Source organism: Psychrobacter sp. Sarcosine-3u-12, assembly GCF_002836005.1.
Taxonomy (GTDB): domain Bacteria; phylum Pseudomonadota; class Gammaproteobacteria; order Pseudomonadales; family Moraxellaceae; genus Psychrobacter; species Psychrobacter okhotskensis.
In genome coordinates this window covers 1-57,671 of sequence record NZ_PJBY01000097.1, presented here as the reverse complement: position 1 = coordinate 57,671, position 57,671 = coordinate 1, and the positions used below count along the sequence as shown (strand labels likewise).

The 57,671-nt window shown below is 43.9% G+C and carries 40 protein-coding genes and 1 pseudogene (1 of these 41 running past the window's edge); 20 read left to right on the top strand and 21 right to left on the bottom strand.

What is annotated here, in order from left to right:
* The 3 genes from CXF65_RS07405 to lldD all read left to right on the top strand — a co-directional run.
* A protein-coding gene (locus CXF65_RS07405) for an L-lactate permease (RefSeq protein WP_101211585.1) crosses the window boundary here: on the top strand, positions 1-846 show its end. It extends 858 nt beyond the left edge of the window; the window shows 846 of its 1,704 coding nt (coding positions 859-1,704); its start codon lies beyond the left edge, outside the window; the stop codon is at positions 844-846.
* Positions 847-911: 65 nt separating this feature from the next.
* On the top strand, positions 912-2,618 hold the full coding sequence (gene dld / locus CXF65_RS07400; RefSeq protein WP_227523221.1) for a D-lactate dehydrogenase: 1,707 nt from the start codon (positions 912-914) through the stop codon (positions 2,616-2,618).
* 202 nt (positions 2,619-2,820) lie between these two features.
* Positions 2,821-3,963 carry an FMN-dependent L-lactate dehydrogenase LldD gene (gene lldD, locus CXF65_RS07395; RefSeq protein ID WP_101211584.1) on the top strand — a complete coding sequence of 381 codons (1,143 nt, stop codon included), beginning with the start codon at positions 2,821-2,823 and terminating at the stop codon, positions 3,961-3,963.
* A 267-nt stretch (positions 3,964-4,230) separates the two neighbouring features.
* On the opposite strand, the gene CXF65_RS07390 is transcribed toward lldD, so the two are convergent.
* Complete coding sequence (locus CXF65_RS07390; RefSeq protein ID WP_101211583.1) at positions 4,231-5,499, bottom strand: tyrosine-type recombinase/integrase; 1,269 nt, start codon at positions 5,497-5,499, stop codon at positions 4,231-4,233.
* A 1,380-nt stretch (positions 5,500-6,879) separates the two neighbouring features.
* Between CXF65_RS07390 and CXF65_RS07385 the strand changes: the two genes are divergently transcribed.
* Positions 6,880-7,566 (top strand): hypothetical protein, encoded by a 687-nt coding sequence (locus CXF65_RS07385; protein WP_101211582.1) that lies wholly within the window; start codon positions 6,880-6,882, stop codon positions 7,564-7,566.
* 130 nt (positions 7,567-7,696) lie between these two features.
* Here CXF65_RS07385 and CXF65_RS07380 read toward each other — a convergent pair whose 3' ends face one another.
* Positions 7,697-8,440, bottom strand: a complete 744-nt coding sequence (locus CXF65_RS07380) for a zinc-dependent peptidase (protein ID WP_025652022.1) — start codon at positions 8,438-8,440, stop codon at positions 7,697-7,699.
* 110 nt (positions 8,441-8,550) lie between these two features.
* A complete protein-coding gene (gene rhuM, locus CXF65_RS07375) occupies positions 8,551-9,543 on the bottom strand; it encodes a RhuM family protein (RefSeq protein ID WP_025652023.1) in 993 nt (330 codons plus the stop codon).
* 312 nt (positions 9,544-9,855) lie between these two features.
* Between rhuM and CXF65_RS07370 the strand changes: the two genes are divergently transcribed.
* The 3 genes from CXF65_RS07370 to CXF65_RS07360 all read left to right on the top strand — a co-directional run bounded on the left by CXF65_RS07370 (position 9,856) and on the right by CXF65_RS07360 (position 13,837).
* Entirely contained in the window at positions 9,856-12,198 is a 2,343-nt protein-coding gene (locus tag CXF65_RS07370; RefSeq protein WP_227523220.1) for a circularly permuted type 2 ATP-grasp protein, read from the top strand.
* Between the two features lie 49 nt (positions 12,199-12,247).
* On the top strand, positions 12,248-13,033 hold the full coding sequence (locus tag CXF65_RS07365) for a transglutaminase family protein (protein ID WP_101211581.1): 786 nt from the start codon (positions 12,248-12,250) through the stop codon (positions 13,031-13,033).
* 63 nt (positions 13,034-13,096) lie between these two features.
* Positions 13,097-13,837, top strand: coding sequence for a peptidase (locus CXF65_RS07360; RefSeq protein WP_101211580.1), 741 nt, complete (start codon positions 13,097-13,099; stop codon positions 13,835-13,837).
* 217 nt (positions 13,838-14,054) lie between these two features.
* Here the strand turns inward: CXF65_RS07360 and CXF65_RS07355 are convergent, their stop codons facing one another.
* The 4 genes from CXF65_RS07355 to yghU all read right to left on the bottom strand — a co-directional run bounded on the left by CXF65_RS07355 (position 14,055) and on the right by yghU (position 20,167).
* Positions 14,055-15,314, bottom strand: a complete 1,260-nt coding sequence (locus CXF65_RS07355; RefSeq protein ID WP_101211579.1) for a DUF819 domain-containing protein — start codon at positions 15,312-15,314, stop codon at positions 14,055-14,057.
* 254 nt (positions 15,315-15,568) lie between these two features.
* Positions 15,569-17,233, bottom strand: coding sequence for a DEAD/DEAH box helicase (locus tag CXF65_RS07350; RefSeq protein WP_101211578.1), 1,665 nt, complete (start codon positions 17,231-17,233; stop codon positions 15,569-15,571).
* 562 nt (positions 17,234-17,795) lie between these two features.
* Positions 17,796-18,875, bottom strand: a complete 1,080-nt coding sequence (locus tag CXF65_RS07345) for a DUF1176 domain-containing protein (protein WP_227502354.1) — start codon at positions 18,873-18,875, stop codon at positions 17,796-17,798.
* A gap of 434 nt (positions 18,876-19,309) precedes the next feature.
* Positions 19,310-20,167, bottom strand: a complete 858-nt coding sequence (gene yghU, locus CXF65_RS07340; RefSeq protein ID WP_101211577.1) for a glutathione-dependent disulfide-bond oxidoreductase — start codon at positions 20,165-20,167, stop codon at positions 19,310-19,312.
* 400 nt (positions 20,168-20,567) lie between these two features.
* Between yghU and CXF65_RS07335 the strand changes: the two genes are divergently transcribed.
* Positions 20,568-21,944 (top strand): DHA2 family efflux MFS transporter permease subunit, encoded by a 1,377-nt coding sequence (locus CXF65_RS07335; protein ID WP_101211576.1) that lies wholly within the window; start codon positions 20,568-20,570, stop codon positions 21,942-21,944.
* A gap of 143 nt (positions 21,945-22,087) precedes the next feature.
* Here CXF65_RS07335 and bfr (CXF65_RS07330) read toward each other — a convergent pair whose 3' ends face one another.
* From bfr (CXF65_RS07330) to CXF65_RS07320, 3 genes are all read right to left on the bottom strand, one after another.
* Entirely contained in the window at positions 22,088-22,570 is a 483-nt protein-coding gene (gene bfr, locus CXF65_RS07330; RefSeq protein WP_101211575.1) for a bacterioferritin, read from the bottom strand.
* A 61-nt stretch (positions 22,571-22,631) separates the two neighbouring features.
* Entirely contained in the window at positions 22,632-23,120 is a 489-nt protein-coding gene (gene bfr / locus CXF65_RS07325) for a bacterioferritin (RefSeq protein WP_025652033.1), read from the bottom strand.
* Between the two features lie 415 nt (positions 23,121-23,535).
* On the bottom strand, positions 23,536-23,727 hold the full coding sequence (locus CXF65_RS07320) for a bacterioferritin-associated ferredoxin (protein WP_025652034.1): 192 nt from the start codon (positions 23,725-23,727) through the stop codon (positions 23,536-23,538).
* Positions 23,728-24,080: 353 nt separating this feature from the next.
* Here CXF65_RS07320 and CXF65_RS07315 point away from each other — a divergent pair, with 353 nt between their 5' ends.
* A complete protein-coding gene (locus CXF65_RS07315; RefSeq protein ID WP_025652035.1) occupies positions 24,081-24,410 on the top strand; it encodes an ArsR/SmtB family transcription factor in 330 nt (109 codons plus the stop codon).
* A 243-nt stretch (positions 24,411-24,653) separates the two neighbouring features.
* On the opposite strand, the gene CXF65_RS07310 is transcribed toward CXF65_RS07315, so the two are convergent.
* From CXF65_RS07310 to CXF65_RS07290, 5 genes are all read right to left on the bottom strand, one after another.
* Positions 24,654-25,376 carry a sulfate/molybdate ABC transporter ATP-binding protein gene (locus CXF65_RS07310; protein ID WP_025652036.1) on the bottom strand — a complete coding sequence of 241 codons (723 nt, stop codon included), beginning with the start codon at positions 25,374-25,376 and terminating at the stop codon, positions 24,654-24,656.
* A gap of 96 nt (positions 25,377-25,472) precedes the next feature.
* Positions 25,473-26,408, bottom strand: coding sequence for a sulfate ABC transporter permease subunit CysW (gene cysW / locus CXF65_RS07305; RefSeq protein ID WP_025652037.1), 936 nt, complete (start codon positions 26,406-26,408; stop codon positions 25,473-25,475).
* Between the two features lies 1 nt (position 26,409).
* Positions 26,410-27,294 carry a sulfate ABC transporter permease subunit CysT gene (cysT, locus tag CXF65_RS07300; protein WP_025652038.1) on the bottom strand — a complete coding sequence of 295 codons (885 nt, stop codon included), beginning with the start codon at positions 27,292-27,294 and terminating at the stop codon, positions 26,410-26,412.
* 181 nt (positions 27,295-27,475) lie between these two features.
* Positions 27,476-28,573: a sulfate ABC transporter substrate-binding protein gene (locus tag CXF65_RS07295; RefSeq protein WP_101211574.1), complete on the bottom strand. Its 1,098-nt coding sequence runs from the start codon at positions 28,571-28,573 to the stop codon at positions 27,476-27,478.
* Positions 28,574-28,816: 243 nt separating this feature from the next.
* Positions 28,817-29,953 (bottom strand): sulfate ABC transporter substrate-binding protein, encoded by a 1,137-nt coding sequence (locus tag CXF65_RS07290; RefSeq protein ID WP_101211573.1) that lies wholly within the window; start codon positions 29,951-29,953, stop codon positions 28,817-28,819.
* A gap of 478 nt (positions 29,954-30,431) precedes the next feature.
* Here CXF65_RS07290 and CXF65_RS07285 point away from each other — a divergent pair, with 478 nt between their 5' ends.
* A complete protein-coding gene (locus tag CXF65_RS07285) occupies positions 30,432-30,953 on the top strand; it encodes a hypothetical protein (protein WP_101211572.1) in 522 nt (173 codons plus the stop codon).
* Positions 30,954-31,102: 149 nt separating this feature from the next.
* Here the strand turns inward: CXF65_RS07285 and sat are convergent, their stop codons facing one another.
* A complete protein-coding gene (gene sat / locus CXF65_RS07280; protein WP_101211571.1) occupies positions 31,103-32,356 on the bottom strand; it encodes a sulfate adenylyltransferase in 1,254 nt (417 codons plus the stop codon).
* 237 nt (positions 32,357-32,593) lie between these two features.
* On the opposite strand from sat, the gene CXF65_RS07275 reads away from it, so the two are divergent.
* The 3 genes from CXF65_RS07275 to CXF65_RS07265 all read left to right on the top strand — a co-directional run bounded on the left by CXF65_RS07275 (position 32,594) and on the right by CXF65_RS07265 (position 35,702).
* Positions 32,594-34,279, top strand: a complete 1,686-nt coding sequence (locus tag CXF65_RS07275) for a nitrite/sulfite reductase (RefSeq protein ID WP_025652043.1) — start codon at positions 32,594-32,596, stop codon at positions 34,277-34,279.
* Positions 34,272-34,868: a DUF934 domain-containing protein gene (locus CXF65_RS07270; protein WP_025652044.1), complete on the top strand. Its 597-nt coding sequence runs from the start codon at positions 34,272-34,274 to the stop codon at positions 34,866-34,868. The genes CXF65_RS07275 and CXF65_RS07270 overlap by 8 nt, the downstream gene beginning before the upstream one ends.
* 195 nt (positions 34,869-35,063) lie before the next feature.
* Positions 35,064-35,702, top strand: coding sequence for a phosphoadenosine phosphosulfate reductase family protein (locus CXF65_RS07265; protein WP_101211570.1), 639 nt, complete (start codon positions 35,064-35,066; stop codon positions 35,700-35,702).
* Between the two features lie 213 nt (positions 35,703-35,915).
* Here CXF65_RS07265 and CXF65_RS07260 read toward each other — a convergent pair whose 3' ends face one another.
* A complete protein-coding gene (locus CXF65_RS07260; RefSeq protein ID WP_101211569.1) occupies positions 35,916-36,728 on the bottom strand; it encodes a DUF817 family protein in 813 nt (270 codons plus the stop codon).
* A gap of 475 nt (positions 36,729-37,203) precedes the next feature.
* Here CXF65_RS07260 and cysG point away from each other — a divergent pair, with 475 nt between their 5' ends.
* From cysG to CXF65_RS07245, 3 genes are all read left to right on the top strand, one after another.
* Complete coding sequence (cysG, locus tag CXF65_RS07255; RefSeq protein ID WP_101211568.1) at positions 37,204-38,877, top strand: siroheme synthase CysG; 1,674 nt, start codon at positions 37,204-37,206, stop codon at positions 38,875-38,877.
* A gap of 318 nt (positions 38,878-39,195) precedes the next feature.
* Complete coding sequence (locus CXF65_RS07250) at positions 39,196-40,740, top strand: exonuclease SbcCD subunit D C-terminal domain-containing protein (RefSeq protein WP_413772499.1); 1,545 nt, start codon at positions 39,196-39,198, stop codon at positions 40,738-40,740.
* A 91-nt stretch (positions 40,741-40,831) separates the two neighbouring features.
* On the top strand, positions 40,832-44,788 hold the full coding sequence (locus tag CXF65_RS07245) for an AAA family ATPase (RefSeq protein WP_101211566.1): 3,957 nt from the start codon (positions 40,832-40,834) through the stop codon (positions 44,786-44,788).
* Positions 44,789-44,937: 149 nt separating this feature from the next.
* Here the strand turns inward: CXF65_RS07245 and CXF65_RS07240 are convergent, their stop codons facing one another.
* Positions 44,938-49,788: an NAD-glutamate dehydrogenase gene (locus tag CXF65_RS07240; RefSeq protein ID WP_101211565.1), complete on the bottom strand. Its 4,851-nt coding sequence runs from the start codon at positions 49,786-49,788 to the stop codon at positions 44,938-44,940.
* 514 nt (positions 49,789-50,302) lie between these two features.
* On the opposite strand from CXF65_RS07240, the gene purD reads away from it, so the two are divergent.
* Complete coding sequence (gene purD / locus CXF65_RS07235) at positions 50,303-51,640, top strand: phosphoribosylamine--glycine ligase (protein WP_101211591.1); 1,338 nt, start codon at positions 50,303-50,305, stop codon at positions 51,638-51,640.
* Between the two features lie 343 nt (positions 51,641-51,983).
* Positions 51,984-53,378, top strand: a complete 1,395-nt coding sequence (locus CXF65_RS07230; protein ID WP_101211564.1) for an ABC1 kinase family protein — start codon at positions 51,984-51,986, stop codon at positions 53,376-53,378.
* A 140-nt stretch (positions 53,379-53,518) separates the two neighbouring features.
* Here the strand turns inward: CXF65_RS07230 and CXF65_RS07225 are convergent, their stop codons facing one another.
* A complete protein-coding gene (locus CXF65_RS07225; RefSeq protein WP_101211563.1) occupies positions 53,519-54,196 on the bottom strand; it encodes a DUF938 domain-containing protein in 678 nt (225 codons plus the stop codon).
* Positions 54,197-54,466: 270 nt separating this feature from the next.
* Between CXF65_RS07225 and CXF65_RS07220 the strand changes: the two genes are divergently transcribed.
* The gene (locus CXF65_RS07220) at positions 54,467-54,655 is read left to right on the top strand and encodes a DNA gyrase inhibitor YacG (RefSeq protein ID WP_101211590.1); all 189 of its coding nucleotides are present in this window, start codon (positions 54,467-54,469) and stop codon (positions 54,653-54,655) included.
* A 49-nt stretch (positions 54,656-54,704) separates the two neighbouring features.
* The gene (locus tag CXF65_RS07215; protein WP_101211562.1) at positions 54,705-55,886 is read left to right on the top strand and encodes an aspartate aminotransferase family protein; all 1,182 of its coding nucleotides are present in this window, start codon (positions 54,705-54,707) and stop codon (positions 55,884-55,886) included.
* Between the two features lie 115 nt (positions 55,887-56,001).
* On the opposite strand, the gene CXF65_RS07210 is transcribed toward CXF65_RS07215, so the two are convergent.
* Positions 56,002-56,901, bottom strand: coding sequence for a LysR family transcriptional regulator (locus CXF65_RS07210; protein ID WP_025650795.1), 900 nt, complete (start codon positions 56,899-56,901; stop codon positions 56,002-56,004).
* A 234-nt stretch (positions 56,902-57,135) separates the two neighbouring features.
* A pseudogene (locus CXF65_RS07205) lies at positions 57,136-57,671 on the bottom strand (DNA polymerase III subunit gamma/tau); the annotation flags it as partial.

Here is a 57,671-nt window from a genome sequence, read left to right as displayed (position 1 = left end):
ACAACTTGGGATTTTGCGCCTCAGAAAAACTGGCCAAGCGAATGGATGGGTAAACTGGTGGTCAGTAAAGAAGATGTGACGCTTGATTTAACCAGTAAAAAGATGTCTGCGGTTATGGCGTGGTTCCCTTATTTACTCGTTGCAGTCTTACTGGTGTGCTCAAGAGTATTCGCTGGATTTGAATCCTTATTAACCAGTGCAACGTTAGATTTTACGACGGTTTTAGGAGAGGCAGATGTAAGCGCTAGTTTTAGTCCTCTGTACTTACCTGGAGGCTTGTTAGTAATAAGCGCCTTGGTTGCCGCTGCTCTGCAAACTAAAAAACCAGGTAGTGCACTAAATAATGCCTTTAAAGAATCAACTAAAACGGTCTTAGGAGCTGGTTTTGTACTGGTTTTTACGATTCCAATGGTCAGAATCTTTATCAATTCAGGGGTAAACTTATCAGATGTGGCGAGTATGCCAGTCGCCAGTGCCGAGTTGTTTGCGGGTACTTTTGGCAACGCTTTTCCGTTAATTAGTTCTACCATTGGTGCACTAGGGGCCTTTATCGCGGGTTCTAATACCGTTTCTAACATGATGTTTAGTCAATTCCAATATGAAGCCGCCATGAGCTTACATATTTCACCTTCTCTAATCATAGCGTCTCAAGCTGTTGGTGCCGCAGCGGGTAATATGATTGCCATACATAACGTGGTGGCTGCATCAGCAACGGTGGGTTTACTTGGTATGGAGGGCGCCACACTTAGGCGTACTATTTTACCCACCATATACTATGTGTTGTTCTGTGGCATCATCGTCATGGCCGCCATTTACATTTTTGGTTTTCAAGGGCCCTTAGCATGATGAATGACACACAATCACAAGATAAGGAGCATCATATATCTTCGTCAAATCGCGATTCTCAAGGCATGCTTAGTCCTGATCAAGTCCTGGATAAGCTCACAGACGTACTGGGCACTCGCAATGTCCAGGCTGATCCAGAGAAAAACGAATACTATAGAATGGGATGGCGCTCTGGTGGCGGTAACGCTTTAGCGGTTTTGTTTCCGCAAACCTTGCTGGAAATTTGGCGTTGCCTAGAAGTGTGCGTTGAGGGTAACTGCATCATCATCATGCAAGCGGCAAAAACAGGTCTGACTGAAGGCTCAACACCCAGTGGTAATGACTATGATAGACCAGTGGTTGTGATCAATACTCTTGCAATGAATCAGTTGTATTTGGTGAATGACAACGAGCAAGTGATTAGCTTGCCTGGGGCGACGCTACACCAACTACAAAGTCAGCTGCAAGCGGTGAATAGAGCACCGCATTCGGTGATTGGTTCCTCGACTTTAGGGGCGTCTATTATTGGTGGGATTTCGAATAACTCGGGAGGGTCCTTGGTAAAAAGAGGCCCTGCTTACACTGAGTTGGCTTTGTTTGCGCAGATTAACACACAAGGTCAGTTGGTGTTGGTCAATCACTTAGATATAGGGCTAGGGGATACCCCGGAAGAAATACTGACGAGATTGCAAAATGGTGATTTTGATAAGAGGAAGCTACCTGACAGTGGCAAGATGGCATCAGACAAAGAATATATCGCCAGAGTAAAAGATATTGATGCAAGTACGCCAAGCCGCTTTAATGCTGATAAGCGCCGACTGTATGAAGCCAGTGGCTGTGCAGGCAAGTTGGCGGTATTTGCAGTACGCCTAGATACTTATCCAACCGCTACAAAAGAGAAAGCTTTCTATATAGGCAGTAATAGTGTCAGTGAGCTTGCCCAGTTAAGAAGGCAGATATTATCAACTTTCAAAAATACCCCCGAAGTTGGCGAATATATGCATCGCGATATATTTGATGTATCCGCTAAATACGGTAAAGACACTTTTTTAAGTATCAAGCATCTCGGCACAGATGCCTTACCAAGGTTATTCTCTATCAAAGGCGCTATTGACGCTAAATTTCATAAGTGGTCGTGGATGCCAAAGCATTTCACCGATAAAGTCATGCAGTTTATAGCTAACTTATTTCCAAAACATTTACCTGAGCGCATGCTAGCGTACCGTGATAAGTACGAGCATCATCTCATAATAAAAATGAGTGATGACGGGATAGTGGAAGCTCAAGAATTTTTGCAGTCGTTTTTTGCGGCATCAAAAACCGGTAGCTATTTTGAATGTAGTAAAGAAGAGTCAGAAAGTGCTTTTTTGAACCGTTTTGCAGCCGCCGGTGCAGCATTAAGATATGAGGTCATCCATGAAAAAGAAGTAGGCGAGATATTAGCGCTCGATATTGCTATACCACGTAATGAATTAGAGTGGCTTGAAACCCTACCTGAAGCAATTACACAGCATTTAGAAATGAAGTTATATTACGGACACTTCTTTTGTTATGTGTTTCATCAAGACTATATTTTGAAAAAGGGTAGTGATGCTCAATATGTGAAAACGATGATGCTAGAGCTGTTGAATCAACGCGGCGCAAAATATCCTGCTGAACATAATGTCGGACACTTATATGAAGCAGAACCTGATTTGCAGAACTTCTATAAAAGTTTAGACCCAACCAATACCTTTAATCCTGGCATTGGTAAAACATCAAAAAATAAACGCAACTGCTCGTGCTGTGTGTAATAGTTAGTGTAGGCTGAGCTTTATGCTTCAAAAGCAAGTCAGTTCTATTCATTATGATTAAGCATTCTATCGCTGATCTTTATGCTGAAGCACGAGTACAAAGCTAGAATAAAAAAAGATATATCATTTGGCACTAATCAACACACCATTAGAGATTCAAAAATATTACATAGATATCTAACAGCATAAAAAGGGTAAGCGTATGATTATTTCATCTCCAAACGACTACAGGGCTGCTGCCAAGCGCCGACTGCCACCATTTCTATTTCATTATATAGATGGCGGTGCTTATGAGGAATATACCTTAAAGCGTAATGTTGAAGATTTATCGAAAATTGCCCTTAGGCAACGTGTACTGAATGATATGTCACAGCTCAGTCTCGAGACGCAATTATTTAACGAAACCCTATCCATGCCTGTCGCATTGTCACCAGTCGGTCTCACAGGTATGTATGCACGTCGTGGGGAGGTACAAGCCGCTATGGCAGCCGATCAAAAAGGCATTCCGTTTACCATGTCGACGGTTTCGGTTTGTCCGATTGAAGAAGTGGCGCCTAAAATCATCCGTCCAATGTGGTTTCAGCTTTATGTATTAAAAGACCGAGGCTTTATGAAAAACGCCTTAGAGCGTGCCAAAGCTGCGGGGTGCTCGACCTTGGTTTTTACGGTGGATATGCCGGTACCAGGCGCACGCTACCGAGATATGCACTCTGGCATGAGCGGTAAAAATGCCACTATGCGCCGTTACTTACAGTCTGTGACGCATCCGCAATGGGCATGGGATGTAGGACTAAATGGCCGTCCGCACGATCTGGGCAATATCTCTACTTATTTAGGCAAGCCAACAGGGCTAGAAGATTATATAGGCTGGCTAGGTAATAACTTCGATCCCTCTATTTCTTGGAAAGATTTAGATTGGATTCGTGAGTACTGGGATGGACCTATGGTCATCAAAGGTATTTTGGACCCAGAAGATGCCAAAGATGCGGTGCGTTTTGGGGCAGACGGTATAGTCGTATCCAATCATGGTGGACGACAACTAGACGGTGTTTTATCCAGTGCACGGGCGCTGCCTCCTATTGCTGATGCGGTGAAAGGAGAGATTAAAATCTTAGCCGACTCTGGAATACGCAATGGCTTAGATATTGTGCGCATGTTAGCTTTAGGCGCTGATATTTGCATGCTAGGGCGCGCTTTTATTTATGCTTTAGCAGCGGATGGCGGTGCAGGGGTAAGCAATTTGTTAGAACTGCTAGATAAAGAAATACGCGTCGCAATGACCTTGACTGGTGCCAAAACGATTGCTGATATTAATTCTGACTGTTTAGTAAAGCTGGAGAATTAAACCGAGGCTATAGAGTTTGTCAGTACATGAAGTGAGCTCATGCAGATAAGATACCGGAGATTAGAAGCTGTCAGCTTGGTCGTTGATCACAAGCGCGAGGTTGCAGAAATTCCAATATCTAGGCTACCAACAATAGAATGTTAGGGTGTTTTAGTTGTTATGTGATGACTGGGAATGAGATGCTATGCTATGCAAAGGGCTTATTATGCACTGTGAATGCTAATAGGCATATTATTGTTGAGCGATAACCACAACTTAAAGCAATCATTACGTTGAACCCCTGAGCTTATCTATATAGTCAGCCCAATCTTGCATCATCAGTATTCTAGTATCAATTTCATCTAATCGGTTATAAGCGCCACCATGCGTGTCCTTTATTCTATGTCCTAATTGCAGCTCAGTCACGATATCTGAATAACGCAGTTCAGGCTGTTCCATAAGTAAGGTTTTAGCTGATGCTCGAAAGCCATGAGCGCATTGCACATCTTTATAGCCAAGCCTATGGAATATTTGCACTAGTGTTGCTTTGCTAATATAAGGATTGCTTGAGGCACGTATCGATGCAAATACGCGTTCTTTGTGACCTGTGATTGCTTGCATTTTTCGTAAGCGCTCAATTACTTGAGTGGCTAGTGGTACAACTAAGTGCGATACCATGTCATCACGACCTTCGCCTTTTGTTGGGGAAAACTCCCATAGCTTGTTATCCCAATCTATATCTTGCCAACGCATAGACCGCAAATCGATACTACGCACGAAGACATATGGTAGTAAATTCATTGCTTCTAATGTGATTTTACTTGCACCTTTGAAATTGGACATATCGTTCAGGAGGGTGGCAAACTGATCAGGCTTGGTAATGGCTGGTAAATGGTTACCTGAACTGGCAGGTGCGAGCTCGCCACGTGTATCAATAGCTACATTTCTATCGCATAATCCTCTTGCGACAGCAAATGAGAAGACTTTTTCAGTATAAAGCCGAGTACTGGCACCAACGAAGGTTGCTTGATTTTCATTGTTTTGAATCGCCTCACATACACTTAATATCATCTCGCTTGTGATATCGTTCATTCTTAAGTCGCCAATCTCACGACACATGTATCCTAGACATAAATCCCAAAATTTAAGGGTTGAGTCACTAAACGCGCGCTTTCTAGATTTACTATGGTGACGACTTGACGTTTTGTGATCTCGCCACGCTTGCGTGATTTCAGAAAATGTGGCGTTCTTTAGATGAGCATACTTATTGACTTGTTCTTTTTTATGAATGGCTTTAGGGTCGGAGCCTTGTGCGACCGTGCTAAGTATAGTTTCTGCTTTATACTTAGCTTCATATAGACTGATATCTTCGACCTTACCTAGCATTATTCTAGGGCGCTTACCATCGATATGCGGATGAGCGTACCGTAAGTAGTATTCCTTTTTACCATTTGGATAAATACGAATACTTAAACCCGCGATACCTGAGACACTGACCGAGTAATCTTTATCTCGGCATTCAAGTTTATTGATATCATTTAAATTATCGACAGCCATGAGGTACATCCGTTAGCTTTATAAGCTAGGTAAATTGTGAATGTTAATCTATTACCTCTATACTTAGATTTAGAGTAATCTTTGCGCACGTTTTACGAGTCCTGAAAAGCGTTTTCTGGGAAATGTAGATAGCTATTGGACACTAATATGGACACTGTTATTCATTAGTGAATTTACAAAACCCTTTAAATGGAAGATTGTATACTACATTCATCCCCAACCTTCACTTGGGGATGATTATAGTATAACGACTGAAGGAGGAGTAGGCTATGCGTTTATTGAGCTGTAGGTTATTATTACTGGTTATTTTGGTCAAATAATTGGGGTTAATATAAGATGGATGCTTTGCCTAACATTTGATTGAGCCTATTTTCGACAAAAACCATGCTCCTGTACGTGCACAGAATATAAAAATTAGGGGCATAGTACTGTTCTGTGCAAATTTGGCGGTTGTTAACTCAGTGCTTTAGATGGAATCATATTACGAATAGTGAGGGGTTTTTGATAACTTAAAACAAAAAGCATTACAGCTTAGTTGGTCATGATATTTGCCACTATAAGGTAGATCTAAACCAGACTTGCAGACAGGCTAAGTAGGAGCATTGTAAGATCATACCTGCGCTATTAGAACGGATATGAATTAACAGATAACCAAAAGAGTGATGATTTTTGAGCTAAGCTAATAATCTATAGGTAGTGATATCTTTATATGCCTAACGTATTGCAAAAGCATTCGTACTAAAGAGCCAGATGATTAAGAATAAGAGACTACGCAAAGGGCTAGCTATGCATGGTGAAGATAATAAGCATATTAACCATAGTCAGAACAAGTTCATCGAACAGATTAACTTTGAATGAATGGTAGAATTACTGTATCTACAACACATAGGTTTTTGAAATACATGCAAAGAGGTTATTAGCGACTTGATCTAATATACTAAGCTCAATTAGGGCTCCGCGTATTAAACCTTCAAGGCATATCAGCTAGTAGTTGCGTTAGGAGTGATTACAGTATTTATTTGATAGGTGGTACATATTTTGGTCAAGAAATTATCAATCAGATTAATAATTTACCGTTTGATTATAATTCCATGAATTTACTATCAGATACTACTTATTTAACATAATATACATTATGCGAAAACAAACCAACGGTCTGAGGAAGTTTGGATTAAACAATTATTACAGTTCATGCTGACTATATTTGCTAACTTAATCTCAATGGTTGCTTTGAATGTTGCTCTGAACAATGAGCCGCTATGTATTAACGAACATCACAACCATTATTAATTTATATCTACACAAGTCATTATCTAATCGAACGATCTCTATCTAAAAAATAATTCCAATACCTAATGTTATTACGATAAGGATATTTTTATGATGCCGTCATCTCGTTTTCATATGCCTCAGTCTTATCTTTATAAACCCTCAACCGCTACAAGTATGGCATCAATACTGATGGCCACACTTATTGTCACTGGCTGCCAATCGTCTGCTGAGTCCAGCGCGACCATCTCTAATCCGCAAACCAGCAACGCATCATCACAAGTGCTCTCTGACATGAGCCAGCAGACACTCAGACAGCAAGCGCTACGTATCCAGCGTGCACTCGCTAACAATGACTTTTCTCGTATCACGGATGATATCCATCCCACACGTGGCGTCAGGTTCTCCATGTACGCTTATGTACGCCCTGAAACGGATAAAACCTTTAGCCGTGAGCAATATGCACAATATTTGCAACAGTCAAAAATTCGCTTTACTTGGGGCGAACTTGACGGTACTGGCGACCCATTAGTGATTCCGCTGCCAGAATACTTAGATACTTGGGTTGATGCCAAAAAGTACAATGATAGCGCTGTCAGCATCAATGAGTTTCGTCGTAATGGTAATACCATCAATAACTTAAAAAAAATCTATCAAAAATCCGATGTTGTTGAGTTTTATTATAAAGGTAGCGAAGATTATGATGGTATGGACTGGCGTGTATTGCGTTTAGTGTTTGATAATTATCAAGGCAAACGTTATTTGGTGGCTATTGTTAATGATCAGTGGACGGTCTAATTAGATAATAAGCACATGATTTAATTATTAAAGATTAAATCATGGCAGTGTATTCTGTATGATGCACTGCCCTTTTTGTGTTTACACTGTTATATATTCATTTTTTAATATGTAATATATTTAACATCAACTACATCGGTGTTTGCTTAAAAAACTTGACCATAATCTCATAGATATCTGGATATGCGTCGACCAACTTTTCTGGCGTCTCAAAAAACACTTCGCTGAGCACCGCAAAGAACTCAGCGGGATTGGTCGCGCCATATCGATCCAGTCCTGACTTACGATGCGTTTGAAAATCCTCAAAATCTCGCGCCATAACCTCCGTCCAGCGCGCAGGATCCATGCCGGGTTGCAATGGTGGAAAGCCATTAGCACGGCCATTGAGCATATCGAGCTTATGGACAAACTCATGAATGACGACATTGTGACCATCGCGTTCGCCTGAATGCTTGGCATCCTTCCATGACAGAATGACCGGTCCACGCAGCCACGCTTCGCCGCTACGATGTTGGCTGCCTTCATGGACGATACCGAACTCATCTACAGTGGTACTGTCACTTTTGTAAGAACCGGGATAAATGATAATGGACGACCAGCCAGCGTACCATTCTAGACTTAGATTCAATATCGGCAAACAGGCTTGTAAGGCAATGGACTGCCTGACTGCATCTGTGATTTCAAAGCCTTGTGCGCCCGTAATGGATTTATCATCCAAAAACAACGTCGCCAACTCAAACAAACGAGTCATCTCGTCCTCGTTTAAGCGCTCAAGTATCACAATACGCTTGGCAGCCTGCATCCAGTCCGCCTTAGTAAAGTCACTGTTATCGAGTACGCGCTGATTGTGCCAGTCTTTTATTATGCTAAACATGCGTTGTTTTCCTTAAAATTGATTATCAAGCGTTGTTGTTATAATGATAACTGCAAATATTCATAGTTAGACTTATCTTTTGTAGCGCTCATGGATGATATCTCTGTATATCAAGCCTCTAATGACAGCATATTCATAATCAATTTAATCAACGTCTCTTTTTGATTGGGATCAGACTCAGCGACCAGTAAGGTTAAAGCAGCAAGTCCCGTGTTATTAATGACCATTTCGCCACTTTCATTGAGCAGCCGCTTATTACGATGTAAAAAATCCACGAATAAGAAAGCACCACTGCGTTTATTGCCATCGGTAAAGGGATGGTTCTTGACCATAAAATACAATAAATGCGCCGCTTTACTCTCGATAGTCGGATAGGCAGGCTCGCCAAACACGGTTTGCTGCAAATTGCCCAGTACACTGTCTAACCCGTCACCGCGAGGCTTGGCAAATAGCTCAGTTGCCTCACCGCGTGATATTAATTGCGCTTTTAAATTGTTTAGTGCGCTCATCGCTTCAGTTAGGCTAGGCAATACACCGCCCTCCTGCCCTGCTGGATCGTCAAGCAAGCCTTCATCATAGCGTTGTAGCCATAAAAACGTCTGCGTATAACGGCTGATAATCTCAATTAAGCCGCGCCCTTCATCAGTATTCAGCTCAGGGCTTTGGGCTGTTTTTTTGATTAAGTTTAACGCTTGCTGGAGCTCGGCAGAGTTTTTATCGAAGCGTTGCTGATTGAGCGTATAGCCTTGCACTAAGTATTCACGTAAGCGCTGGGTCGCCCATATACGAAACTGCGTGCCTTTTTTAGAATTAACCCGATAACCCACAGAAATAATGGCATCTAGATTGTAAAAGCGAATGTTGCGTCGCACTTGTCGGTTTCCCTCTTTACGAACTACCGAGGATTGCTCGGTAGTTGCTTCGGGGTCGAGTTCGCCTTCTTTATAGATGTTTTTTAGGTGCAAACCAATCGTATCAGAGTCTTTTTCAAACAATGTCGCCAGTTGCGCTTGCGAGAGCCACAAGGTGTCGCGCTCTAGACGAATCTCAATTTGAGTTTGCCCATCATCCGCCAAATAAATCTCGAACTTCTTTTCATCCATGTTGCTCCATCCTCTTAAATGGGTTTATAAAGGTTTGTTCAGATGAGCACTTCATATAAGTACCATCGCTAGTGAACCCTTAAGAAAGCAAGATATCGCTGTTTTTTGCAGCAGTTAAGTTATTGTTGTGTTGTATTTTAACGGTGACAACTTTAAAAAAGTCACAGGCTTATTGTGCATAGGCTCGTAGACGCGCTATAGTCAAGACAAGGCACAGGCTACATATTGGACGTCTTGCACCTGCCGATCTGCCTATCATAACCCGTGTATGCGTCATAAATAATAACTTTACCAAGGATGCGTGAGGTATTTATGAACCAACAATCACTTCAATCTCAAAGCCAAAATGATGGCCAAAGTCAAAGCCAAGATCAAATGGCGACTTCTCCTAACCCAACCATAAGTAAGAGCCACGCAAAAGACAAGCAAAAAAAGCGACAGTGCTTCGATGAACTACAAAACGAAAAGGGTGAATATCGTCCTGCAGCTAAGGCTGTCGGCGATTGGCTAGACAACATCAGTATGGATGCGCTCAACCACCTGAACGAGCAAGCAGAAAATATATTTTATCGTAAGGGCGTGACTTTCACTGTCTATAGCGATGCCAAAAACATTGAGCGGATGATTCCTTTTGATATCATTCCACGCATTATCTCCGCCAGCGAATGGCAGCAAGTAGAAGCTGGTTGCAAGCAACGGATTACTGCGCTCAATGCCTTTTTGCATGATATCTATCACGATCAAGCCATTATGAAAGCAGACATTGTTCCTGCCAGCTACGTCTATGCCAGTGGTTGCTATGAGCCATGGATGATGGGCATTGAACTTGATAAGCCTATCTACTCGCACATCAGTGGTATCGATCTCATTCGAGACGAGACCGGTCAATTCTGTGTATTAGAGGACAATCTTCGCACGCCATCTGGCGTCTCCTACATGCTGGAGAGTCGCAGTATTTCAGAGACTCTATTAGCTGATTTGTTCGCTCATACGCCCGTATTAGGGGTTAGCGACTATCCGCAGCGTCTCAAATGCTGTCTTGCCAGCTCAACCACCAAGTATGATCCACAAATTGTTATCTTAACCCCCGGTCGCTTCAACAGTGCTTATTATGAGCATGCTTTTTTGGCGCATGAGATGAATGTACCACTGGTACACGGCTATGACTTGGTGGTTGAGGACAGCAAAGTCTACATGCAAGGTATCCGTGGTAAGGTACAAGTCGATATCGTTTATCGCCGAATTGATGACCCTTACATTGATCCCTTGGCATTTCAGTCCAACTCAATACTAGGCGTGTCGGGTCTGATGAGTGCTTACCGCGCTGGTAATGTGGTCGTCGTCAATGCGCCCGGCACTGGTGTGGCAGATGACAAAAGCTTGTACCCCTTTGTGCCCGATATGATTGAGTTCTATTTGGGTGAAAAGCCCATCTTGCCCAATATCGAGACCTATCAGTGCCGCAAGCCTGACGAGCTAAGCTATGTACTAGACAATCTAGACAAGCTGGTGGTCAAAGAAACCCAAGGCTCCGGCGGCTATGGCATGCTCATAGGGCCAACCTCTACCAAACAAGAGATCAGCGACTATCGCAAGCGTCTGCTCGACAACCCCAACGGTTTTATTGCGCAGCCTACAATTTCATTATCTACCAATCCCACCGCTGTTAGTGATGGTATCGCCCCGCGCCATATTGACCTGCGCCCCTTTGTACTCAGTCATGGCGACGGTTCGGTCGATATCGTACCGGGCGGTCTTACTCGTGTGGCGATGGTCGAAGGCTCGTTAGTGGTCAACTCATCACAAGGTGGTGGCATCAAAGATACTTGGGTCGTCGATGACAGCAGTTTAGAGAAGAGATCTTCAGACAAGCGTAACGCGCCAGCTTCGAGCAAAGCCGCCTTGGCTAATGGGCAGGCGGATAAGTCTAACAATCTAGCACTGAGTGCTGCTGGTCACGCCAGCTACCACAATCGCATACAGCCTATCGAAGCGGGTTTTGAGGACCTCGATGATGCGCCAATGATATTGCTGCTGTCGACCAGTAGTCATTTGATCTGGCTCGGTAGGTATAGCGAGCGACTCTACTACTACGACAGCCTAATGAAACAGTTGATCAAAGGTGACCTAAAAAAATCACAAATACAGCATTTAATCAGCCATTTAGGCTTTGCGGCAGAGGCGAATGAGCCGCTAAAAGTAATGAAGGCACAAATACTTTACGACTTAGAGCAAAAAAGAATCCCTAGCGTGGTCCAATCCATTGAGACAAATGTGCAAGAGGCCAAAGGCGTGATTGGCAAAGATACTGCAGAGCTGTACAACCTCATTAAACGCTTATCAAGTGCCGGTACTTATCGAGCAGCGACGCTACAGCTATATGCCTGTAATGCAGCAATGGAACAAGAGCACCCTACCGTGACGTGTTTTTGGCAATTAGGTCGGTATTTTGAGCAATTAGAGCGTGCGGTCCTACTCAATGAGGACACCACCGAGATTAGTCTTGAATTTAAGTATTGGATTAATCAGCTGCCAGAAAACACGCGCTGGCGTGAACTGACTCGCTTGACCAATCAGATGATCAAATCAAAGCAATTTAGCGACTTTAAGCTTATTAGCCGAGAATTCAACATCATATTACAGCAAGGTGTATAGCGTTTAGCTTAGTAAAATAGACAAAAAGCACCTTAAAGAGGAAGACATTATGAAACTTCAAATAAGTCATCAAACCAATTATTACTACGGCGAGCTGGCACAGCGCAGCGTTCAGTATATTCGTATGACGCCGATGCAATTACCGCATCAAACGATTCATAGGTGGGATGTGATGCTGCCTAAAGTTGCCGTCAATCAAAAAGACGGCTTTGGCAATGACTGGCTAACGCTTAGTCGTAATGAGGCACACAATAACTTGCAAATGCAGGCGTCCGGCATTGTCGAGATCAATACCGATACCGAGCGATTAGAGGACATGGACAACGTCCCCTATTTGCTATTTACGGTACAAAGCCCATTGACTAAGTGTTCAGAGGCGATGCGCGCCTTTGCTGCACCTTATCTAAAAGACCCGACCCATGACAGCCTTAAAGCCATGGCGACTGAGCTATTGACCAAAATGCCTTATATAAAAGATGCCACCCACGTGGGAACGACGGCAGCCGAAGCCTTTAACATCGGCGCTGGTGTGTGCCAAGACCATACCCATGTATTTTTAGGCTGCTTGAGGGATCAGCATATCCCAGCGCGTTATGTGTCAGGTTATCTATACGATGACACAGAGAATCATATGGCCAGCCATGCTTGGGCAGAGGTTTGGCTAGAGGGCTACTGGTATACCTTTGACATCTCAAATCTGCTGTTCCAGCCAAGCTCGCATGTGTATGTCGCTATTGGTCGCGATTACTTAGATGCCGCACCAGTACGCGGGGTAAGGATGGGCGGCGGCTATGAGAATCTTTACAGTCAAGTTTTGGTCTCAAGATTGTCATAGTAATAGATGCAGTCTATCTATCAAGATCAATATCGATTCTGCTTATTGAGATAAGGATTTTTTATGACTTACTGCGCCGCTATTCGTCTAAAAGACGCGATGGTTTTTGCGAGTGACACCCGTACCAACGCTGGCATTGACCATATCTCGACGTTTAGAAAACTCTACCAATACGGCGTTGAAGGCGAACGTTTTATGGTGCTACAGACCGCTGGCAGCCTTGCTACCTCACAAGCGGTCTTTAATAAGTTAAAAACCGATATCAACCTGCGTTCTGAGAGCAGCTTACATACCGTCGCGACACTGTTTGACGCGGCGCAAATGGTGGGTGAATGCATGCGTAGTATCATGACTCATGCTCAAAGCGTCGCTAACGATAGTAATAGTGGCACCTTTACCAGCTCGTTTATATTGGGCGGGCAAATCAAAGGCCAGCCTCCTGAGCTATATATGATCTACCCAGAAGGCAACTGCATTAGAGCCACGCAAGATACGCCGTTTTTTCAGCTGGGTGAGAGTAAATACGGCAAGCCCATTCTCGACCGCTCGGTTAAATACGAGACAGACGTCAAGCATGCGACCCAAGCCCTGATGTTGTCATTTGACTCAACCATTCACTCCAATCTGTCTGTAGGTATGCCCATAGATTTGTTGATTTATCAAAATGACAGTTTGAAGATGCCTAAGGGTCGCCGTATCGAGCAAGACGACGAATACTTCAACGACATCAGTCGTCAGTGGTCGGTTGCACTACGTAATACCTTAAGTGAATTACCTGAATGCCCAGCAGATTATTGGGAATAGAAAAATGATTGGCGCAGATGAAGGCTTGATAGTAGTAATGAATCAGAATAGATAGACTAAGATCAATATTACTTTTCACTGACTATATCAATAAAAAAAGAGAGGGCTTGGTCAACAAGCATTCTCTTTTTTTTGGAAATTAAGCCGTTAATAAATGCCTCACATACAGTACCCAAAGCTACATTTATGGTTTATGTACACTAAGGCTTGTTAGCGCTCACCCTACCACTAGCCGCATCATCTGTGTACTGATATAACCACCAAAGGTGCCCACCGCATAGCCTAAAATACCCAAGAATACGCCAACGGGCGCCAGTGAGGGGTGAAATGCCGTGGCGACAATCGGGGCAGAAGACGCGCCGCCGGTATTGGCGTTAGAACCCACTGCTAAAAAGAAAAATGGTGCACGAATGATTCTAGCGACAATAAAGATAATCACCACGTGAATACTCATCCACAATAGACCAATGAGTAGCAAGCGCCACTGCGAGACAATACCGGCGAGATTGATTTGCATACCGATAGCAGCAATCAATACAAAGATAAATACCGTACCAATTTTGGAGGCACCAACATGATCAAGGCGACGAATTTTGGTAAAGGAAAATACTACCCCTATTAAGGTGATAATCACCACCATCCAAAAGAATGAGCTGGCAAAGCTGTATTGTACTGCCCAGCTATAGGGTGCAAAGAAGCCTGCTATCTGCCCGCCGATAAAGTGCGCCACTCCAACCATCGCAAAACACAAACCAAACATCACCATCAAATCATTTAAAGTCGCCGGACGGGCATGATCACGCTCGTAGCTCTCTACAGCGGCGATGACCTTATCAATACTACTGGTATCAGCCCGTAAAAACTTATCTATCTTAGCGCTGTGCTTGGCCATGACCAAAATAGCCAACAACCATAACGACGCATTGGTAGTATCGACCAAGATCATCATGCCAAACAAATCATCACTCACGCCAAACAATTCCTTCATCGCCGCTTGGTTTGCTGCACCGCCTATCCAACTACCCGCCACCGCCGAAAAGCCGCGCCATAGAGTATCGTCGGTAAACATCTCAGGTGACACCCATTTAGCAATGCCTAAGCTAATCGGCCCACTGATGACAATGGCGATACTGGCGGCAAAAAACATGGCAATGGCCTTCCAGCCAAGCCCCAATATCTTTGGCACATCCATTGATAGGGTCATCAATAGCAAACTTGCTGGCAACAAATAAGTGGCGGTAAAGCCATAAATCTGTGAGCCAATGCTGTCAGCAAAGATGCCAAGGCTGTTTAGGGTTGCTGGGATAAAGCAGCACAGTACAATACCCGGCAATACCGCATAAAAACGTCGCCAAAATTTACCCGGTAATCCTTGAGTATAGAACACCAATCCGATAACCGCCATAATGACGCCAAAGGCTACTGGTAAACTGTCTACCTTTAATTGAGCAATGGTTAAATGAGAAATGTCGAGCATCAAATGGCTCCGCAGCACACGATAAGTAAAGGCTTGTCAGTATAGACAAGGCAAAAAAGACCTGCAAGCAACGATTGACTACAGAGATAGCTTTTGTTTGTTTAAACTGCTCACCAATACTCATTGGCTATAGATAGAACCACCACGCGTAAAAAAGCCAGATAACAAGTATCTGGCTTTTTTACGCTATTTTATCCGATCAAGTCAGTGGCTATTTTATTAATAACCTTTATTAATCATTAAATATAACGGTATTACGAGTTGTTGCTACGATTGCCACCGCTTGAACGACCTTGACCACGGCTATCAGCACGACCAGCTGGGCGACCTTGGCTGCCACTTGGACGACCACGACCCGTTGCAGCACGCTCACCGCGTGGAACGCCAGTGCTATCACCACGGCTAGGAGCACCAGTGCGCTTGCCTTGATACGGCTTGCCACCTGAACGCTCATTTGGCTTGCCAGATGAATCACGTGGCTTACCTTGATAACCGCTGTCATTGCTAGCGCGTTGACCAGTTGCTGCGCTGTCGCTTGAACGACCACGAGCATTAGCAGGATTGCCTTGATAGCCACCGCCTGCGCGACCACGGCCTTGACCGTTACCGCCGCCACTTGAGCGTCCGCGACCACGGCCACGACCATTACCTTTGTTTTCGCTAGGTACATAAGTCTTCTTAGGCTCCATACCTTCGATGATCGATACTTCCATTTTACGATCTAAATAACGGTTGATCGCGTTTAGCTGTGGACGATCATCCATGCTACATAGGCTGATGGCAATACCCGTACGACCGGCACGGCCACAACGACCGATACGATGCACGTAGTCTTCTGTTTGACGTGGTAAGTCGTAGTTAATGACGTGCGATAGTGCTGGCACATCAAGACCACGAGCGGCAACATCCGTTGCTACTAGGATTTTGACTTTGCCGTTACGCAAGTCTTGAACGATACGGTTACGCTTGCTCTGTGGCAAATCGCCATGTAAGAAGCTGGCTTTATGGCCTTGCTCTTGTAAAGATTTGGCTAATTTTTCAGTACTACGTTTGGTCGCAGCAAAGATGATGACTTGTTCCATCTCTTTATCGCAAACAATTTTGTCAAGCAAACGGTTTTTATGATCAAAATCATCACAGTAGTATACTTTTTCTTCGATATGCGCTGATTCAACTTTGATTGATACACGCTCAGGGTTTTTAGTGAAGCTGGCAGCGATTTTACCTACTGGGCCATCCCAAGTCGCTGAACACATAATCGTCTGACGATCAGTCGGTGCTGCGCGTAGAATGTCGCTGATATCATCAGCAAAACCCATGTCAAGCATACGGTCAGCTTCGTCAAGTACCAAGACTTCTAGGCTTGATAAGTCAACGCGACCGGCATTGATATGGTCGAGTAAACGACCAGGGGTTGCAACGATAACTTGAACGCCTTTTTTCAAAGCAGTAATCTGACCATTGTAAGGAGCGCCACCTACTAATGGTACGCAGAATAGACCACGCATATCTTTAGAATAAGTACGTACGCTATCATGTACTTGCTGAGCAAGTTCACGCGTTGGCGTTAGGATAAGGGCTTTGGTTAATTTATCAAAGCTAGTCGCACGGCTTAAACGGTCAAGTACAGGGATAACGAAAGCGGCTGTTTTACCACTACCAGTTTGCGCTGACAATAATAAGTCACGACCTGCTAGGGCAAAAGGAATGGCTTGTGCTTGAATAGGGGTTGGGTTGGTATAACCACTGCGATCAAGTGCGGTCAAAATCGGCTTGGCAATACCCAGATCAGTAAAAGTGACTTGATTTTCGTCAGAAGCGTCAGCGTCAGTAGAAGCTGCTTCATTAGTAGTCGTGTTTTGAGTGGTGTCTTCGATAATGCCATTTTCAGCGGCGATTGCAGATAAGATGTCAGTCATGAGAATCCTTGGTAAGTATAAGTTGCTGTAAATTCAGCAAGCTTGATGCATACCACTGATAACCGTTCACCACGCAGCTTTTATTAAATCACTATCAAACCATATAAAATAGCTGATAATCAGAAGCCAAGCCAATAAAGCTTCACTTCTTTAATAAATGCGTTCGTGCTGTCTGACGTATTTTGGTGGTAGTGCCGAGTGTCTCATCCTTGTTTGCTAAAAACGCATTATCGATGCTTTGTCCAAAGCAGATAAAGGCAAGTAACAACCAATCTATCCCATACATGGGTTAGTAGATAAGATATGAGTCAAAAATAACTGATATTTATAAAATGTTATTTAAGTACACAAAATCATCGGCAACAATTACTTATGGTCATCCTAGACCCAAAATCGCAGGCGATGTTATCAATCTCATAATTCACGCTAGTCAATGCTAACGTGGCGACGCAGTATAGCACAGTAAAAACATTATCTGTATCTATTTTTATATTTACTATCAAAATAAGCGCTATCTTCTTAATAATGCAGTGTTTAATAAAGCATTAATATACATAAGCTGCTAGCGTGACATTTTGACTTCTGTTACGTAAGTTGGCATTTGCCATGCCCCGCCCGCTTCCACCATGCGACATAGCCCAGTGGTGCTTTCATGGCTTTTTTCAAAAGCTTTACCGGTCCATACCCAGTCAGTTTTAGATAAGCAGTCGCCAATTCCGCGACCTTTCTGTACGGAAGTAATTTTACCTTTGTCGTAGTCAGTCGCACTAGTGGTGACCAAGGTCGGCTTATAAGGCTTCGTGTCATTGAGTACCCAGATGCCCATGCCAGCGTTATAAGCCCCTGTCCAGCACTCGTGTTGCGCCAACAACTGCGTACTGTTTAGACGGCTGACGCGCCATGAGTTTTTGTCAGACAGGCTTGGGCAGTCGCTATCCGCGTCTCGCATGGTGCTTTTCATCATCGCTGACAACTGCGAGGATCTCATGACAAACTTTTTATTGCTGCTGGGCGCAGCATTAGGGTTTGGTGCGACAAAACGCAGTGACGGTGCAGCCTTAGGCGGTAAGACCGTACTGTTTGGCTTCTTAGCATCATTACTACGGACAAAAGCACTCGATGTGCCTACGCGACCTTGGGCTTCATCGGCCTTGAGCATAACCGAACTGGCGCCTTTATCAGACAATTGCCAGCGTGAGTTGCGTAGTACCAGCTCAATCTTGCTCGATTTAGTCAAAGCCTCCAATAGGGCGCTCACCTGCGCTGAGGTCAGCTCAGCATTGCCCGCTGCAGCGGAGAAAGGTTTGGTTTCACCCAGATCCTTGCCGTCGATAAACAAGGAGATGCGATGGCGATTGCCTAGTTGCATCAGAGCTTTGGCAGAACTTTCTTTAGCCCCGCCAAACTTGACCTGACCATCTACGCTGGCATTGGCCCCTGCACGGCGTATCAACAAGACAGAGACGGGTAATTCACTATTGTTTTCTGCTTGGTATCCTGCCAGCCGGCAAGTACGGGTATTATCACAAGCAACCTGCCAGTCTTGACTGGTAAATTCAACGGCCGCCGCATGGCTCATAGCGCTCAACGACGTGATAGTAAGTGCGGCAAGTATGGGTAACAAAATTTTATTTTTAGACATCAATGTGGTTATCTTTATTGTTTTTTTAACTTTAGTTTTAGAGTGAGTCATATTTTTTACGTTACAATTTTTATGAGTATGGGTATAGCGGTAGGCATCATGGTCAGTCGACACTAATGGCGCGCTTAGAACGTTATTATTCTTCATAGTCGTTACTCATTAATAGAAGAATTATAAACACCTGCCCTTCAAGACGGTGGCCTGTTATCTTAACGTATCAATGTTTCTATCTGTTGTACTAATGTACCATTGTGTAAACAGAGAAGTATAGTATTAATTCAACTATCGATATATAAAGATAGCACTATCAATATGTTAAAAAATAACAAGGCTGATAAGCAACTTGCCTATCAGCCTTGTATTACAGCGTCATTGTTTTTATTTTTCTAATATCATTCTTATTTTTCTAACAACGAACCATGAGGGACAATCACTTAATTGATTGGTTTTAGCGCTAGATCGACTGCTCGTTTTACTGCAGGACGTTTAGCAATGGTCTGTGCCCAACGCTGCACGTTTTTATAATTATCAACTTGTAAGAACTCAGCGGCTTCATACAGCTTGCCAAGTACCAGTTGTCCATACCATGCCCAGATGATCATGTCGGCAATATTATAGTCTGCTTCGTCATTGCCACACATGTAGACGTTGTCTTTTAGATGTTTATCGAGTACGTCAAGTTGGCGCTTGGTTTCCATGGCATAGCGATTGATGGGGTATTTCATTGGTTCTGGCGCATAAGCATAGAAATGACCAAAGCCGCCACCTAAGAAAGGTGCACTACCCATCTGCCACATCAACCAAGACAGGCAGTCTGCTCTGGCCTTACTAGAAGATACGGGAACAAACTGACCGAACTTTTCTGCTAAGTATAATAAAATGGCACCGGACTCAAAAAGCGCAATAGGCTCGCCATCATTGTTTTTGGCAGCATGGTCAACCAATGCAGGTATCTTTGAGTTTGGATTTATCGCCACGAAGCCTGAGCCAAATTGATCGCCTTCCGAGATGTCAATTTTATAGGCGTCATATTCAGCGCCTTTAACATTCAGCTCAGCCAGCTCTTCTAATAGGATGTTTACCTTGACACCGTTTGGGGTATTCAGTGAGTACAGCTGTAACGGTGCATCGCCTACTGGTAGGGCTTTATCATGGCGCGCGCCAGCTGTTGGACGGTTGATACTAGAGAATTTGCCACCATTCTCCTTGTCTTGGGTCCAGATTTTAGGCGGTGTATAAGTGCTTTTATCTGTATTATGGTTGGCAGTTGCTTGATTATTATCATTACTCATAAAACATCCTATTTATTATTGTGTGCAAAAAATTGTATGTAAAAATACGGTTCTACGAAACATAGTCAATGAAAGATACTAGTGATATAAAGCTGGCAGGTAAAATAGCTACCAATATTTGACTGAACGAGCCTGATAACGTATTTGGTTCATGTATCTGATTGATGTAAAACCGACTATATACGTGTTCTACTATAACGGCTCTATGCCGACTTATTAAAGTCCTGTCGTGTAATTAATGTAGTGATTTTTAGGATAAAAAATCCTTTGGTTACTTTGCTCATCTTTAACTGCGCTAGCGTTGTTTCTATACTACGCGCAATTTAATGGTTTTTAGAGATGAGCGGCTCATAAACGTAATTCTTGAATACCCATAATCTTAAGATAAAGTGATGTCAGTATGGTAACGCTAACCCCTACCCAGAATAAATACCTGCCCTATGTGCTAGCGGTGGCGCTGTTTATGCAGATTTTAGACGCCACTATCTTGAATACCTCACTACCGCAAATGGCACAAGCGCTGGGTGAGTCGCCACTTAAGATGCAGTGGGCCGTTATTAGCTACGCTTTAACCTTGGCTATCTTTATTCCTATCAGTGGATTTCTGGCCGATAAATATGGTACGCGGCGGGTGTTTTTATACGCTATCGTTATATTCTGCGTGGGCTCTATACTGTGTGCTGCATCGCCTACCCTAGATTTTTTGATTGGTTCGCGCATTATTCAGGGTATCGGTGGCGCGATGATGACGCCGGTTGCCCGTTTGATACTGGTCAAGTCGTATCCCCGCAATAAGCTATTGACTGTCATGAATTTTGCAGTGATTCCCGCATTGGTGGCGCCGTTAGTAGGACCCGTACTCGGTGGTTATATCGTGCAATATGCCAGCTGGCAGTGGATATTTTTGATCAATGTACCCATGGGTGTTTTTGGTTTTATCATGGGCAAAAAACTGGTACCGGCTTTATTTGAAGATACCAAGCATTTAGATTGGACGGGTTTTTTATTGTTTGCGGCAGCAGCTTGCGGCTATACCCTCGCTGTTGAATTCGGCTCACAAACAGGTCGCGGGACTTATGGCTTGGTGTTGGCGTTCTTGTCAACGGCGTTGATAGGCGCCTATGTCTGGCATGCCAAACGCCGTCATGCGCCGCTCTTTCCATTGAGCCTATTTGATATTCGCACCTTTAAGATTGGGATTACGGGTAACTTATTTACGCGCTTGGGTATCAGTGCCGTACCGTTCCTATTGCCACTATTACTACAAGTGGTGTTTGAATACTCACCGTCGCGTGCAGGTTGGCTACTGGCACCTATCGCGGTTGGGGCGATTGGCATCAAGCCTTGGGTCAGTCGAATTATCCAGCGTTATAGCTACCGCACAGTACTGGTCTACAATACATTTTTTATGGGCACACTCATCATTATGTTGGCGCAGTTTAATGATGCCTCACAGTGGCTTTGGTTCATCCCTATTTTGACCGTGATGGGTGCTTGCAACTCTATGCAGTTTAGCGCGATGAACACCATTACCATCGGTGATTTAGAAGGTGTGCAAACCAGTAGCGGTAACAGCTTGATGGCCGTTAATCAGCAGCTAGCGATTAGCTTTGGTATTGCCTTTGGCGCTGCGCTACTCAATCTACTACGTGAGCGGTTTGAGCTTGATACCTTGGCTGCCTTTCAGACGACGTATTGGATACTGGGTATTTTAACCATTCTCTCAGGATTATATTTTTTACGTCTCAAACCTGAAGATGGTCGCGGTCTGTATTAGGTCGTGCCCTAAATTCAAAAACTGAAGACACTTGATGTCATAAGATACACTCATAAGTGCTAAACAAAAAAAAGCCAGTAGAGGTTTGAACGATATCAAACCTCTACTGGCTTTTTGATTGATGAGTGACTGTTGATGAGTGACTAAGGTGCTTTGTCATCATCCATTTGCGATTGGATATAATTCTCTACACCAACGTCTTTTATCAAGTCTTCTTGAGTCTCTAGCCAGTCTTGATACTCTTCATTGCCATCTTTCAGTTTTACCACTAGCTGACGAGATACATAATCACGGTGAGTCTCGCACAGGGCAATGGTATCGGTCAGGATGTCGAACTTCTGCTTTTCTAAGCGTAGATTACAGTCAATCATTTCAGGCACATCTTCAGCGATAAACATTTTGCCATAATCTTGCAAATTCGGTAGGCCGCCTAGCAACAAAATCCGTGCAATCAGATCATCAGACCACTTCATTTCCGCTATAGACTGTTTGTAGAAGCTCTCATTCAGCGCTTCAAGCCCCCAATGACGTGCGATACGCGCATGCAAAAAGTACTGGTTAATAGCGATTAATGACTGGGCAAGCACTTTATTGAGTGCACGAGTAACGTCTTTATCCCCTTTCATAATCTCTCTCCCTTTATCATTACCTAATAAGTTAAATGTCGTCTATAGCTATCAATAGCCATTAAGCCAGATGAGGAGATACCTCAGCCATTTGACTTTGTAGGTAATTTGGCAGACCAATCATATCGATAAGACGCAGCTGCTGCTCAAGCCAATGCGCATGATCTTCTTCCGTGTCTTTGAGCTGCTCGACCAACATCTCGCGCGTGACGTAATCATGCTCTTCTTCGCACAGCGCAATACCGTCTTTTAGATGCTGCTGTACTTGATACTCTAAATCAAGGTCAAGCTGTAGCATTTCAGGAACGGTGCTGCCGATATTGATACCGTCAACCTGCATTTTTGGCGTACCGCTTAACATTAGAATACGACGAATGATAGCCTGTGCATGCAAGGTCTCATCTTGCATTTCGTGGTTGATACGATCGTATAATTTACCGTAATGCCATTCAGCATACATCTCAGAGTGAATAAAGTACTGGTCACGAGCCGCAAGCTCACCACCTAACAGAAAGTTTAAATAATCAATGACTTTTGGGCTACCTATCATCACATGCACTCCTATATTCGTCTGGCAGATTACATTCATAATAATGCATATATTAACAGTATTATCAGTAAACTGCTCAGTAAAGTTAAAAACAACAAAAATTCTTCCAAAGCAAGACATATATAGTAGCATATAGGCGCTATATGGCTTGTAACGTTATGAACTAAGAATAAGATGCTAATTGAGAATCATAATTAGCCAGCTTTTTTTTGCAGCGGCTAAAGAGGTATGTGAGTAATACAGAGAGAGTTCGGCGCGATATATACGAATGGCAATGACCCTACCCTTTATAACTGTTCGCTAACTTTTTTAGCTGAGTTAGAAAAGGTAAGCCTGATAACATAAGCATGGGTATTTGCAATGAAAGGCAGGTACTTGTGATGCACAAGCCTAAAAGGCACTTATCTAATAGCCGTTAGACGGCGTAAGCTAAGACATCCAGCTTGGCATGGTGTTCATCAAGGTAATCATTGACCATCGGCTCACAGCAACCACAGCACGTCGCAACATCAAGGGTATCTTTTAGACCGTCAAGGGTATCGATACCGGCAGCAATGGCGGCTTTGATTTGCTTTTCTTTTACGTCGTTACAGATACATACGTACATGTGCTGGCTCCTACGATGGTTACTATATGTCTTGCTGATGCACTTAAATGATTAAAGAAAAGCTTTTTGAATGGATAAGTTACTTAACATTCAATACTTTATCTTGTTAGTCGTTATAATAACGATAATTATTACCATTTGCAATAGCATTGGCCTATCTGTTTATCATTAATGCACCACTAGAGAGTTTGGGTATGAATTCATGTAACTGAATATAGATAAACGTGTAACCGATTATACTTAACGGTACTAAAATGACGACGAAGTGTAATTTTGCTCATTTTTTAATCGATTTAATAAGCAACTGCTGTTATATTGAACCCCTATTAACGAAGCTCTATTGGAATTATCCTATGTCTGATAATAATTTTACGATACAACCTATCGAATTGTTTAAGGTTTTATCTGATCCGACGCGCTTAAAAATCTTCCAAATCTTATTCAAAAAAGAAGCACGCTGTGTGGGCGAATTGGTAGAAATATTGGATCAACCACAGCCAACCATCTCGCGCCATTTGAACCATTTAAAAAAACTGGGCATCTTAAGCTGTGCTCGCGATGGTACCTGGATGTGGTATGAAGTAGCCGATGATCTGCCTGACTGGTGTCAAGATATCTTGGATATCACCTATGAGCAAACCTCACTCAAAGACTTGAACCTAAATATGTCAAAACTTGCTTAGAGGCTACTCATTCAGTTAATAGTTGCTGAGTTTACTATTAACTGGACTATTACTTAGTCATTGCCCTGCCCTCTACGTTGAAGCCCATACATAATTTAAGCCATAAAAAAAGACCTACATCAGTAGGTCTTTTTTATATGCAAACGATAGTAATTGCACACCATGCTTGTTCTAAAAACAGCTATAGTCTTTTGAAAATAGTCCTGTGAAAATAAGACTTAAAACAGGTGGATTATGACCCTTCTATACTAAGTCTAAGAAATCACTGACAAAGGCGTTAGCTGGATGATGTATCAACTCTTCTGAAGTACCTACTTGCTCAACATGGCCATGATTCATCACCACAATCTCATCAGACACAGCGCGCGCCTCTTCTTGATCATGGGTGACCATGATACTGGTGATACCCAGCTCATGATGAATGTCTTTTAGCCAAGTACGCAACTCCTTACGTACCTTGGCATCAAGCGCACCAAATGGCTCATCCAATAGCAACAGCTTTGGTTTTACTGCTAAGGCACGTGCCAGCGCAATACGCTGACGCTGACCGCCAGATAATTGATGCGGATAAGCATTAGCGATTTGTGGCAGCTGTACTAATTCTAGAAGCTCTGCCACTCGCTTATTGATATCCGCTTTGCTTGGTCGCTCATTCTTGGGCAATAACGTTAAGCCAAAGGCGATATTATCGGCGATATTTTTGTGGCGAAATAGCGCATAGTGCTGAAACATAAAGCCGATATGGCGTTTTTGCACAGGCGTATGGGTGACGTCCAACTCATCAAACAATATCTGCCCCGAGTCCGAATACTCAAGCCCAGCGATGATGCGTAACAAGGTTGTTTTACCGCAGCCAGAAGGCCCTAATAACGTTGTCAATTTACCTGTAGGTACGGTGATATTGATATTGTCTAAGGCAGTAAAATTGCCAAACTTTTTATTAACGTTCCTAATCTCGATGCTCATAATAGTGTCTCTTATTATATCTTTTGTCTTATCGTAGCAGATGATTTCGATTATTGTTTTACTAGTCGCTGTTTTATCAATCACTACTTTAGCCGCTTATACGCTGTCATCTGCGCGCTTTGCTACGGTGGCATTGGCACTCACTGGTAGCTCAGGCGCGCTCGCTAGCCGTTCAGATTTGGCAAACTTGCGCTCTTGTACCTTGGTCATGACTTGTTGTATCAATAGCGTCACTAACGCCAGTGCGGCAAGTAAGCTTGATAAAGCAAAAGCGGCGGTAAAATTATAATCATTGTAAGCAATCTCAACCAAGAGCGGCATGGTATTGGTCTCACCACGTATATGACCTGAGACCACGCTCACGGCACCGAATTCACCCATTGCCCGAGCGTTGGTCAAAATCAAACCATAGAGCAATGCCCATTTGATATTGGGCAAGGTCACATGCCAAAAAGTCTGCCAACCGGTGGCACCCAAAGTAAGCGCGGCCTGCTCCTCACTATCACCTTGAGTCTGCATCAGCGGTATCAGCTCACGTGCGACAAAGGGAAAGGTCACAAATAACGTGGCTAACACAATACCCGGAACGGCATAAATCACTTGAAAGCCCATGCTCTCAAGCCAGCCACCAACGGTAGAGTTAAGACCGAATAACAAGACAAACATCAAACCGGCGACCACTGGTGACACCGAAAATGGCAAATCAAGCAAGGTCGTGACCAGCTGCTTACCTTTGAATTGATAACGCGTCACGAGCCATGCAATTGCGATACCCATCACCATGTTAATTGGCAACACAATAGCGGCGGTAATTAATGTGAGCTTAATCGCTTGCAGCGCTTCTGGATCGACCAGCGAGGCAATATACAACTGCCAGCCACCTTTAAAGGCTTCATAGAACACCGCAAATAATGGTACTACTAGCATGATAACCATGAATAAGACAGCGATGCCAATAAAGGTGCGCCGTATCCATGGGGTATCTTTGGTTGCTGGGTTGCTTTGATAGTCGTAGCTATTGGATATCTGCATCTTAGCGAGCTCCTACACGGCGCGACAGTTTCCACTGTACAATGTTGATGGTCAATAAAATCACAAATGAAATCATCAGCATAAATAACGCCACGGCAGAAGCACCTTGGATATCGAACTGCTCAAGCTTACTAATAATAATGAGTGGTAAAATTTCAGACTGCATCGGAATATTACCCGCGATAAAAATCACCGAACCATACTCGCCAGTCGCACGGGCAAACATCATGCCCGCGCCCATTAATAATGCTGGTAACAGCTCTGGCAAAATCACCTTACGAAACGTGGTTAAACGATTTGCACCCAGTACCGCCGCCGCCTCCTCAAACTCAACCGATAGCTCAGCCAATACGGGCTGCACGGCACGAACAATAAATGGAAAGCTGACCACCACTAAAGCGAGCCAAATACCGATAGGCGTAAAAGCCACCTGAATGTCGAACTTATCAAACCATTTACCAATCAGGCCATTCGGCGCATAAAGAGTGGCCAGAGAAATCCCAGTGACAGCGGTTGGTAGTGCAAAGGGCAAATCAACCAAGGCATTGATTAAGGACTTACCCCAAAATTCATAACGCACCAGTACCCAGGCGACCAGCGTCCCAAACACCATATTGGTGAGCATGGCTAAAAACGACATCCACAAGCTTAATTTAATAGCAGCAGTCACTTGCGGCTGGGTAATGGTTTCCCAAAAGCCCGTCCAGCCCATTTGGGTTGTAGTATAGGCCATCATAGCAAACGGTAGTACCACTAATAACGACAAGCTAAAGACGGTAATGCCCATGCTCAGACCAAACCCTGGCAGCACATTGCGCTGACGCAAACGGTTCAGCCAGCCTTTTTTTGGCAAAGGTTTGCTGCTCGAAGATGGTGTTGCACTCATAGTGATGTCCTATTGCCTATCTGATGGTACTTATCGTAAAGACCACGTTTTATCAAATGTATTATTAGTCCGCTTACGGTATAAAGGACATAGCGCGGGTGCCATGTCCTTTATATGATTGGACGTTACTTTAGAACTGCTAAGCGGGTAACGACAGTACGTTTAAAAGCAAGCGTATTGGTTACTGCGGGGCATTAATCGCTAACTGATCGAATACACCACCATCGCCAAAGTAAGTACTCATGATCTCATCCCACGTACCAAAGGCATCGTTCGGGCGAAAGGTTTCAACCGGTGGTAATTTGTCACCGTTTTTATCAAGGACGCTTTTTACGCTAGGACGTAAGTAAAGGTCAGCGGCCAATTGCTGAGCAGGCTCGCTCCATAAGTAATCAAGATAAGCTTTTGCCGCGTCAGTGGTGCCTTTTTTATCAGTCACAGCTTTGACGATCGCAACAGGGCTTTCTGATTTGATAGAGTATTTAGGATAAACGATGTCAACTTGACCCGCACCAAAATCAGTGGCCGCAAGGTTGGCTTCGTTTTCAAAGGTAACTAAGACATCACCAATACCGCGCTGAACGAAGGTCGTCGTCGCTGCACGCCCGCCATTCTCATAGACTTTGACGTTTTTTAGCATGTCTTTTACGTATTTTTTCGCTGGTGCTTCTTCGTTATTAAAGGCGTGTAAGCCATAACCATAAGCCCCTAAAAATGCATAGCGACCATTACCGGTAACTTTCGGATTGGCCATTACAATCTCAAGGCCATCTTTGGTCAAGTCTTCCCAATCATTGATACCTTTTGGGTTGTCTTTACGCACCAAAAATACGATAGTACTGGTAAAGGGCACAGCGTTATCTGGGAATTTGCTTTCCCAATCTGACTCAACCAAGCCTTTTTTCTCAAGCAGCTCGATATCTGAGCCTTGATTCATGGTCGCGACATCCGCTTGCAGACCATTAGCAACCGACAGGGCTTGCTTACTTGAGCCACCATGTGACTGCTTGATTAGGATATTACTGTTTGGGTTCTCCGCTTTATAATGTTCAACGAACAGCGGGTTGTAGTCTTTATAAAAGTCGCGTGCCACATCATAAGAGACGTTTAACAGCTCGATATTTTGACCTTCTGCAGCTGGCGTGCCATCAGCATTGGCCGTCGTATCGGTCTGCTCGCTGTTGCTACAGCCCGCGAGTCCAAGTGTCAGTGCCACGCCAGCAATGCTTAGAGCACTTAGCGCTTTGTTTTTTTGTTGATAACGAGCTGCGTCAGTCATAAATACCTCAGAGATGTCTGTTTGTTATGTTGTGCAAGTATGCTAACAGCGCCATCTTATTATGTTTAATGATGAATATGTGTATGTTATTGCCAAAATGGAATAACCAAGTCATATAAATAAATTTATCAATAACTTATAAGTGGTTGTCTCTTGAGGCATACCACTTTTTATGACGTCTGCCTGCTGTCGAGTGCTGGCTAGCTGTAACGATCTAATCGAATGCGGTATTACAGTTAGCCATTACTCTACCCGTGCCAACTGATCAAAACGCCCACCATCGACAAAGAATGTCTCCATAATCTGAGCCCAAGAACCGAAAACTTCGACTGGCTCAAAGGTGTCAATATCAGGCAATGTGTCTTTGTGCGCGGTCAGCACCTGCTCATTACTAGGACGCATATACATTTGTGCCATCAGCTCTTGTGCTGGCGTGTCCCATAAACCCTTAAGATAGGTATTAGCTGCCTCAGTTTTACCGCTTTTTTCGGTGACCGCGGTCACCACGGCAACAGGGTTTTTAATCACAATCGAGTAGCTCGGATAGACGATGTCGACTTTCCCTTTCGCAAACTGCTTCGCGGCCAGATGTGCTTCGTTTTCGGTAGTGACGAGCACATCGCCAAGGCCGCGCTGGGTAAAGCTGGTCGTCGCTGCCCGTGCACCATTGTCATAAGTGACAACGTTCGCCAGTAGCTTTTGGATAAAATCATTGGTTTTGGTTGGGTTCTGCGGGCTTTCGTTAAACTGATGTAGCCCATAACCATAAGCGCCCAAAAAGGCATAACGCGCCGTACCACTGGTCTTTGGATTCGGGATGACCACATCGATACCATTACGTGCCAAATCAGACCAGTCTTGAATGTTTTTTGGATTGCCGTTCCGTACCAGTAGCACCATAGTGCTGGTATAAGGCACGGCATTATTAGGTAGTGCTTGCTGCCAGTCGGCTGCGACTAAGCCTTTTTCGACCAGCAAATTCATATCGCTTTGTTGGTTTAAGGTCACCACATCAGCTTGCAAACCACTGGCAACCGACAAGGCTTGCTTGCTTGAGCCGCCATGCGACTGATTGATATTTATTTTACTGTCTGGATGCGTTGCCTGATAATCCGCACTGAATAAAGCATTGTAGTCTTTATAAAAATCGCGTGACACATCGTAAGAGACGTTAAGCAGGCTGATGTCTTTTTGCGTACTTGCGGACTTATCTGTGTCGTCTTGTGTGGCTTGCGTAGGGCTACAGCCTGTCATTAGCATTAACGCTGTCAACGCGCCGCCTATGATAAGGGTGCGAGGTTGCGCACTTTGAGACAGTGAAACGCCAGCGCTAGTGCTGATGCGCGCTGAGACTTTATTGATAGTACTATTGGTTTGCATAAATGCTCTCTGTATTTTTAAATTGCGTATTTTTTAGTTTCGATGCGACCGTTTTTATTAAAATACTTATGACGGTCTCAACTGCCATTGCTCGATGAGCTTGGCTCTCTGAACTGAATTTTTAACGTAGCTTATTGGCCAATTTATTAACTGGCTTCTGTGGATAATGAGAGACATGCTAGCAGCTTGTTTTATGAACGCTTAGTGACAAATCAGCTTATCGAGTGCTGAACTTGGCATAAGCAAGCAGTTGTATTTGTTTCATGACTAATCCAGCAGTTAATCTAAGAAATAAATGAGAACAGCTTTAACCTCTAAGGGGTTAAGAGCGTTATGCTACCGACTGTGGCATACTATACGTAGCCAACCAATCGCCTCGATCGGTCAGTACTTATGCTCCGTACTTATGCTCCGTACTTATAGTCAGCATCTGTCATCAGCCATACCTATCATTCACTTAATACCAAGGTGCCGCCCTATGATTCAATACCAACGCCGCTCAGTATTTTCTACTGTCTTAATTTGTGCCAGCACCGTTCTTATTAGCGTTACTGGCTGTAGTTATAGCACTGTCAGCCAAATTGACAACACCGTGAAGAGTAAGGCTGTTGTGCAGACACCTGCGGTACAGAAAATCGTTGGCGACTATGCTTCAAACGGCTATGCGACGCGCAAGCAAGGCAGTGATTGGGTGGGTGTCATAGTGAGAGCTGATGGAGCGGCAGATATTGCCATAAAGGTGCGTGCCCGCAGCGATGTCAAAAAACCAACGTGTCAGTTTGACGCTAAGGCGACGTTGCTAGGTCAAGACGATGCACATGGTATTATTTTTCAGACCAAGATAAACAACAGCAATGACAGCATGGCGTTCTTCCAATTTAAAGAGGATACGCTGACCATTGATAGCCAAGATAAATATGCATTAAACTATTTTTGCTCAGGTGGCGGGACGCTAGCCGGAAACTATGAGAAACTTGAGGGGAATTTAGAGCTGAATTAGAATTCGATGAGGCGATAACATAAGGTAATACGTAGCTTTAAATAATCTAGCTTTAGAGCATAAAAAAGGTGTCAGATTTATCGTCTGACACCTTTTTTCATTTTTCATTTTTTAGTACTAGCTTTATTTGCTAATAAGACAAATGTTAATTATACGGCTGATGCGCCAGTAAGTTTGATCTCTGCACGCTCTTCACGAGCGATACCAGCGTAGTAATCACGCAAAATCTGCAAAACTTCTGGACGGCTAAAGTTGTCTGGCACATCCTCATCTTCTGATAAGGCTTTACGTAGCTTAGTACCTGATACCTTAACGTGTTCACTTGCATCATGCGGGCAAGTCTTGTCTGATGCCATCGCATTACAAGCATTACACCAAAAGGTCCAGCCAATTTTTAACGGCTGAGTGATAAGGTCGTCTTTACCAACATATTCAAAGATAGTCTGCGCATCAAAGGCACCGTAATAATCGCCGACACCAGCGTGGTCACGACCAACAATCAGATGGCTACAACCGTAGTTTTGACGGAATACTGCATGCAGTAGCGCCTCACGCGGACCGGCATAACGCATGTCTAGCGGATAGCCTGCTTGGATCACGGTATCAGCTCTGAAATAATTATCAATCAAGGTCTTAATGGCTTCTTGGCGTACCTCAGCTGGGATATCTCCTGGTTTTAATGCGCCGAGTAGCGAATGAATCAGTACGCCATCACAAATCTCGATCGCAATCTTGGCCAGATATTCGTGTGAGCGGTGCATAGGGTTACGCGTTTGGAAGGCGGCGACTGTTTTCCAGCCTTTGGCATCCAATATCTCGCGCGTCTCAGCTGGCGTTTTATAAATCTCTGGGTATAAGGCGGGGAACTCGCCTTCGCTTAGTACTTCGACGCGACCTGCGATGTTGACTTCGCCTTGGTTCAGGACTTGCTGCACGCCCGGATGTTCAGGATCAGTTGTGGTAAAGACTTGCTGGCACTCATGGTCTTTGTCGATATCATAAGTTTCTTCGACAGTAATGATGCCCATCATTTCCCCATCATCCGCGACCAAAGCCACTTTATCACCTTGGCTCAAAGTATCGGTCAGTGCTCTTGGAGCAGATAAAGTAATGGGGATTGGCCAAAACAAGCCAGCATTCTCACCACTTTGCAGACGCATGTTGTCAACAACGCCTTGCCAATCGGCTTGATTCATAAAGCCATTTAGCGGGGTGAAGCCACCAATACCAAGCATAATCAAATCACCACGCTCACGTGAGCTTAGCGTGATAGTCGGCAAAGTGCTGGCAAGTTCTAGAGCCTCTTCGCGTGCTTTACCTTTTAATAATAGTGGCTTTAGGGTGTCGCTACCATGAGGGGGTACTAGTTTTGAGGCTGCTTGATTGGGGACTGAAGATGTCATATTAATTTAAAACCTTAATGATGAGTGAGAAAGCTGAGTAAATGGGTTATAAATAGAATACGCATAGGCTACCGAATTTTCGTTATGAAAATTTATGCTGACTTTGGATATGGATATGACTTATAGGAATTTATGTTTTAACGCTATAGCTTATATGATGTGACGCTAAGCTAAACTAAACTGTCACTGAGCAGTTTTTAAGCTATCATATACGTCTATCATTATTGAGATTACGTCATGTACCAATATAATTATGCTGACCAAACCTTGGTAGAAGAACGAGTCGCCCAATTTCGCGACCAAACCGAACGGTTTTTGGCAGGCGAGCTGCCAGAAGAGCAATTTTTGCCGCTGCGTTTGCAGAACGGTCTTTATATCCAGCGTTATGCGCCGATGTTGCGTATTGCGGTTCCATATGGCTTGCTGGCAACCTATCAATTGCGTAAGCTCGCCGAGATTACTCGCAAATATGACAGAGGTTACGGACACTTTACCACTCGTACCAATATGCAGCTGAACTGGCCAAAACTTGAAGAAGTGCCAGATATTTTGGCGGAGCTGGCATCGGTACAGATGCATGCCATTCAGACTTCGGGCAACTGTATCCGTAATACCACCACTGACCCTTACGCCGGTATTCATAAAGAAGAGATTGCCGATCCACGTCCTTATTGTGAGATTATTCGCCAGTGGTCAACCTTTCATCCTGAGTTTGCATTTTTACCGCGCAAATTTAAGATTGCCGTCATTGGTACCGCCAATGATCGGGCAGCGACGCAGGTGCATGATATCGGACTGCATTTAAAAGCCAATGAAGAAGGCGAGCTTGGATTTGAGGTGATTGTTGGTGGCGGGCTTGGACGTACGCCAGTGATTGGCAAAACCATTAATAAATTTTTACCACGCCATCATTTACTCAGCTATTTAGATGCGATTTTGCGCGTCTATAATCTGCATGGTCGCCGCGATAATAAATTCAAAGCGCGTATCAAAATATTAGTCGAGAGCATGGGTGGTCCTGCCTTTGCTAAACTGGTCGACGCTGAATGGGAAGCACACACCAAAGATGGCTCATTAACTCTAACCGATGCCAGCTTTGACAAAGCCAGTAGTTATTTTACCGAACCTGATTATCTAAGCTTTGATGCGCTCCAAGTACAGTCGGACTTGCAGCAGCAATTAAACGCTGATAAAGACTTTGCCAATTGGTATAACCAAAATACGGTCGCCCATAAAATCGCAGGTTATCGCGCCGTGGTGATTTCGTTAAAAGCAGGGTTGGTCAATGGTAAGTACGTGCCTTCAGGTGATATCAGTGAGTCGCAAATGGACGCCCTCGCCGACCTCGCTGATGAACATAGCTTTGGTGAATTGCGTGGTACTTATCAGCAAAATCTGGTTTTCGCTGATGTACAAACCAACCGCTTATACGAGCTATGGCAACAGTTGGTTGCGCTACATTTGGCCCGTCCAAATATCAATACCCTCACCGATATGATCGTCTGCCCAGGCTGGGACTTTTGCTCGCTCGCCAATGCCACAACCCACAATATCGCTGAACAAATCGAAAAGCAATTTGATGATCTCGACTATCTTTATGATTTGGGTGAAATCCGCCTCAATATGTCTGGCTGTATGAATGCCTGTGCGCATCATCATACCGGCGATATCGGTATCCTTGGTGTCGATAAAAAAGGCGAATACTGGTATCAAATCAGCCTCGGCGGAAACTCTAGTAACGACGCCAAAATCGGCAAGATATTGGGTAAAGCGGTGCCATCTGATGATGTCGCGACGACGATACAAAAGATAGTAGACGTCTATCTAGAGCAACGCGTGGCTAATGAGAATGAGGTAGAAGGCTTTGGTGAGCTGATCAATCGTATTGGCCTTGCACCCTTTAAGGAGAAGGTCTATGGGTAATCATCATCTTTTCAATAGCGAGGCTGTGGACATCAGTCAAAACGATACTTGGCATGTACTGACGACTAACGATCTACCAGATGGTATCGCACTGACCCACATATCATTGCTCGAAATTTTACAAAAGCAAGAAAAGCTCGATGTGCTCTTACCGCTTAGCGATTTATTGGATACTAAGGGCAATATTGCTGGCGGTCTATTGCAAGAGGTGTATGAATTACTCGCTCAACATGCCAGCAATCTTGGTGTCTGGGTGACATCGAATAGCGATACGGAAGTGCTAACTCGCATACCAGAGTTTTTATTGCAGCAAGATTTAATTGTGATTAATGTGCCAGTGTTCACCGATGGACGCGGCTTTAGCTTTGCCCAGACCCTACGCCAGATCGGTTACCAAGGCGAGATTCGTATGGCTGGCAAGTTTGGGCGTGACCAAATTGCCTACCTACTACGTGCGGGCGCGGACAGTTTTATGATAAGCGAGCATGACCTACAGTCCATCTCCGACATCAGCCAAGCATTTAACGCGCTGGCTAGCAGTTATGACGGTCGCAACGCCGCCGACTTACCGATGTTTGCGGACGCCTAGTTTGTATTATTTCAATTTAAATTATGACAGCAACGACCTATTTTTGTAGGCTGGGTTTTTAACCCAGCATTTTACTTTTATAAATTTTCACAGCTGGGTTAAAAACCCAGCCTACGATTACTATTAAATACTTAATTTTTTTATCATCTTTAACTTTATGCATTTAAATTATTAACCACCATTAAGGAACATATTATGAGTCAATTACACCCAGATCTAGACCTTGATCAAGCCAACCAAGCGCTACAAGGAAAATCACCAGAGCAAATCGTTGAATGGGCACTCAGTCAGGCTAAAAACCCTATCATTACCACCAACTTCCGCCCTTACGAGTCGGCTATCTTGCATTTAGTTGCCAAGCAACGTCCTGATATCACCGTATTATGGGTAGATTCTGGTTATAACACGGACGCCACTTATCGTTTTGCTAATAAAGTGATCAAAGACTTAGATCTTAATGTCGTTACCTATATCCCTAAGCAAACGGCGGCGCATCGTGATGCCACGATGAATGGCATCCCAGGGATTGATAACCCACAGCATGATGAATTTACAGAACAAGTGAAACTTGAGCCATTCCGCCGTGCACTAGATGAGCTAAAGCCTGACGTTTGGTTCAACGCCATTCGTAAAGATCAAACCGAATTCCGCCAAGGTCTTGATGTACTTAGCCTATCAAAAGATGGCGTGCTAAAAGTAGCGCCTTTATTTGAGAAAACAGATGCAGATCTAGATGTGTATCTTGATGAGCATACCTTACCTAACGAGCATGACTACTTTGATCCAACGAAAGTAGAAGAAAGCCGTGAGTGTGGTTTGCATACGCAGTTGTAGTTTAACGATTTGTAGCTGTTAAAAAATAAAAAGCCCTTTCTTAAATTTAAGAGAGGGCTTTTTATTTTTATAGTCGATTCAATTTAGAGAAATGAGTACACACTGGTTATTGTTGCTATTAAAGGATCTCCAACACGAAGCATCAAGTTCTTGTCGAATTAAATCCCACAAACTTTGAGCATATAGTTCAATCTCTACAGGGCACGCCCTATATCAAACTAACTGCCAACTCCCTTTGGTATCCCTTTTGCCCATGACTGCCAAAACCAATACTAAGCTTAATATAAGCAATAAATACCAAGAGCCAAGCTTACCCCAACCCACCATATGCCATACATTTTCTTGTGACGGATAACGCCAAATATTGGCAAAAGTAGCAATATTCTCTGCTAACCAAACCAGAAAAGCTAGAAACAACAGTAATGGTAAAAATGGACATTGATATTGCTTGGCATCACACAGTTGCAAATTATTTTTGTGATTAATTTGAAAAAACAGTCTGGTTTTCCAAAACAAAATGATCGAAGCGATGAATAATATATTGCGAATATCAGGGGCAAAAAATTTAGTAAAGAAGTTGGCATAAGACAAAATAACTAATAAACTCACCCATAGTAAACTTGGCAAATAGGTAAAGGATGCATTAAACAGCCTTAAGCCACGCGCTAAAAAACTGCCCACTGCCGAATACATAAAACCAGCAAAAAGCGGCACATTGGCAATTCTAAAAATTGCTTGCTCGGGATAATACCAAGAACCAATTTTGGGATGGGTTAAAAACAGCTCCATTGCCATGGCCATAATATGGAAAATAGCAATGACCCATACCTCACGCGGGGTTTCTAATTTGAAGTAAACCAAAAAAACTTGAATAATTAAAGCATATGCCAACAACACATCGTAGCGATAGATGCCAGCAATTGACCAACTCATTTGATGAGTCAGCACAAAAGCCAACAATAAAAGAATACCAAATATAGCAGACGCAAAACTCAGCGCGCCGCCACGTAAAATAATTTTCAACACCTTAAGTGAGTAATACAATCATATCGACTACCGATTCGCGTGAAAGAATTCATTGCTTTATTCATGTACGGTTTCAATATCAATAAATATACCAGCATGCTCAGGATCAACCTACTGAGTAATTCCATAAACTCCCTCACGATAGCTTCTTATTTAAAGCATTAGTGGCCGCCGAACTATAGCAAATTGGTCGCTGAATAGGTAATTTTGCGTTATTTATAGATATCACTATTTGTATCAAACGCTCAATTCAATCGATTGTTATCTAAACGGGCTAAAAATAGCTACATTATTATACTTATTCGCTTTATTTTTCCGATCCTGTATTTCATACCTCACCTATTCCACATTCATTCAAAAACTACCGTTATCATATCAAAAACGAATATACTAATGCCAATACACTAAGTGAGACACAAAGCCTGATACCTCATAATGGTCACATACCTTATTAAATTGAATAACTGGTGAAGATATGAACACCTTTCCACTATTTTTTAAATTAGAAGATCGCAAAGTGCTGATCGTCGGCGGCGGCGATGTGGCGCTACGTAAGGCTGACTTGCTCAGCCGCGCTGGTGCGTGTATCACTGTCCTTTCACCAAGTATCAGTGCTGAGATACAAGCTTTACTATCAGATAGCAAGCACCAACTTATCTATGATAATTATAATAAAACCTATATGACAGGCGCGCGCGTTATCATTGCCGCGACCGATGACGAGATACTTAACCATCAAGTCCACGCTGATGCCAGCGAGCTTAATATTCCGGTAAATGTGGTCGATACCCCACCTTTATGTGATTTTATTTTCCCCGCCATCGTCGACCGCAATCCTATCGTGATTGGTATCTCGTCCAATGGCAAAGCGCCGGTGCTGGCACGTCTATTACGGGCGCGGCTTGAAACTTTGATTCCGCAAGGCTATGGAAAATTGGCCAAACTAGCAGGCGACTTCCGTACTGAGGTAAAAAGCAAGATTCCAACCTTAACGGGTCGTCGGCAGTTTTGGGAGCGCGCTTTTGAAGGCAAAGTCAGCGAGTTGATGTTTGCGGGCAATGAAAGCCAAGCCGCCGCGCAACTACAAGCCGACTTGGATGAGACAGCCGCCAAAATTGAACTTGATAAAACGAGCCGCGCAGACACGCAACCATTACAAACAGAGTCTTCGTCTGTATCAATCACCGCTACAATAGATCAGCCACAACACCCGGCTGCAGCGCCTGAGCAAACGCCTGTCGGTGAAGTGTACATCGTCGGTGCAGGCCCCGGTGATCCAGAGCTGCTCACGTTTAAAGCGCTGCGCTTAATGCAGCAAGCCGATATTGTCTACTACGATGCGCTAGTATCACCGCAAGTATTGGACTTATGCCGCCGTGATGCTGATAAAGTATTTGTCGGTAAAAAACGCAGCAATCATGCTGTCGCCCAACTTGGTATCAATGAGCTGTTGGTCAATAGTGCAAAAGAAGGTCGCCGTGTGGTCCGTCTAAAAGGCGGTGACCCCTTTATCTTTGGACGTGGCGGCGAAGAGATTGAAAGTCTGCGTGCGCACGGCGTACCCTATCAAGTTGTCCCCGGTATCACCGCTGCCAATGCCGCTGCAAGTTACGCGGGTATTCCACTCACCCATCGCGATCACTCGCAATCCGTGCGTTTTGTCACTGGCTTCTTAAAGGCTGGCACGCCCAATAGCAACTTTAAGAGCTTTTTAAATACTGACGAAACCGTGGTGTTTTATATGGGTCTGCATTCGTTGGCACGTTTGACTGAAGGCTTAATCGAAGCTGGTCGTAGTAGCGACACCCCAATCGCTATCATCTCTAATGCCAGTATGCCAAATCAGCAAGTATTGACTGGTACGCTTGAGACTATTGTCGCTCAGCAAGTAGAAGCGCAGCTACCGACACCTGCCTTACTTATCATGGGTGATGTGGTCGCCCTACATCATGATCTGGCTTGGTACAACCTGCAAAATCAGCAGCACAGTCAAAATGTTAGCAATACCGATGATAATTGGTTGCGTGGCGGTACAGCTGCTACACCAAAAGAAGGACATGCTGATACTAACCAACAGGCTCATGCATTATCAATGGTGGCTAATCTGGCAGCAGCTGATAATGGTTGGGAGCAATTGGTGATTGATTAGTTAATAGCTATGAAAAAAATATCAATTGTATTATTTACCGTTGCATCTGCTTTTTCAGTCTTTGCTTCAATTAAATGAACAAATACAGTTGGATGTCATAACTCCAAATCTAGATTTCTAAAAAAAAGAATCATTGAGCTTCGGCCTAATGGTTCTTTTTTATTCCAAATAGGTACTAAATACTAAATAGCTACTAAGCCAATGCTTACTTTAAACCAGACACTAACAGAGAAAACCAAAGCAAATCTTGCTAGAATGACTACTTTCTACTAAATATCCTAAAGCTCAACTATGTCCACACTTGCCGATACCAAGTCTATGCCTATGAAATTTTTAACAGTCCTCCACACTTCAGATTGGCATTTAGGACGCAGGCTTTATGGTCGTATGCGTTATGATGAATTTGAAGCGTTTTTAAGTTGGCTACAAGATACCATTAGCGCGCAAAAAGTCGATGTCCTTATCGTCGCCGGTGATATCTTTGATACCATGACGCCGAGTAACAGAGCGCAGGCGCTATATTATGAATTTTTGGGCAAAGTTTCAAAATCATGTTGCCAGCATATCGTTATCGTCGCGGGCAACCATGACTCCCCTACTTTTTTGGACGCACCAAGCAATGTCTTAAAATTCTTAAACGTTCATGTCATTGGCACCGCTTGTGAAGACTTAAAAGATGAGGTCTTGGTGTTAGACGATGCAGACGGTACACCGCATTGCATCATCGCCGCAATCCCTTATCTGCGTGACCGTGATGTCCGTAGCAGCAGCGCTGGCGAGTCCGCGGATAGTAAAGATGCCAATGTCATCAAAGGCATTCGTGCCCATTATGATGAAGTCGCCAGCATTGCTAAAGCGAAGCAAACAGAGCAAACAGAATTAGCCGAAGCAAACCAGCGTCACATTCCTATCATCGCTACAGGGCATCTATTCGCAGCGGGTGGCACCACTACTGAAGACGATGGTGTGCGTGAGCTTTATGTCGGCTCACTCGGCAAAATCTCTGCTGATATGTTCGATGAAGGCTTTGATTATGTGGCACTTGGGCATTTGCACGTACCGCAGCGCGTCGGCGGCTGTGAGCATATCCGCTATTCAGGCTCGCCTATTGCGATGGGCTTTGGTGAGGCCAAGCAACAAAAGCAAGTATTGCTGGTACAGTTTGGCGCAGTAGAAAATGATTTTAGCAATCAAAAAGCAGCGTCAAATAGTACATCTGAAAGCAATATGCCTAAGCTTACTAATACAGTGACTAAGATTGAACAATCGGTAGAAAAAGCCGCTAAAAAAGTAGCAAGTCGGTCAACTGGTTTTATAGATGACTTGTTTGACTTTGATGACTCAGTAGAAAGTGATGTAAAGGAAGAAAGCACGGTTGAAGAAGGTTTAACTCAAACAGGTGCTAAGTTAGCATATCAACTGCTGCATGATGATGAGTCACGTCAGATGCAAGTGGTTTCCCTACCCATTCCAAAATTCCAAAAATTGGCGCAAATCTCAGGTGATCTGGAGTCTATTAATAAGACTATCGATAAAACCATTCAAGCTCTTGATGCAACAGAATCTGTTTGGCTTGAAATTATTTATACGGGTGATGACGTGGTCAGTGAGTTGCGTGAGCATATTCAGGCGATGGTAGATGGTTTGCCGTGTGAAGTATTAAAAATTAAAAACACGCGCACCTATAATAAAGTTTTGAACCAACAGCAAATCTCTGAGACCCTACAAGATTTAAATGAGGAAGAAGTATTTGAGCGCTGCTTAATTGCTCACAATATTCCTGATGAGCAAAAATCATCCTTACGTGACGCCTATGATCAAATCGTTTATAACCTGCGTCATGAAGATACTCAGGCCGAATAATAGCAGCGCATTTTGGATGCCAGCCAACAACTTCTTCACTTTTCATCACTGTTCTCTTTATAACTGTTCTATATAAAAATAAGACCTACCCATGCGACTGATTGAACTACGACTTAAAAATTTGAACTCCCTAAAAGGCGAATGGCACATTGATTTTAGTGATCCGGCTTTTCTGAATGAAGGGATTTTTGCCATTACTGGGCAGACGGGCGCTGGCAAGACCACCATCTTGGATGCGATTTGCTTAGCACTATATAGTCAAACGCCAAGATTGGGTGATATTACCGGCTCAACGAACGAAATCATGACCCAAGGTACGGGGGAATGCTCGGCAGAAGTTATCATCGAGATAGATTCCAAACGCTATCAATGCTACTGGTACCAGCATCGCGCCCACAAAAAAGCCAAGGGCAACTTATTACCGATTAAGCATGAGATTAGTGAGGTCAAAACCGGCAAGATTTTAGAAGAGAAAAAATCTAAGACTTCCGCCTACATTCAAGACCTCATCGGCATGGATTTTAACCAATTTACCCGCTCTATCATGCTCGCACAGGGCAGTTTTGCCGCGTTTTTAAAGTCTGATATCGGCGATAGAGCCGCCATTTTAGAGAAAATAACGGGCACTGCTATCTATGCCAAGATATCGTTAAACGTCCATGAAAAGAAACGCTTTGAGGAAGACGTGCTTGGTAAGCTACAAGCGGGCGTTAGTAGCCTATCGTTATTAAGTTTTGAAGATGAAAAGTTACTGGTAGCAGAGCTACAGACCCTTAATCAACAGCAAAGCAAGCAGCGACAAACTTTCAAAACCCTGAGCGAGCAGCTGCAGTGGCTGGATAATGTACAGCAGCTACAGCAAAATATATTAACTTATCAAAATGATTTTGCAGCGGCACAGCAGGCTCAGCAAGCCTTTACTCCAGAAGCGCAGCGCCTAGATATTGCTAATAAAGCCTTGGAGATTGATAGTCAATTTCGAGAGCTTAGCTATAGCCGAGAGTCGGTCAAGAGGTTGGGTTTCGAGCAGCAAGATTTGCTTAATAAGATTCCAACACAGCAAGCAGCGCTGGCACAAGCCACGACCCATGTAAACGATGTCAATACCATTGAAAAGCAAGCCACGGACAATCTGCAGACCACCTTACCTATCATTGCAAAAACGCGCGAGTTGGATGCTGAAATAAAACAGCAATCCCATTCTTTGGAAGATGACAATCAACGTAAAGACGTCTTAGTCAATAATACGCAACGATTACGCCAAGAAATAGCCAGCCACAAACAAACAGAACAAGAGACCAAAGCTCAGCTTAGCAGTATAGAAAAATATTTTAGCGATTATGAAGAGCTAAACGATCTCGATACAGATATGGCGACCTTTGATAGCAGCTGTCGCCGATTAGTGGTGCTGCTGGAAGATAATGTCAGCTTAGCGGCGGATAAACTTGCGCATGACAACCAATCAAGCAAGCTACAAGCTCATTTCGATAAGCTCTCTAAGCAGCAAGATGCTGATAAGTTGTTAATAACTGAGCAACGCGAGCAATTGGTCAGCGTACAACAGCAGCAAGCAATACTCATCGAAAAACAGTCGCTTGCGAGTATGCGCTTCGAGCAAGAGCAAGTGGATCAGATCAACAATCATATTGCGCAAGCCAGCTTTAAATTACAGCAGATGTCTGAACTTGCTCGCCAAATCAAAAAGACTAACCTCTCGCTGCCCACGCTAAACGAGGAATTAACGACCTTAGAAGAACTCATTGCTAGTCGTCAGTCAGATATTCAAGATGCTAAGCTCAAGAGGCAAGAAAAGCAAGAACATCTGAATTTACTACAAAAGGTCGCTAAGCTTGAAGACTACATAGCAGAGCTAGAAGATGGGTCGCCCTGCCCGTTATGCGGCGCGCATGAGCATCCTTATGGTAAGCATCATCCGTTATTAGACAGTAATAATATCGATGACAATGCCAAGCAAAACCAGTCGTCCACAATAAAACAGACTAAGACGCAACAAACTCAGCAGCAAATAGCTGAACTAGAAACCATTATTGATAACCTTGAGCAGGCTTTATCAACATACAATATCGAATATGCTACAAAGAAAGAAACGCTTAACAACCAGCAACAACAGCTAGCCCCACTACAGCAGAAATCCGAAATATTATATGGCGATATTCAGTCTTACCTATCTTCACTATTTGAGACTAAGAACGATTACTCTGAAGCAATCGCAGCAATTATCAATCCTCTTACTCAGATAAACGATGATATTAATGCGACCATCACGAATATAGATCATAGCTTATCCTTATTAGACACCACCAAACATGATCTGACTGAACATAAACAGTCTCTTAAAATTATAGTGGTCGAATATGACAACTTAACTGAGAGTGCGGCAAAGCTCAGTACTGCCATCGAAACCGACGAAAAACAGCAACAAACAGTTAGTCACGATATTAATAATCTAACAACTGACATCAAGCTTAACTCACAAAAGATTGATGGGATAAAAGATAAGATTGCCGCTAATTTCTCGGAGTTGGCACCCCTGATGACCACCGTTTCATCTCTAACGCATAAATACCCAGCGGATAAATATAAAGAACACTTAAACTCAACTATAGCGCTCAATGCGGCAGACTTATCTAATGCACTTAAGCAATTGGGTAATAGTTTTGATGAGCAAACGGTAATAGACAGCGCAGATTATGACCGTCATATTGAAAAACTGCGTCAACAGCGCAGCGCTTTAAACCAGTTAAAACGACAATTTAATGAGCAGAAAAACCGCCAGCAGCAGCTAACCAATAGCTTAAGCAGTTTGACCGCGCAGATTGAAACCAAGCAAGCACAGCTTAGCAATGATGAAGCAGCGCTCAAAGAGTTAGAGAACTTAGTTGCTCATAAAACCAATGCTATCGAACAATTAAAGCAAGATAGAAAAGAGATTTTTGCAGATAAAAATACAGACAATGAAGAAAATCAATTACGCCGTGCGGTTGATGAGGCTAAAGCCAAGCAAGTAGTAGCACAAAGGCAGCTAGACACTGTACAGCAGACTCTAGAGCAATTAACAGCTAGAGAACAACAGCTAGACACAGAGCTACAGGCGGCGATGTCTATACTGAATACGCAGCAAAGCGGATTTACTAACTTGCTCGCAGAATCACAGTTCGTAGATGAAGCTGCTTTTGTGAGTGCCCGCCTGCCTAAAGAAGAGCGTGAGTCACTACAGACACGTAAATTAGCGATTGATAATGCATTGCATCAAGCTAAATTACAGTTGGATAGCACCCAGCAAGCGTTAGAGCAAAAACTTGCCAATCCTATGACGGATGAAGACCGAGAAATACTTGCTGGCCAGCACCATCAAATACAAATAGATATTGATGAGTTAAGTCAAAAAATCGGTGCGATTGACCAAAAACTTAAGGATAACGACAGTCAAAAAGGCCAACAAGCGGCACAGCTCATTGCTATCAATGAGCAAAAACAAAAGCTACAAGTTTGGCAACAGCTACATACGCTCATTGGTTCCGCTGATGGCAAGAAATACCGTACCTTTGCCCAAGGCTTAACGTTTGAGGTCATGATTAGTCATGCAAATACGCAATTGCAAAAAATGAGTGACCGCTATTTACTCATTCATGATGACAGCAATCCGCTTGAGCTTAACGTCATCGACAACTATCAAGGCGGTGATATTCGTAGTACCAAAAACCTCTCTGGCGGTGAAGGTTTTATTATCAGCCTGGCCTTAGCGCTTGGGCTATCACAAATGGCCAGTCATAACATCCGCGTCGACTCGCTATTTTTGGACGAAGGTTTTGGCACGCTTGATGAAGAGTCGCTTGATATTGCGCTCGACACCTTAACCAGCTTGCAGCAAGAAGGTAAACTTATTGGCATTATCTCGCACGTACAGGCGTTAAAAGATCGTATCCTAACCCAAATTAAGGTCGAAAAACTCTCTGGCGGCTTTAGCCAAATCAGCGGTCAAGGCTGTCGCCGAGTTACCAATGTTACCGACGAAAAAGCCTCGTAAATTAAGACAGCAGTTAAGGCAGTTAATAAAAATTATGACAATAAGGCAATAAAAAACCACCGTCAATTAATAACGGTGGTTTTTTTGAAAAGACGTTTATCTTGTTATTTATTTCATGACTCTTTACTTAGTCACTTGCTCACTTTCACTCATTTAGTCACTAGGCCGCTCAGCTCACTCATAAGGACAGAGAGCGTTGACAAGCTAATAGCACTTTCATCATTGCTATCGAGCTTATGCATCTCCGTCGTTACCCCTTCAAGATGGTCTTTATGACGCGCTTTCCATTCGCTAAATGCCTGCTGTGCATCTGGCTTGGACAATATGGCGTCCATTAACAGACGCAGACTACGTGACAGCTCATTCACTAAGGCATGACGGGCACGGCGATCCCAATAGTCTTGCTGTGGTAAGTTGGCGATATTATCCATCATCCAATCTAGCTGCAAGACATGGTAGGCCTCGAAGTATAAGGTCGCAATCTCATCGACAGGACGCTCATATTGCTCGGCAAGGCGCGCTGCATCTAACGCATCAACATGATAAGGCAGCATAGCAAACAAGGTAGCATCCGTATCGGATAGCTCTTTTTCCACCAAGCTATGGGTGTCTGCCTCTAAGTACTCGGAAAATTGCTGCTCAATAAAACCGCCTGATTTGGTTAGTTTCTCAACACTTTCACTAAAGCGGCTAATCATATCTGCCACTTGCAAGTTTTGCCCAAAGGCATTGATGAACCACACCACACCGCGCTCGAGAGCATCACGTAGACGCAGCTCGAGGTTCAATAACAGCGTCGCATCGACTTTATTATCTAACGACTCAAGCGTGTTCCAAGCTTTTGCCACATTGAAGACATCACGGCTAATCGCATAACCACGAATAATAGTCGCTAGAGACTGATCGGTTTCTTCATAGAGACGGAACAGTGCCTCGATACCCAAACGGTTGACCACACTATTGGTCAGATAGGTACTGATAATCTCACGATGCAGACGATGTTCAGTCATCTCATCAAAGAAACGCGTAGCCAGCTCGTCTGGGAAGTACTTACGCAGCTCATTGATAAAGTATGGATCATCTGGCAAGTCCGATAGCAACAAGTTGTCATAAACCCACATTTTGCCATAGGCCATGACCACCGCCAGTTCAGGATTGGTCAGACCGGTATCCGCTTTTTGACGTTTGGCGATCTCTTCGTCTGCTGGCAAGTATTCAATGGCACGATCAAGACGACCTTCGCTTTCTAGCATTTGGATAAAACGCTGGTGATCGCTTAGGTTAGCAGCGGCGCGGATATGGCTAAGCTCAATTGCTTGTGGTTGTAGATAGTTTTGGCGCAACACCAGCTCTGCAACAGTATCGGTCATACTTTCTAGCAGCTCGTTACGCTGCTTCAGGGTCATGTCACCTTGCTCAACGACTTTGCCGAGTAAGATTTTGATATTGACTTCATGATCTGAGCAGTTCACGCCGCCTGAGTTATCGATGGCATCGGTATAAATACGTCCGCCCGTCTGTGCGTATTCAATACGCCCTTGCTGGGTAAAGCCCAAGTTCCCCCCTTCACCGACGACGGCTGTACGCAGCTCGTTACCATTGACGCGGACTGCATCATTGGCACGGTCACCGACATCAGCATGGCTTTCATTTTCGCTTTTCACGTAAGTACCGATACCACCGTTCCAGATGAGATCCACTGGCGACTTCATTAGTGCACTAATAAGCTCATTAGGGGCCAAGTTGTCTTCGCTAATATCGAAAATCTCTTTCATCTCAGCGCTAATAGCGATGCTTTTGTCCGTGCGTGAGAACACCCCACCACCTTGACTAATGAGCGACTTTTCGTAATCGTCCCACGTCGAGCGCGGCGTTTCATACAAGCGTTCCCGCTCGGCATAAGACGCAGCAGTATCTGGATTGGGATCGATAAAGATGTGAAGATGGTTAAAGGCTGCGACCAGCTTGGTATGGGTCGATCTCAGCATACCATTACCAAATACATCACCACTCATGTCACCAATACCGACGACAGTAAAGTCATCACGGTTTTGAATGTCCATACCGCGCATACGGAAGTGACGTTTGACTGACTCCCAACCACCGCGGGCTGTGATACCCATGGCCTTATGGTCATAACCGACTGAGCCACCGGAGGCAAAGGCGTCATCAAGCCAAAAGTTGTATTCGGCAGCTAAGGCATTGGCTATATCGGAGAAGCTTGCCGTGCCTTTATCAGCGGCAACGACCAAATACGGGTCGTCTTCGTCATGACGCACGGTATCGGCTGGCGGGACAATTTTTCCATCAACGATATTGTCAGTGATATCGAGCATACCGCGTAGGAATGTCTGATAACAAGCAATCCCTTCAGCTTGGAACGCTTCGCGACCATCTGCCATCGACTTGGTCTTAACGATAAAGCCGCCTTTTGAGCCAACCGGTACGATAACTGCGTTTTTGACCATTTGCGCTTTGACCAGACCCAGTACTTCAGTACGGAAATCTTCCATACGATCTGACCAACGCAAGCCACCACGGGCAACTTTACCACCGCGTAGATGCACGGCTTCAACGCGTGGTGAATAGACAAATATCTCAAACATCGGCTTCGGTTTTGGCAAGTTTGGAATATCTGCAGCTAAGAACTTAAACGACAGACGGTCTTTACGTGCGCCTTCACTATCCGTTTGATAGAAGTTGGTACGCACCATGGCATTGATTAGGTCTAAATACCAACGCAAGATACGATCTTCATCCAAGCTATCAACGTCTATCAAGGCGGCGGTGATTTGCTCTTGAATTTTCGTAGTTTTTTCTGTGCGCGCCTCTTCACTATACTTAGGATTCATACGTGCATCGAACAAGCTGCTTAGTGCCACGCTAATGTCGTTGTTTTTTACCACCGTTTGCTGAATATAAGCACTAGAGAATGGCGCGCGGGCTTGCATCATATAGCGGGACAAGGCACGGAGTACGACCACATCATAAGTGTCTAGTTTGGTGATTAATACCAGCTCGTTAAAGGAATCACTCTCAACACGTCCCGCCCAAATCTGCTTGAGACTGTCTTCAAATTGATTACGCACCACTTGCATATCAACCGTATCGACATGCTCCAAGGTCAGTTCATACTCTTGCATCCAGATAGGCAGCTCAGGTAAGTCAAACTCATAGGTTTGCGCAGAAATCACTGAAACACCAAAGTTCTCTAATATTGGCAAGACTTTGGACAAAATAACGGGTTGCTCACGTCCATACAGCTTAAGATGCAGCTGATTGCTTGCGTCACCGGTTGACTGATATAGGTGCCAAATCATTGGCTGCTCATCGGTCAATCCTGATAAGCGTTTAACATCTTCGACAGCCGTACGGGTATCAAAGCGCTCTTGGTAAGCGGCAGGTATGTAGTTGAAGAAACGACGATTAAGTGCATTGGCTTGTTGCTCACCGACATTGTCGAGTAACATTTTTTGATAGTGGTCGCCCCATGATTGCATGAGTGCCGACAGCTTTTCTTCTAAAGCGGCTGTATTCACATCATTAACTTGACCGGGCACAGTACGTACGTGGACATGCACACGGGCGTGGGCAGATTCATTAAATTCAGTGGTAAAGCCAGATGAGGTGCCACCATACGCGTCTTTCAAGACATTTTGCACTTTGATGCGCAGTTCAGTGTTGAATTTATCGCGGGGAATATAGACCAAGCAAGAAACAAAACGCTGATAATGGTCGATACGACTGAATAAGCGCAGGCTCTTTTTGTCTTGTAATTGACTGATACCAGAGACAATCGGATAAAGCTCTTCGACGCTGGCTTGAAACAAATCATCACGCGGTAAAGTATTAATGACGTGCATCATCTTATGATGTGCATGACCATCACGCGGTAAGTCTGCCATTGCCATGATTTTATTGGCTTTTTCACGCAGTAATGGTATCTGTTGGACAGTAAGTTGATAAGCTTGCGACGTCAGTAAACCAATAAATCGATATTCACCGACCAGTTTGCCATTGTCATCAAACTTATGAATACCTAAGAAGTCCATATATACAGAACGATGTATAGGTGAGACACGGCTCGATTTGGATAACATCAATACTCGCGGCTCGGTCAACAGCTGCTTTAACACTTTTGGCAATTGGCTAAAGCTTTCTGACAAAGTGTCTTCTGCGGCACCGTGTAGCAAACCAAGACCGCTATTGCCAATGGCAAATAAATCCAAATCTGCGTTCTTAGAATTGGTAGCGTCGCTGTTGACATCCATTATGCTATCGCCTTCTAAGCGATATTCACGGTAGCCTAAGAAGATAAAATGATCGTCCAATATCCAATCTAAGAACGCTTGAATCTCTTGCTGCGAATAGAATACTTCTGGCAATGGTTTTTTTGACAGCTCCGACTGGATGTCCGTTAGCTTCTCGCGCATTTGTTTCCAGTCACCAACGACGGTATCGAGCGTATCCACTTTTGCCAACAACAGTTGCTGTAATGCGGCCAACTCTTCGTTGTCTTGATAGGCAATTTCACAATGAATCATAGATAAGTGCGACGTCGCGCTTTCATGAGCACCTTCAATATGAGCAATGTTGCCGTCATCATCGCGTTCAACACTGATAATAATGTTATAAGTGCGATGCACGTCGATACCTTGAGCCTCAAGACTCATCAAAATAGTATCTACTAAAAATGGTCTGTCGTACGCCACTATTTGTATGACCGTGTGCGAGCTGTGGAAATGCTGCTCTTCTGCTTTTGGGTTCAAAATAGCGAGTTGCGGTTGTTTACCATCATAAGACTTGAGTAGCGTAAAATGATGGAGCGCCATGCCTGCTAAGTCAGTATTGCTGATAGCCTCTGCCGTCTCTTGATGCAGGGGCTGATAATAACTATGAATAAAATGATCAAATAGTGATTTGTCATTTTGTACATAATTGGTGGCAATATCGCTTATCTGGCTGATGCGCTCTTTTGCGATACTTAGGGAGTTTGGCATGTCCTTTGTCCTTTTTATAGGTTTAGTATTTCAAGTGTTTTTCTTTTCAAGTGCTTTTCTTTTCAAGTGCTTTTCTTTGTTAGCACTTAGTTGGTTTCTACTTATTAATCAGTATTAATTATTAGCAAGGTCTGAATGTAATGAATCACCAATATCAGATAGCAGTACATCCATTAACGAGCTTCTAATAAACCATATCGTTCTCTTTGGCATCCTCTGTTGTTTTTTATTGCCTAATGTTTATAAGAGCAAACGGCTGGCTAGATTTAATACCATTAATATATTGAAGTGTAACGCACCTAGGCGCATAGCTAAAGCGTACAACATCATTTCATGAATCAGCAACATGCCGATAACCTTTGCTAATGAGACAACACACCTTAATTATTGATGAATAACGGCTGGCAGGTGGATACTCATGGCAATCAAGGCACTTTTTTTGTTAGAATACGGCTATCTCTCAGAGTGTATGACTAACTCATTATTAACTTTAATGCTAAGGGCAAGACGTATGATGAATATTTTGGTGATTGGCTCAGGTGGTCGTGAACACGCGCTAGCATGGCAATGTGCAAAAGATAACAACGTCCAACACGTCTACGTCGCCCCAGGTAATGCTGGTACTGCCCTTGAACCCAAATGCCAAAACGTTGTTCTCGAGTCTACAGGTAGCGGAACTGATGAACACAATGCTGTCATTGAGTTTTGCCAAAACAACGCCATCGATATGGTCATCGTTGGACCAGAAGCCCCATTGGTGACGGGTATCATCGATGCCTGCCGTGCTGCTGGTATTAAGGCGTGGGGCCCAACGGCATATTGTGCGCAGTTAGAAGGCTCAAAAACCTTTGCCAAAGAATTTATGGCACAGAACAATATTCCGACGGCAGCTTATCAAGGGTTCACAGATACTGACGCTGCCAAAGCTTATATTGATGAGCAAGGCGCGCCCATTGTTATTAAAGCGGATGGTCTGGCTGCTGGTAAAGGCGTCATCGTCGCGGAGACTATCGAACAAGCATATGAAGCAATCGATGATATGCTGGCCGACAATAAGTTTGGCGATGCAGGCAGCCGTGTGGTGATCGAGCAGTTCTTGCAAGGTGAAGAAGCCAGCTTTATCTGTATGATTGATGGTGACAATATATTACCGATGGCGACTAGCCAAGATCATAAACGTGCTTTTGAAGGCGATACAGGTCCCAACACTGGCGGCATGGGTGCTTACTCTCCTGCGCCAGTTGTCACCCAAGATGTCCACGACAAGGTCATGGCACAAGTTATTCAACCAGTGGTCGATGCGATGAATGAGGCCGGTCATCCTTATACTGGATTTTTATATGCAGGACTCATGATTAATGACGCAGGTGACCCTTATGTCATCGAATTCAACTGCCGCTTCGGTGATCCAGAGACACAGCCAATTTTGATGCGCTTGCAATCGTCGATGGTAGATTTGGTCGCTCAAGGGCTGGCAGGCCAGTTACCAAGTGATGCTCAATGGGATACGCGCCCTGCCCTTGGTATCGTTGTTGCCTCAAAAGGCTATCCTGAAACTTCTTCGAAAGGTGATGTGATTGCTGGCTTGCCTGAGCTGGATGCTAACAATAATAGCGCAGTTAAGGTCTTTCACGCAGGCACGGCATTTTCGGATGATAACAATGCTAATGCGCACAACGTTAATGCAGAAATCATCACCAACGGCGGGCGAGTATTATGTGTGACGGCGTTAGCAGATAGTATTGCAGACGCTCAGCAAGCAGCACTGGCAGTGACAGGTGCGATTAGTTTTGATGGGGCACAGTATCGCCGCGATATTGGTCATCATGCCATTGCCCGCGAACAGGCGTAATTCATCATCAGCCATTTAGCAATATTGGATAATTCACTTATCTGGCACGTTTAAACCATCGTTGACGTTATGTATTGTATTGAGTGCCATGTTCTCTAAGTGAGTTATGATTCGACCTAGTACTATACTAGGTCGTATTTTTTGCTACCTTATTAGGGCGTATCATCATTTAGATTAATACGTTAGCTTACAAACTAACTGCTAGCGGTCGGCTAAGGCTTATAAACCCCTGCCCCTTTATATGATACAATTTTGTACCCGTTTGTACCTGCGCGTCGCATCTCTCTTGTATTGTCGGTTTCAAACCCGCACATCAATACCAACCGGATGAATGATTATATTTATGGCAAATGATACGTCTAAACCTTCTAATAATAAGCAATCAATTGACAATCTAAAAACCTCAGGGTTTGAACGTCGAATGTCGATTGCCAAAACTTCTCTAAACATTGGTCGTCGTTGGGCAGGTAACAGCGTGTCTGGTATGTTTTTGAATAAAGAAGCGCGCACGGCACGTAACCAAGCTTTTATGGAAGCGCAGGCAAATTATGTCGCAGAAGAGCTGGGCAAACTAAAAGGCTCCGTGGTCAAAATCGGTCAGATGCTGGCTATTTACGGTGAGCATATATTGCCACCTGAGATAACGCGCGCACTACAAACACTCAATGACGATACCGCTACCCTGTCATGGCCAACCATCGAGCAGACCTTGCGTCAATTATTAGGCGATAGACTCAGCGAGCTCGACGTCGATACTATTCCGATCGGTACGGCTTCTCTCGCCCAAGTTCATCGCGCCACGGTATTAGCCACTGGTGAGCAAGTGGTGTTAAAAATTCAATATCCAGGGGTAGCAGATGCCATCAATTCTGATCTTGCCTTGTTTAAGCGTTTGCTAAAAGTCAGTAATATTGTCCCGCAAACGCGCTCGCTCGATGCATGGTTTGAAGAGATACGTGACCTACTTCATCATGAAGTCGATTATGAGGCAGAAGCTGCAACTACTGAGCGTTTTTATGAGCGGCTGATAGATGATCCGCGCTATGCTGTGCCCAAAATTAATCGCGCTTATTCAAGCAAACGCCTATTGTGTATGTCTTACGAGCCCGGCATTAGCGTCGTCTCGGAAGCACTGCAGCTTTTACCGCACGAACGTCGCAATGCCATTGGTCAGTCGGCAATAGAGATCATGATGCAAGAGATTTTTGTTTGGGGCGAGATGCAAACAGACCCAAATTTTGGTAATTATCTCGTTCGTGTCAGCGACAATGACCACGAGGTCGATAAGTTAGTATTATTGGATTTTGGGGCGATTCGTCAGTTTGATAATACTCTTTTGACAATTGCTCATGGCTTACTAAAAGCTGGCTACCGTCACGACCATCAGGCAATGATGCAAGCCATGACTGGTTATGATTTTTTTGACACGATGAGTGAAAAAGTTTGTTCCGATATCGCCTCTTTGTTCCTCTTGGCAACTGAGCCTTTTAGCGATCCAGCGACCAATCCTGATATTCCTACTGAGTGTTTGGATGAACAAAATCGTTATATCTGGGCAAATAGTAAACTACACTCACGCCTTTCCTCTGCTGCGACGCGCGCTATGCAGTCTTTTGAATTTAATCTGCCGCCAAAAGAATTTATGTTCATTAGCCGTAAGTTTATCGGCGCCTATACCCTTCTAACGGTTTTAGATGCTTATACGGATTCTAATAAACTTGTGAAGCCTTATCTGTAATATGAAATGAGTGTAATTTTTGAACTGCCCTTTAGTGGCAGTTTTTGTTTTATAATTTTATTTGCTTAGGCTATTTTATATGTAACGACTGTCTTATTTATACGAAAGCTAATCCTTATTAGGTTTATTTTTTGCTTAGGCTATTTTTTAATGTCCATTTCGCTAACTTGCCAATCATCAAACCTTGTTTTATAGCCTTTTGGCTTACGCATAGTCAACTCCCAACATGTTTCTCCACGCGCTAAGTACTTTACCTCAAAGTGGGTACGCTCGCTGTCTATCGGTACATGATAACGCTTGTTTGGTAAGCACCATACCGTGCAAGCTTGTTGCTCTGCAGTATCCATATACGCTTCGATATTCGTCGCTAATACTACATCTCCTCCTACTTGTAGTCGCGATAATAAAAACTCAAAAAACGGCATATTCAGCCATTGCTGGTTGGGATTGTGCTGCTCTGGGTTAGGGTATAATATAAAAATTTTGGCGATACTACTGGCCGCGACGGCATGTACGATCCAGGCGATGGCATCCGCATGAATGGCGTTTAAGTTGGATAAATTATGCTGTGTTGCAATCTTAGCAAAAGCTTCAAACTTATTACGGGTACGCTCAATGGCAATCAGTTGCTTATCAGGATTTTGTGTGGCAAAACTGAGCGCGTGCTTGCCCTTCCCGGCACCAATCTCTAACAATAAAGGGGCGTTGTCTTGGTTTTCGCTGATTATCTTTGGAACAATAAAGTCGCGCGGCGCTGACAGCTTTTGTGGTTGAAAGGCACGATTTTTCTGATGGGAAAGCGTTGCTTGTTGCGTCATAGTAGGATTTCGTCCTGTAAGCGATAGTCTTTAGTAGGCTATCAATTTGATTATTAAACTATTACTGATTTAGTTGTAATGTCTATTTTATAAAAACTCTGTTAAGCACTACAGCATATGCTTTAGGTGTATTCTTTATTCGCTTTGTTTAGGCTGGTTTGACATAGAAAGCTATTTGCCTTTTGTCATTCTTTAGCCTCATGCTATTATACCGACTCCCATTCGCTGAGCATACTTTTCCTACTACCTATGAGGATGACCTCACTTATTATGACTGATACTGCCAACACTGTGCCCAAAACTTACCCTTGTCCATGCTGCGGCACTCAGACCGCATGGCAAGACAATAAATATAAGCCTTTTTGTAGTGACCGCTGCAAGCTTATTGACTTAGGTGCTTGGGCCAACGAAGAGTACACCCTACCGGCCGAGTCGACTCCATTTTCGGATGAGCTATAATCAATCCGTCTAATCACTTTATAACGTTATCACCGCAAGGATATTTTGTATGTCAGCTACTTACCTGATGCCCACTTATAATCGTCAGCCGATCAGCTTTACTCGTGGTTCAGGCAGCTGGCTGTACACCAAAGATGATACGCCTTATCTAGATGCCCTGACGGGTATCGCTGTCTGTGGCTTGGGGCATTGCCACCCTCAAATCACCGACGCCATTCAACAACAAACTGCTACTTTGGTACATACGAGCAATCTATTCGGTATCGACTGGCAAGAGCGTGCTGGCGAAGTACTGTGTACGGCAGCTCAGATGGACAACGTGTTTTTTGCCAATAGCGGCGCCGAAGCGAATGAAGCTGCGTTAAAACTGGCGCGTTTATACGCCCATAAGCAGGGATTTAAACGTCCAAAAGTCATCGTGATGGAGCAGTCATTCCACGGTCGCACCTTATTGTCGTTATCAGCAACAGCCAATCCAAAAGCGCGCGAAGGCTTTTATACCTTAGATGATGACTTTATCCGTGTCCCCTTTGGCGATATCGCAGCGATCAAGCAAGCCGCGCAAGAGCATGATGATATTTGTGCTATCTTTGTAGAGCCCATTCAAGGTGAAGGCGGTCTCAATACTGCACCTAACGGCTTTACTTATCTAGAAGAGCTACAAGCAGAATGTGATGCTCACAACTGGCTATTTATGCTGGATGAAGTACAAACGGGCAATGGTCGCACGGGTAAATATTTTGCGTATCAACATAGCAGCGCGCGTCCTGATGTTTTGACGACAGCGAAAGGCTTAGGCAATGGTTTCCCCGTCGGTGCTTGCATGGTACGTGGTCGCGCCAATGGCTTGTTCGGTGCTGGCAGTCATGGCTCTACTTACGGTGGCACGCCCTTAGCCAGTCGTGTGGTGCACAGCGTTTACGAGGTATTGGCAAACAGCGATATTATGGATAATGCAGTGACAGAAGGTCAGTTCATTCGCGAATGCTTAGTAAACAGCTTAGGACAACATGGTGTCACCAGTCGCGGTGCTGGGATGATGATCGGTATTGCCTTACCTGAACACATGGACTGTAGTCAGCTGGTCGATCGAGCCCGTGATGAGCAAAAGCTGATTATCAATGTGACTGGTGGTCATGTGGTGCGCTTACTGCCGCCGCTTAACATGAGCCGTGATGAAAGCTCACAGGTGGCTGATCGTTTGATTGAGCTATTAAAACCATCGTTTTAATTCATTGATTTAATCAAATGCTCACACTCAAAAAGCCTATAGATAACTAATCTATAGGCTTTTTGCTTTTTAACGCTTTAAAATACTTTCAAGTAAAGATCATTAAACGCTCGACTTAATTAGCATGAAAGTATTTTTTCAATACTTCTAAACAACGCGTAATTTTTGCAGGTTGCTGATCGCGGTTCAAAGTAACGGCATAGAGCACAAAACTCGGCAGCTGATAACCGGTCAAGACTTCCACCAATTCACCACTTTCGAGCTCTTTTTTAATATCCATTTCCATCATTCTAACCAAACCGTGCCCTTCTTTGGCTAAAGTCGTGGCCATAAAGACATTGTTGGTATAAATGCGCGAATTCATTTTTATACGTGATTTTTTACCTGTTTCGGTCTGAATCATATCAACCTGATTGGCGTCCTTCATGATTTCAATACAAATCAGCTGATGCTCGGCCAAATCTTTAGGCGTTTTCAATTTTACATGTTGGCGCAGATACTGTGGTGAGGCGACAAGCATTTGGCGTACATCCGTCAATGGATGACTGCTCAAATTAGAATCATTAATCGTTGGACTCATACGAATCGCAATATCGATACGCTCATCAATCATATCAATATAATGATTGTCTGCTAAGTAAGTAATACTTAGGTCATCATGTGCCGCCATCCAAGTCGACAAGGCCGGTAAAATATGGTTGACCCCAAGCTCGGGTGTCGTGGCCACACGTAAGCTACCAGCGAGCTCATCACGTAACTGATTGACCTTGATTCTACCTTGTTCGGCCGCGCTAACCACGTCTTTTGCCGCTTCATAAAAGCTCTCACCCGCTTCCGTTAAGCTGAGCTTACGAGTAGAGCGATGCAATAGCACCACGCCAAGCTCATTTTCTAACGAACGAATTTGTTGACTGACTGCACTGGTTGTGATGCCAAGCTCTCGAGCTGAACCACTAAAAGAGCCGTGTCCGACCACACTGGCGAACACGGCCATACCGCGTAAATTATCTAACATATACTCACCTAAGCCACTTTTCAGTTTTTAATATAACTTAACCATTATAAAGTATTTTATTTAATCTTACCGTTTTTAAATGTAGCTTACCTTATAAATAGATCCTATTTATCTGTTAATAAAAGCAAAAATATCAAGGTGATAAACGAACATCACCTTGATATTTTAATCATAACATTACATTTAATGATTATTTAATTGGTAAACAATGCCATTACTAAAATTTGCAACTGTTTAATATAACTGAACTTTGCCCATTTTTCCTTCGCCGCGCTCGGTCAGATATTTCATCACGGGTGTATCTAGCAATTTTGCCTCTGCAACCGTCTTCGCTTGGATCAAACGCTTTTGTTGGCGACGCTCAGGCGTTTTGTCTTCTGCTTGCATGACGCTACCATCGATTTGCAAGCCAATCTCTGCCTGTGTAAATTGCTGCTGTAGTTTTTCTGCCAGTTGCTGAAAGGTCATCTGCAAGTGCTTACTGTCGACACTTGTAACAAAGGTAGCTTTACCATTGCATAGACCAGACATCATACCTTGACGGGCAAGTGCCAATTCATCTTGAGCCAAAACCTCCGCTTCACGAGCGGTTTGTAGCCAATAGTCCCACTTCTCTGGTGTCCACGCACCTACCAACTCTTGCGGTGGGCAACGAAGTAAAGTGCGTGGATCATCAGATTCAGATGTTAATTGAGAATCATTCGCCTCAGGCTCAACAACGGGTTCAGGCTCAACAACGGGTTCAGGCTCAACAACGGGTTCAGGCTCAA

What these genes read in the sequence shown, in the direction of transcription:
- CXF65_RS07250 (WP_413772499.1), top strand. Translation starts at nt 39,196, where the DNA reads ATGCCTATGAAATTTTTAACAGTCCTCCACACTTCAGATTGGCATTTA.
- yghU (WP_101211577.1), bottom strand. Translation starts at nt 20,167, where the DNA reads ATGAGTAATGATAATAATCAAGCAACTGCCAACCATAATACAGATAAA.
- CXF65_RS07370 (WP_227523220.1), top strand. Translation starts at nt 9,856, where the DNA reads ATGAACCAACAATCACTTCAATCTCAAAGCCAAAATGATGGCCAAAGT.
- CXF65_RS07365 (WP_101211581.1), top strand. Translation starts at nt 12,248, where the DNA reads ATGAAACTTCAAATAAGTCATCAAACCAATTATTACTACGGCGAGCTG.
- cysT (WP_025652038.1), bottom strand. Translation starts at nt 27,294, where the DNA reads ATGAGTGCAACACCATCTTCGAGCAGCAAACCTTTGCCAAAAAAAGGC.
- CXF65_RS07285 (WP_101211572.1), top strand. Translation starts at nt 30,432, where the DNA reads ATGATTCAATACCAACGCCGCTCAGTATTTTCTACTGTCTTAATTTGT.
- CXF65_RS07275 (WP_025652043.1), top strand. Translation starts at nt 32,594, where the DNA reads ATGTACCAATATAATTATGCTGACCAAACCTTGGTAGAAGAACGAGTC.
- rhuM (WP_025652023.1), bottom strand. Translation starts at nt 9,543, where the DNA reads ATGGATGAAAAGAAGTTCGAGATTTATTTGGCGGATGATGGGCAAACT.
- bfr (WP_025652033.1), bottom strand. Translation starts at nt 23,120, where the DNA reads ATGATAGGTAGCCCAAAAGTCATTGATTATTTAAACTTTCTGTTAGGT.
- CXF65_RS07225 (WP_101211563.1), bottom strand. Translation starts at nt 54,196, where the DNA reads ATGACGCAACAAGCAACGCTTTCCCATCAGAAAAATCGTGCCTTTCAA.
- CXF65_RS07345 (WP_227502354.1), bottom strand. Translation starts at nt 18,875, where the DNA reads ATGTCTAAAAATAAAATTTTGTTACCCATACTTGCCGCACTTACTATC.
- CXF65_RS07245 (WP_101211566.1), top strand. Translation starts at nt 40,832, where the DNA reads ATGCGACTGATTGAACTACGACTTAAAAATTTGAACTCCCTAAAAGGC.
- CXF65_RS07215 (WP_101211562.1), top strand. Translation starts at nt 54,705, where the DNA reads ATGTCAGCTACTTACCTGATGCCCACTTATAATCGTCAGCCGATCAGC.
- CXF65_RS07230 (WP_101211564.1), top strand. Translation starts at nt 51,984, where the DNA reads ATGGCAAATGATACGTCTAAACCTTCTAATAATAAGCAATCAATTGAC.
- CXF65_RS07385 (WP_101211582.1), top strand. Translation starts at nt 6,880, where the DNA reads ATGATGCCGTCATCTCGTTTTCATATGCCTCAGTCTTATCTTTATAAA.
- CXF65_RS07380 (WP_025652022.1), bottom strand. Translation starts at nt 8,440, where the DNA reads ATGTTTAGCATAATAAAAGACTGGCACAATCAGCGCGTACTCGATAAC.
- purD (WP_101211591.1), top strand. Translation starts at nt 50,303, where the DNA reads ATGAATATTTTGGTGATTGGCTCAGGTGGTCGTGAACACGCGCTAGCA.
- CXF65_RS07320 (WP_025652034.1), bottom strand. Translation starts at nt 23,727, where the DNA reads ATGTACGTATGTATCTGTAACGACGTAAAAGAAAAGCAAATCAAAGCC.
- CXF65_RS07310 (WP_025652036.1), bottom strand. Translation starts at nt 25,376, where the DNA reads ATGAGCATCGAGATTAGGAACGTTAATAAAAAGTTTGGCAATTTTACT.
- lldD (WP_101211584.1), top strand. Translation starts at nt 2,821, where the DNA reads ATGATTATTTCATCTCCAAACGACTACAGGGCTGCTGCCAAGCGCCGA.
- CXF65_RS07290 (WP_101211573.1), bottom strand. Translation starts at nt 29,953, where the DNA reads ATGCAAACCAATAGTACTATCAATAAAGTCTCAGCGCGCATCAGCACT.
- CXF65_RS07360 (WP_101211580.1), top strand. Translation starts at nt 13,097, where the DNA reads ATGACTTACTGCGCCGCTATTCGTCTAAAAGACGCGATGGTTTTTGCG.
- CXF65_RS07210 (WP_025650795.1), bottom strand. Translation starts at nt 56,901, where the DNA reads ATGTTAGATAATTTACGCGGTATGGCCGTGTTCGCCAGTGTGGTCGGA.
- CXF65_RS07265 (WP_101211570.1), top strand. Translation starts at nt 35,064, where the DNA reads ATGAGTCAATTACACCCAGATCTAGACCTTGATCAAGCCAACCAAGCG.
- dld (WP_227523221.1), top strand. Translation starts at nt 912, where the DNA reads ATGCTTAGTCCTGATCAAGTCCTGGATAAGCTCACAGACGTACTGGGC.
- CXF65_RS07270 (WP_025652044.1), top strand. Translation starts at nt 34,272, where the DNA reads ATGGGTAATCATCATCTTTTCAATAGCGAGGCTGTGGACATCAGTCAA.
- bfr (WP_101211575.1), bottom strand. Translation starts at nt 22,570, where the DNA reads ATGAAAGGGGATAAAGACGTTACTCGTGCACTCAATAAAGTGCTTGCC.
- cysW (WP_025652037.1), bottom strand. Translation starts at nt 26,408, where the DNA reads ATGCAGATATCCAATAGCTACGACTATCAAAGCAACCCAGCAACCAAA.
- cysG (WP_101211568.1), top strand. Translation starts at nt 37,204, where the DNA reads ATGAACACCTTTCCACTATTTTTTAAATTAGAAGATCGCAAAGTGCTG.
- CXF65_RS07315 (WP_025652035.1), top strand. Translation starts at nt 24,081, where the DNA reads ATGTCTGATAATAATTTTACGATACAACCTATCGAATTGTTTAAGGTT.
- sat (WP_101211571.1), bottom strand. Translation starts at nt 32,356, where the DNA reads ATGACATCTTCAGTCCCCAATCAAGCAGCCTCAAAACTAGTACCCCCT.
- CXF65_RS07390 (WP_101211583.1), bottom strand. Translation starts at nt 5,499, where the DNA reads ATGGCTGTCGATAATTTAAATGATATCAATAAACTTGAATGCCGAGAT.
- CXF65_RS07355 (WP_101211579.1), bottom strand. Translation starts at nt 15,314, where the DNA reads ATGCTCGACATTTCTCATTTAACCATTGCTCAATTAAAGGTAGACAGT.
- CXF65_RS07295 (WP_101211574.1), bottom strand. Translation starts at nt 28,573, where the DNA reads ATGACTGACGCAGCTCGTTATCAACAAAAAAACAAAGCGCTAAGTGCT.
- CXF65_RS07220 (WP_101211590.1), top strand. Translation starts at nt 54,467, where the DNA reads ATGACTGATACTGCCAACACTGTGCCCAAAACTTACCCTTGTCCATGC.
- CXF65_RS07335 (WP_101211576.1), top strand. Translation starts at nt 20,568, where the DNA reads ATGGTAACGCTAACCCCTACCCAGAATAAATACCTGCCCTATGTGCTA.
- CXF65_RS07350 (WP_101211578.1), bottom strand. Translation starts at nt 17,233, where the DNA reads ATGACTGACATCTTATCTGCAATCGCCGCTGAAAATGGCATTATCGAA.
- CXF65_RS07240 (WP_101211565.1), bottom strand. Translation starts at nt 49,788, where the DNA reads ATGCCAAACTCCCTAAGTATCGCAAAAGAGCGCATCAGCCAGATAAGC.